Annotated in this window: 45 protein-coding genes; 19 read left to right on the top strand and 26 right to left on the bottom strand. The window is 46.4% G+C overall.

What is annotated here, in order from left to right; all coding sequences use genetic code 11:
• The first annotated feature begins 313 nt into the window (after positions 1-313).
• The 3 genes from QTO00_RS00225 to QTO00_RS00215 all read left to right on the top strand — a co-directional run bounded on the left by QTO00_RS00225 (position 314) and on the right by QTO00_RS00215 (position 4056).
• Positions 314-748, top strand: coding sequence for an Hsp20 family protein (locus tag QTO00_RS00225; RefSeq protein WP_331422216.1), 435 nt, complete (start codon positions 314-316; stop codon positions 746-748).
• A gap of 207 nt (positions 749-955) precedes the next feature.
• Complete coding sequence (locus QTO00_RS00220) at positions 956-2125, top strand: sugar ABC transporter substrate-binding protein (protein WP_331422215.1); 1170 nt, start codon at positions 956-958, stop codon at positions 2123-2125.
• Positions 2122-4056 (top strand): GGDEF domain-containing protein, encoded by a 1935-nt coding sequence (locus tag QTO00_RS00215; RefSeq protein ID WP_331422213.1) that lies wholly within the window; start codon positions 2122-2124, stop codon positions 4054-4056. Before QTO00_RS00220 ends, QTO00_RS00215 begins: the two co-directional genes overlap by 4 nt.
• Here QTO00_RS00215 and QTO00_RS00210 read toward each other — a convergent pair.
• From QTO00_RS00210 to glyQ, 4 genes are all read right to left on the bottom strand, one after another.
• Positions 4053-5306 carry a valine--pyruvate transaminase gene (locus tag QTO00_RS00210; protein WP_331422211.1) on the bottom strand — a complete coding sequence of 418 codons (1254 nt, stop codon included), beginning with the start codon at positions 5304-5306 and terminating at the stop codon, positions 4053-4055. The two genes, QTO00_RS00215 and QTO00_RS00210, sit on opposite strands and share 4 nt — an antisense overlap.
• Before the next feature lie 233 nt (positions 5307-5539).
• Entirely contained in the window at positions 5540-7624 is a 2085-nt protein-coding gene (locus tag QTO00_RS00205; RefSeq protein WP_331422209.1) for an alpha-amylase, read from the bottom strand.
• 204 nt (positions 7625-7828) lie between these two features.
• The gene (gene glyS / locus QTO00_RS00200) at positions 7829-9895 is read right to left on the bottom strand and encodes a glycine--tRNA ligase subunit beta (protein ID WP_331422208.1); all 2067 of its coding nucleotides are present in this window, start codon (positions 9893-9895) and stop codon (positions 7829-7831) included.
• Between the two features lie 2 nt (positions 9896-9897).
• Positions 9898-10818, bottom strand: a complete 921-nt coding sequence (gene glyQ, locus QTO00_RS00195; RefSeq protein ID WP_331422207.1) for a glycine--tRNA ligase subunit alpha — start codon at positions 10816-10818, stop codon at positions 9898-9900.
• A gap of 443 nt (positions 10819-11261) precedes the next feature.
• Here glyQ and QTO00_RS00190 point away from each other — a divergent pair, with 443 nt between their 5' ends.
• Positions 11262-11819 (top strand): TMEM165/GDT1 family protein, encoded by a 558-nt coding sequence (locus QTO00_RS00190; protein ID WP_331422219.1) that lies wholly within the window; start codon positions 11262-11264, stop codon positions 11817-11819.
• A gap of 156 nt (positions 11820-11975) precedes the next feature.
• The gene (locus QTO00_RS00185) at positions 11976-12236 is read left to right on the top strand and encodes a hypothetical protein (protein ID WP_331422206.1); all 261 of its coding nucleotides are present in this window, start codon (positions 11976-11978) and stop codon (positions 12234-12236) included.
• Positions 12237-12284: 48 nt separating this feature from the next.
• Here the strand turns inward: QTO00_RS00185 and tusA are convergent, their stop codons facing one another.
• Entirely contained in the window at positions 12285-12533 is a 249-nt protein-coding gene (gene tusA, locus QTO00_RS00180) for a sulfurtransferase TusA (protein ID WP_331422205.1), read from the bottom strand.
• Between the two features lie 132 nt (positions 12534-12665).
• On the opposite strand from tusA, the gene QTO00_RS00175 reads away from it, so the two are divergent.
• On the top strand, positions 12666-12860 hold the full coding sequence (locus tag QTO00_RS00175; protein ID WP_331422203.1) for a hypothetical protein: 195 nt from the start codon (positions 12666-12668) through the stop codon (positions 12858-12860).
• A 153-nt stretch (positions 12861-13013) separates the two neighbouring features.
• Positions 13014-13955 (top strand): LysR family transcriptional regulator, encoded by a 942-nt coding sequence (locus QTO00_RS00170; RefSeq protein ID WP_331422201.1) that lies wholly within the window; start codon positions 13014-13016, stop codon positions 13953-13955.
• Between the two features lie 149 nt (positions 13956-14104).
• Here the strand turns inward: QTO00_RS00170 and acuI are convergent, their stop codons facing one another.
• The 6 genes from acuI to ilvG all read right to left on the bottom strand — a co-directional run bounded on the left by acuI (position 14105) and on the right by ilvG (position 21586).
• Positions 14105-15085 (bottom strand): acrylyl-CoA reductase (NADPH), encoded by a 981-nt coding sequence (gene acuI / locus QTO00_RS00165; protein WP_331422199.1) that lies wholly within the window; start codon positions 15083-15085, stop codon positions 14105-14107.
• 202 nt (positions 15086-15287) lie between these two features.
• Positions 15288-16817 (bottom strand): threonine ammonia-lyase, biosynthetic, encoded by a 1530-nt coding sequence (ilvA, locus tag QTO00_RS00160; protein WP_331422198.1) that lies wholly within the window; start codon positions 16815-16817, stop codon positions 15288-15290.
• Between the two features lie 3 nt (positions 16818-16820).
• Entirely contained in the window at positions 16821-18662 is a 1842-nt protein-coding gene (ilvD, locus tag QTO00_RS00155; RefSeq protein WP_331422196.1) for a dihydroxy-acid dehydratase, read from the bottom strand.
• 32 nt (positions 18663-18694) lie between these two features.
• Positions 18695-19642: a branched-chain-amino-acid transaminase gene (gene ilvE, locus QTO00_RS00150; RefSeq protein ID WP_331422194.1), complete on the bottom strand. Its 948-nt coding sequence runs from the start codon at positions 19640-19642 to the stop codon at positions 18695-18697.
• Between the two features lie 11 nt (positions 19643-19653).
• Complete coding sequence (gene ilvM, locus QTO00_RS00145) at positions 19654-19938, bottom strand: acetolactate synthase 2 small subunit (protein WP_038208689.1); 285 nt, start codon at positions 19936-19938, stop codon at positions 19654-19656.
• A gap of 1 nt (position 19939) precedes the next feature.
• Positions 19940-21586: an acetolactate synthase 2 catalytic subunit gene (ilvG, locus tag QTO00_RS00140; RefSeq protein WP_331422193.1), complete on the bottom strand. Its 1647-nt coding sequence runs from the start codon at positions 21584-21586 to the stop codon at positions 19940-19942.
• 473 nt (positions 21587-22059) lie between these two features.
• Here ilvG and QTO00_RS00135 point away from each other — a divergent pair, with 473 nt between their 5' ends.
• Positions 22060-23583 carry a YifB family Mg chelatase-like AAA ATPase gene (locus tag QTO00_RS00135; RefSeq protein ID WP_331422192.1) on the top strand — a complete coding sequence of 508 codons (1524 nt, stop codon included), beginning with the start codon at positions 22060-22062 and terminating at the stop codon, positions 23581-23583.
• An 18-nt stretch (positions 23584-23601) separates the two neighbouring features.
• Here the strand turns inward: QTO00_RS00135 and QTO00_RS00130 are convergent, their stop codons facing one another.
• Entirely contained in the window at positions 23602-24591 is a 990-nt protein-coding gene (locus tag QTO00_RS00130; RefSeq protein ID WP_331422191.1) for a DUF2860 domain-containing protein, read from the bottom strand.
• A 180-nt stretch (positions 24592-24771) separates the two neighbouring features.
• Here QTO00_RS00130 and QTO00_RS00125 point away from each other — a divergent pair, with 180 nt between their 5' ends.
• On the top strand, positions 24772-25653 hold the full coding sequence (locus QTO00_RS00125) for an acyltransferase (RefSeq protein ID WP_331422190.1): 882 nt from the start codon (positions 24772-24774) through the stop codon (positions 25651-25653).
• 39 nt (positions 25654-25692) lie between these two features.
• Here the strand turns inward: QTO00_RS00125 and QTO00_RS00120 are convergent, their stop codons facing one another.
• The 5 genes from QTO00_RS00120 to QTO00_RS00100 all read right to left on the bottom strand — a co-directional run bounded on the left by QTO00_RS00120 (position 25693) and on the right by QTO00_RS00100 (position 29548).
• Entirely contained in the window at positions 25693-26283 is a 591-nt protein-coding gene (locus QTO00_RS00120) for a thiol:disulfide interchange protein DsbA/DsbL (protein WP_331422188.1), read from the bottom strand.
• 26 nt (positions 26284-26309) lie between these two features.
• Positions 26310-27296, bottom strand: a complete 987-nt coding sequence (locus QTO00_RS00115) for a serine/threonine protein kinase (RefSeq protein ID WP_331422217.1) — start codon at positions 27294-27296, stop codon at positions 26310-26312.
• Between the two features lie 55 nt (positions 27297-27351).
• Positions 27352-28770, bottom strand: coding sequence for a cytochrome c oxidase accessory protein CcoG (ccoG, locus tag QTO00_RS00110; RefSeq protein WP_331422187.1), 1419 nt, complete (start codon positions 28768-28770; stop codon positions 27352-27354).
• A gap of 245 nt (positions 28771-29015) precedes the next feature.
• Positions 29016-29282: a YihD family protein gene (locus QTO00_RS00105; RefSeq protein ID WP_331422186.1), complete on the bottom strand. Its 267-nt coding sequence runs from the start codon at positions 29280-29282 to the stop codon at positions 29016-29018.
• A gap of 98 nt (positions 29283-29380) precedes the next feature.
• Positions 29381-29548: a hypothetical protein gene (locus tag QTO00_RS00100; protein ID WP_200884369.1), complete on the bottom strand. Its 168-nt coding sequence runs from the start codon at positions 29546-29548 to the stop codon at positions 29381-29383.
• A 292-nt stretch (positions 29549-29840) separates the two neighbouring features.
• Between QTO00_RS00100 and QTO00_RS00095 the strand changes: the two genes are divergently transcribed.
• Both QTO00_RS00095 and trhA read left to right on the top strand, forming a co-directional pair.
• Positions 29841-30638 carry a sporulation protein gene (locus tag QTO00_RS00095; protein ID WP_331422185.1) on the top strand — a complete coding sequence of 266 codons (798 nt, stop codon included), beginning with the start codon at positions 29841-29843 and terminating at the stop codon, positions 30636-30638.
• 90 nt (positions 30639-30728) lie between these two features.
• The gene (trhA, locus tag QTO00_RS00090; protein ID WP_331422183.1) at positions 30729-31382 is read left to right on the top strand and encodes a PAQR family membrane homeostasis protein TrhA; all 654 of its coding nucleotides are present in this window, start codon (positions 30729-30731) and stop codon (positions 31380-31382) included.
• On the opposite strand, the gene QTO00_RS00085 is transcribed toward trhA, so the two are convergent.
• The 6 genes from QTO00_RS00085 to def form a co-directional block, all read right to left on the bottom strand.
• Complete coding sequence (locus QTO00_RS00085) at positions 31379-31957, bottom strand: DUF3157 family protein (protein WP_331422181.1); 579 nt, start codon at positions 31955-31957, stop codon at positions 31379-31381. The two genes, trhA and QTO00_RS00085, sit on opposite strands and share 4 nt — an antisense overlap.
• A gap of 8 nt (positions 31958-31965) precedes the next feature.
• Positions 31966-33411: a TrkH family potassium uptake protein gene (locus tag QTO00_RS00080; RefSeq protein ID WP_038208722.1), complete on the bottom strand. Its 1446-nt coding sequence runs from the start codon at positions 33409-33411 to the stop codon at positions 31966-31968.
• Positions 33412-33420: 9 nt separating this feature from the next.
• Positions 33421-34797 (bottom strand): Trk system potassium transporter TrkA, encoded by a 1377-nt coding sequence (gene trkA / locus QTO00_RS00075; protein WP_038208725.1) that lies wholly within the window; start codon positions 34795-34797, stop codon positions 33421-33423.
• A gap of 57 nt (positions 34798-34854) precedes the next feature.
• Positions 34855-36135, bottom strand: coding sequence for a 16S rRNA (cytosine(967)-C(5))-methyltransferase RsmB (gene rsmB, locus QTO00_RS00070; protein ID WP_331422177.1), 1281 nt, complete (start codon positions 36133-36135; stop codon positions 34855-34857).
• Positions 36136-36202: 67 nt separating this feature from the next.
• Complete coding sequence (gene fmt, locus QTO00_RS00065; RefSeq protein ID WP_331422176.1) at positions 36203-37150, bottom strand: methionyl-tRNA formyltransferase; 948 nt, start codon at positions 37148-37150, stop codon at positions 36203-36205.
• Positions 37151-37176: 26 nt separating this feature from the next.
• A complete protein-coding gene (gene def / locus QTO00_RS00060) occupies positions 37177-37698 on the bottom strand; it encodes a peptide deformylase (RefSeq protein WP_038208733.1) in 522 nt (173 codons plus the stop codon).
• A 177-nt stretch (positions 37699-37875) separates the two neighbouring features.
• Between def and QTO00_RS00055 the strand changes: the two genes are divergently transcribed.
• The 4 genes from QTO00_RS00055 to QTO00_RS00040 are packed head-to-tail and all read left to right on the top strand — an operon-like array spanning position 37876 to position 40893.
• Entirely contained in the window at positions 37876-38679 is an 804-nt protein-coding gene (locus tag QTO00_RS00055; protein ID WP_331422175.1) for a hypothetical protein, read from the top strand.
• A 15-nt stretch (positions 38680-38694) separates the two neighbouring features.
• On the top strand, positions 38695-39813 hold the full coding sequence (gene dprA / locus QTO00_RS00050; RefSeq protein WP_331422174.1) for a DNA-processing protein DprA: 1119 nt from the start codon (positions 38695-38697) through the stop codon (positions 39811-39813).
• Positions 39814-39815: 2 nt separating this feature from the next.
• A complete protein-coding gene (locus tag QTO00_RS00045) occupies positions 39816-40295 on the top strand; it encodes a DUF494 family protein (RefSeq protein ID WP_331422172.1) in 480 nt (159 codons plus the stop codon).
• 13 nt (positions 40296-40308) lie between these two features.
• Positions 40309-40893: a DNA topoisomerase family protein gene (locus QTO00_RS00040; RefSeq protein WP_331422170.1), complete on the top strand. Its 585-nt coding sequence runs from the start codon at positions 40309-40311 to the stop codon at positions 40891-40893.
• Between the two features lie 78 nt (positions 40894-40971).
• Here QTO00_RS00040 and QTO00_RS00035 read toward each other — a convergent pair whose 3' ends face one another.
• The gene (locus QTO00_RS00035; protein ID WP_331422168.1) at positions 40972-42105 is read right to left on the bottom strand and encodes a 5-(carboxyamino)imidazole ribonucleotide synthase; all 1134 of its coding nucleotides are present in this window, start codon (positions 42103-42105) and stop codon (positions 40972-40974) included.
• 3 nt (positions 42106-42108) lie between these two features.
• Positions 42109-42594 carry a 5-(carboxyamino)imidazole ribonucleotide mutase gene (purE, locus tag QTO00_RS00030; RefSeq protein ID WP_331422166.1) on the bottom strand — a complete coding sequence of 162 codons (486 nt, stop codon included), beginning with the start codon at positions 42592-42594 and terminating at the stop codon, positions 42109-42111.
• Between the two features lie 162 nt (positions 42595-42756).
• Between purE and QTO00_RS00025 the strand changes: the two genes are divergently transcribed.
• The 4 genes from QTO00_RS00025 (at position 42757) to QTO00_RS00010 (ending at position 45426) form a co-directional block, all read left to right on the top strand.
• Positions 42757-43314, top strand: coding sequence for an L-threonylcarbamoyladenylate synthase (locus QTO00_RS00025; protein ID WP_331422164.1), 558 nt, complete (start codon positions 42757-42759; stop codon positions 43312-43314).
• Positions 43315-43335: 21 nt separating this feature from the next.
• Entirely contained in the window at positions 43336-44250 is a 915-nt protein-coding gene (gene hemF, locus QTO00_RS00020; RefSeq protein ID WP_331422162.1) for an oxygen-dependent coproporphyrinogen oxidase, read from the top strand.
• Positions 44251-44323: 73 nt separating this feature from the next.
• Positions 44324-45157 (top strand): shikimate dehydrogenase, encoded by an 834-nt coding sequence (gene aroE, locus QTO00_RS00015; RefSeq protein WP_331422160.1) that lies wholly within the window; start codon positions 44324-44326, stop codon positions 45155-45157.
• A complete protein-coding gene (locus QTO00_RS00010; protein WP_331422159.1) occupies positions 45157-45426 on the top strand; it encodes a DUF1488 domain-containing protein in 270 nt (89 codons plus the stop codon). Before aroE ends, QTO00_RS00010 begins: the two co-directional genes overlap by 1 nt.
• On the opposite strand, the gene QTO00_RS00005 is transcribed toward QTO00_RS00010, so the two are convergent.
• Entirely contained in the window at positions 45396-45953 is a 558-nt protein-coding gene (locus QTO00_RS00005) for a gamma carbonic anhydrase family protein (RefSeq protein ID WP_331422157.1), read from the bottom strand. The genes QTO00_RS00010 and QTO00_RS00005 overlap by 31 nt on opposite strands.
• Positions 45954-46205 lie beyond the last annotated feature (252 nt).

Here is a 46205-nt window from a genome sequence, read left to right as displayed (position 1 = left end):
GCTAGGGACTCGCCACTCGAAACTTTTTTACTTTTATCCCTTGAAACTGATTTGAGCTATCCACATATCTATTTGTGAAGAGGAACGCTGTCTTGCTCACAAGAGAAGAAACAGACCTCTGGATTAGCTGAATAGGCATCGCTCAGGAGAGGATGGTCTTGAAGGCACACAATTGAACTTGATTCGACACTAGGTCCCAGAGTTATGAGAACCCGAGGAGTAGTGATTGAATCCCTTAGTCGGCAACGATCTGTCCAAGGTAGATCCGCGCAAACTCACGGCTAAGACTATTGCTTACTATGAGGATAGCATTATGAGAACTGTAGATTTCACTCCACTTTACCGCAACGCAATTGGCTTCGATCGTCTATTCAATATGATGGAAGCGAACACTTCGAAGAACTCTTCTGGCGGTTACCCTCCTTACAACATCGAGCAGCAAGACGAGAATCACTACCGTATCACTATGGCAGTGGCAGGTTTCGCTGAAGAGCAATTAGATCTGACTCAGAAAGAGAACATGCTTATTGTTAAAGGCGAGCGTAAAACGGAAGAAGAGAAGCAATACGTGTATCAAGGTATCGCAGAACGCGATTTCGAGCGTAAATTCCAACTGGCAGACTATGTGAAAGTAGTGGGGGCAAGTATGGAAAATGGTCTTCTACACATTGACCTGGAGCGCGAAATCCCAGAAGCGATGCAGCCGCGTAAGATTTCCATCAATGGTAGTAAGCTAATCGAAGGTTAACTCGTTTAACTCGTCATATTTGAAGTTAACTGAGATACATCGGTAATAAGAGTGAAGAGCGCCCATTTGACGGCGCTCTTTTTGTTTCTCCCATCTTTCATCGTGAATAGTGATATGCGGGTGTTTATGTGTAAGACGCGACTGCTATTATCGGCTAAGCTTTGGTTTTATCGGCGTATTTAAATACTTATATGATGGGGGAGTTAAGTGCGAACTCTATTGGCATTAGCACTTTTTTTATTCTCTTTAAGCGCTTATACAAGTGATCTTGAGATTTGGAGTGGGGTCGATTTTGATACGATCGATGCGGCTCGTAAAGAGGTTGAACAGCAGATAAATGCTGATATTGCGATACGTGATTTTAGTGTGGATAGCATTCGTTCTGAGTTACTTATTGCGAATAAAAATGGTGGCGCTCTGCCTGATGCGATTTGGATACCCTCTGACTTTGTGGGTCTTAAGCAGTTTTTGGGGATTTCGGCGATACCTCGCGAGTGGATCCAACAACAGAAAATGGAAGACAAAGCCATTGAATTGGTGACAGTCGATGGTGATATCTACGCGATGCCACTGGTTTTAGGTAACCATCTCGTTTTATACATCAACACTGACCTTACTTCAGAACTCACCCTTACTTGGGAAGAGCTTCTTAAGAGTGCAAAGCTTGGTGAGAATAAACGTTTAGCGATGCAGCATCCGACCATGTATTTCTTAATGGCTTTTTCCTCTCTATTCAATCCCAATATGTCTTATGCTACTGATATAGATACTGATACCTTGGCCAAAACCTATACTTTTTATGAGCTGCTTGCTGAATCTGGAGTTGTTAAAGAAAGTTGCGATCAATACTGTGCTATGGAACAGTTTATCTCAGGGAAAACACCGTATCTTATTGATGGTGACTGGGCCAATATAGAGTTAAAACATCATTTGGGCAGTGCACTTAAAGTGGCGAGTTTACCTTCCTATAACGGTAAACATATGCGTTCGTTAAGTGGAGGACGAGTACTTGCCATCACTCAACAAGCAATGGACGATCCAGTAAAGCGCAAGCAAATAAAACAGTTTATCGATGTTATGCAGAACGCCGAGTTTATCCAAGATGTTATCGTTGCAAACACGCTTATTTCTGCATTCAAAGAGTTGAATATAGAGCCGATGTCGAACCAGTCGACTTTAGCGACGGAGATCTACCAGCAGTTGGACAATGCGATGGTTATGCCTAGTTCATTAAAAATGGCGGTGATGTGGGAAGTTATCTATCGTGGATACAAGCGTTATAAGGCAGGTATGCCTGCACAAAAAGCAGCGCAATTTACCATCGATTTTATCGATCGTGAGGTAAAAAAGATTAATCAGACGCAGGCCCGACCATGAGTTTACGTCATATCCTCACCTTGGTGATTCTTTGTAGTGCTTTAGTTCCTGCAGTCATTGTTGGTACTGGCTTAATCGAAGAGCATGCTCAATACCTGAAAGAGCAGAAAGAAGCCAAGATACTCAATACAACGTTGGGTATTGAGAAGACGTTGACGCAAGAGCTGACTAATATCACTAATCTAAGTCAGTGGTTCTCCAAAGATCGGCTATTGATTGCGGGTACAGAGAACATCCTTTTCTCCTCTTTAATCTGGCAAAAAATCGAAACCTTCAAGCAGCTGTCTGGGCATATCACAGCAACGTTCATTCTTGATAAAGAGTTTGTACCAATTTTTGAAAATAACGGCAGTTTATACCATCTAGAAAAAAGTGGCCTCCTCCGGGATATCGAACAAAATATTTCGCTATTTGAGCACGGCCTCAATTACCATCAAGAATACATTGACCAACAGCTGGTTGTTGAAGGTGGACAGAAAGGGGTCGCTATTGTCACTCCATTGTTTACCTATACCTTACGCAAAGGCGCGGTGGGTCAAGGGTCAGTTTATGAACCTCAAGGTTATTTGATTGTGCTTGTATCTTATCAAGAGATGAAAACACTGGCTCAGCCATTTTTGTTTGAAGATGAATCCGTCGAGTTTAACTATGTAAACACCGATTTAAATGACAACTTATTGGTCTCTGTCGACAACGAAAAGTTCGCAACGCCCTTACGGTTGGGTGTCGCTCAGTATTTTTCTGATTTTAATCGAACTCAAGAGATGATCGACACCCGCAATCAACTCTATCGTGGTATTGGAGCCACTATATTGTTGATCTTGGGTGTGGCTTTTTTGGCGAGCCGTTGGCTTGTACAACCGATTAAACAGCTAGAAAAATTAGTGATCAGCTATCGGAATGGTAAAAGGCCAGAGAGCATTTCTAAACGGATTAAGTTTGCTGAGTTTCGCATGCTGGTGGCTTTGGTCGATTCTTTGTGGCTGACGGTTCGTCGTCAGGTAAAGGAGCTAGAGTCTAGAAATAAAGAGTTATTAACGGCTAACGAACAAGTGAATGAGTCAAACAGAAAACTCGAAGAGTTCAACCTCAGCTTAGAGCGCTCAGTGAAAGAGAAGACGCATGATTTACAAGTCCACCTTGACCTTGAAGAAGCTTATCAAAAGCGTCTACTAAGGCTGTTGGACTTTTTTTCTAATCAAGCGACGATTAACTACCGTGCTATTCCAACTGTGTGTAACCAATTTTTGCTCAGCTTATTTGACAATGAAGAAGTAAAACTGACTTTTGAAATGCCAACAAATGGGGCGATCGCAATTACCACTAACCAAGGAAAGACATGTGCTTATTTTCGAGGTAGTGACTCTTTAAACCAAGATCAAGACCGCTTACTCATTCAGATATTCCTTCGTCAAATGCAAGCGTGGTTGGAACTTGAAGACTTTGCTCGCAGAGATAAGTTAACTAAGTGTTTAAACCGAAAGGCTTTCGATGAAGACTTAGATTACGCTCGTCTATTATTGAATAATCATCAATGTCAGACTCTGTCTTTATTGATGATCGATATTAATGGCTTAAAAAAGTTGAATGATAGCTATGGGCATGAGAGCGGAGATGAGTTAATTGCTCGTGTTGCTGAACTTGTGGAAGAGCAAGTTCAGTTTGAATCGAATGTTTATCGTTTAGGAGGGGATGAATTTGCGGTGATCGCAATTGATTGTTCCTCAGCCGAGTTAGAGCAACTTAGCTATCGTCTAGAACACGCTCAACACGAGCAGTGCATCGAGCTGGGTAATGGAGAAACCTATCCGGTTCATTTTTCTATTGGTGTGTCATCCAGCGAAAATGAACCGGTAGATAAGCTACTATTTCATGCAGATACGGCAATGTACCGAAGTAAGCGAGCCTATTACAGAGCGCGTTCTAGCTAGCCTAATTGCTGATAGGCCTTTTCGACCTCTTCAGCGATGATTGCGATGCCTTTCTGCATCGTCTCATCATCTTGTACATAGTTCATACGTAAGCATTGATGCGCGTGTTCCCAGTCATCCTCTTGGCCTATAAAGAAGTATTCTCCCGGCACAATCAATACGCCACGTGCTTTTAGGCGAGCGTAAAGTTCCATAGTCGTAATTGGTAGTTCATCAAACCATAGCCATAAGAAAATAGCGCCTTCTGGCTTATGAATACGAAAACGCGGGTCGGTGATGGCGCTTTGCAATAGCTCTACTGCACGCTGAGATTTCTGCTTGTAGAAAGGCTTAATCACCTCAGAACTCAAAGTGAGTAGATCCCCTTTACCAATAATATGATTAGCAACCGCAGGGCCTAAACTGCCCGGCGCTAAACTAATAATGCCATTCATGTTAGTCATCGCTTGGGTCACTTCTTCGCTCGCTATGACAATGCCACAGCGAACTCCAGGCAAACCTAGCTTAGATAGGCTCATACATAGAATGGTGTTTTCATTCCAGAACGGCTCTACGTCTTCAAAAATGATGTTTGGGAAAGGTAGACCATAGGCATTATCAATGATTAGCGGGATATTGTTTTCACGCGCAAGTTTATCGAGTTTATGAATCTCGTCGTCCGTTAGAACGTTACCTGTTGGGTTGGTTGGACGAGAGGCACAAATAGCGGCGATAGAGTCATCCACTTTTAGCTGTTCAAAATCGACGTGGTATTTGAAAAGGCCGTTGTCGAGCATTTCAATTTCAGGGTGATAAGAGACAAAAATATCTTCGTCGATACCCGCATCCCCATAACCAATGTACTCAGGAGCCAACGGCAATAAGATTTTTTTATGTGAGCCATCTGGCTGCTTGCCCGCGAGCAAGTTGAATAGGTAAAAGAATCCGCTTTGGCTACCATTAGTGAGACTGATGTTTTTCTCTGTGATGTTCCAGCCGTAGGTGTCTCTGAAAAGCTTAGCTAATGATTTTACAAAGGCATCTTTGCCCTGAGGTCCATCATAATTGGCCATAGCGGCAACAAGATCGCCGCTTTTTAACATCTCTTCGCTGGTGAGTTTAAAATAATCGAGCATGGCTGGAATGGCGGCAGGGTTTCCACCTCCGAGCATGATGGCGCCAGGAGTGCGTAGACCATCATTTAAATCATCCATTAACTGGGTAATACCTGAATACTGATTAAACTTTTCACCAAATTGAGAGAACTGCATTACGTTTTGTACCTAATTCATTATTGTCATTGCTTTTGTATGTCTTTAGCTAGTGCGTTGCTAGCCAATCGAGTAATCCTTGACCTTACCTCAATGTGTGATCAACGCAAAGTAAGAATCTTGCGAGAGCAGAAAAAAGTACTCCTGTTGACTAGAAGCACGTGATTTTTGCGCTAAAGAGTGACAAAAAAGGGAAGCAGCTGCTTCCCTTTAAACAATAATGTGTGGTTCGGTTACTCTCCGGTGTAAACCACTAGCACTTTGTCATCTTGATACTGACGCTCAAAGGCATAGTAACCTTGCTGGTTGCGAGTGATGTGTTTGCCCTGAGCTATCGCTGGGTGGCGCTTACGGAACTCACCTAACTTTTGCCAATGTTGTAGCAGCTCTTCACGTTGGCCTGTGATCATCTGCCAAGGCATATCAGATCGAGTACCTTGGTGACGGTCCGAACCGGTTGTACCAAAGTCACGTGCGATCTCATCTCCGTAGTAGATCTGAACGGCTCCCGGAGCAAGCATCAGTGCATTGGCGGCACGAGCTTGATCATCAAAGCTGCGACTGCGCGCTGCCCAGAACAGCTGTGTGTCATGTGAGGATAGATAGCTCAACACATTGAACTCAGGATCACTGTTGATATGCTTAGCATAACGGCGGTAGTCGCTATCTAAATCAGCAAAACATTTCAACGCTTTTGGCGCAACATCTGATTGGAATTCAAAGTTGATGATCGAATCAAAGCCATTATCAAAATACGGTGTTTTGACTACTCCGTGTGCCCATACCTCACCAGTCATCCAAAATGGCAGGTCATCCAGTGCTTTGTCTGGGTTGTTCTTTTTCCATTCTGCTAGCGCTTGGTTGGTACTGGCTTTAAGCTCAGCCCATGCTTCCATCTCTACGTGTTTAGCCGTATCGACTCTAAAGCCATCGATGCCATAGTCACGCACCCAATTCGATAGCCAAGAAATCAGATGAGCTCGCGGTGTCTGCTGAACTTCTTGGGCATTAGTCTGCTTATTTTTGAAGAAGTTAGGTAGCCCAGTGACTTGCTGCGACTCCGTTTTTAGATCTGGCAGGAAGTTGAGCGACATGGTGCGTTCGTTATACCCCGGAGCATCGTAGCTACCTATATCAGTACGAATCCACGCTTTGCCCCACCATTTATCCCACGCTTCGTTATCACCGTATTTGACGTAGTCATTGAAGCTATGCCAACTCTGGCCTGATTTAGGTTGCCAGTCAGTCCATTTTTCTCCAAGAATATCTTTGGCTTCTTGTTCATCTAGGTAAAGCTGACCAAAACCAAACTCCTGCATATCCGCTAGTGTTGCGTATCCAGTGTGGTTCATTACCACGTCCCATACTACGCGGATACCCTTGCTATGTGCAGTATCGATAAAGGTGCGCAGTTCATCTTCGGTGCCCATGTTGGCATCGAGTTTAGTCCAGTCTTGGTGATAGTAGCCGTGGTAGCCATAGTGTTTGAAATCACCTTTATCCCCTCCGCCTACCCAGCCATGAATCTGCTCTAGTGGGCTAGTGATCCAGATGGCATTCACGCCGAGTGATTCAATGTAGTCGAGCTTTTCGGTTAAACCTGCTAAGTCGCCGCCGTGGAAAGTGCCGATCTCATGCTCGCCATCTTTGCTGCGGCCATAGCTGTTATCGTTGTCTGGGTTGCCATTATGAAAACGGTCAGTCATGACGAAGTAGACAGTAGCGTTATCCCAGTTAAACGCAGGCTGTGTGTGCTGCTCAACTTGTTCGAGTAATAGTAAGCCTTGGCTCATTGGTCCCGGTTGCATGGTAATGGTGCCGTTATCTACGCTCGCTTCTTGACCAGTAAGAGCATCACGAATCTTAGTGCCATCGGCAAAGGTTTTCGCGACATTGATGGTCTTGGGCATATCACTCGCGGTAGGACAGCTATAGGTGACGTTGTTGTTCTGCTTAGGTTTGATCTTAACCGTCAACTCGTTGCTGGTAGGGTTAAGGGTGAATTGATAGGTGTTGGCTTTGAAAATGCGTAGTGGCATCTTGGCATCGGTGGCACAGTTATCCATCTTGAGCGTACGGTTGAACTTGATGCGACTCTCTTCGGCGAGAGCAAAGCGGCTGCCACAGGTCTGTTTGCTATCACCGATAGTAAAGGTGTAATTGCCTTTTTCTAGCTTCTGTTCGGCAACGAGTAAACCTTGACCATTCTCGTCAAATACAGCGGTGTTGTCACCGATGGTGAGTAGAATGGAATCTTGCGTAATTTGACTGCAAGCGCTAAGTAGACCGATTGAGATTGCGAGTGCTGTTTTTTTCATTGAATCCTTCCCCCGAATAAACGCTCCCGTTATAGCAAGACTAAGCCTCTACAATCTGAGTGCTGTGCTCATAAGTTAAAATTGTCTCACCCTACAAATATTTGCCTTGTTCACAAAATAAAAAAGATACCGTACTCAATGATGTCTACCGGCAACAAAAAAAGGAAGCCGAAGCTTCCCTTTGCATTGTCTGCTGTACACCAACTACTTCTGAAGTAGTGAGATATCTGCAATCTGTAGGAACAGGTTACGTAGGTTGTTCAGCAGCGTTAGACGGTTCTTCTTCAGAGCTTCGTCATCTGCCATAACCATGACGTTATCGAAGAATGCGTCTACTGGCTCACGGAGGTCAGCAAGCTTGCTTAGTGCTTCTTGGTAGTTACCTGTTGCGAATGCTGGCTCTAACGCTTCAGTCATCACTTCAACGCTTTCTGCGAGTTTCTTCTCTGCATCTTCTTGGAGAAGAGTTAAGTCGATCTCTGCTGCAAGTTCACCGTCGAATTTCGCTAGGATATTACCAACACGCTTGTTCGCCGCGGCGAGTGCTTCGGCTGCTTCTAGGCCACGGAAGTGAGAGACCGCTTTTACGCGCTGATCGAAGTCTGCAGGTTTCGTGGGACGACGTGCGAGTACTGCTTGGATGATATCCACGCTGAAGCCTTCGTCTTTGTACCATGCATTGAAACGACCAAGCATAAATTCAATCACGTCGTTCTCTACGTTTTCGTTAGTAAGCTTAGTACCGAACTGAACCTTAGCTTCACGAATCAGGTCAACTAGGTCTAGGCTGTAGCCGTTCTCAACGATAATGCGCAGAACACCTAGTGATGCACGACGCAGTGCGAATGGGTCAGAGCCCTTAGGTGCTTGGCCGATACCAAAGATACCAACGATAGTATCTAGCTTGTCCGCCATAGCTACCGCAGAAGAGATCCCTGTGCTTGGTAGGTCATCACCCGCGAAACGGGGCATGTACTGCTCGTAAAGTGCTAGTGCAACTTCTTGGTCTTCACCGTCATGAGTTGCGTAGTGCATGCCCATTACACCCTGAGTATCGGTAAACTCGAATACCATAGAGGTCATTAGGTCACATTTAGCCAGTAGGCCCGCGCGAGTTGCTTTCTCGACGTCAGCGCCGATCTGTTTAGCAATGTAGCCAGAAAGTGCTGTAATGCGGTCTGTTTTGTCTTTGATAGTACCAAGCTGCTTCTGGAAAATAGCTTGCTCAAGTTCAGGAAGACGATCGATAAGAGGACGCTTACGGTCAGTGTTGAAGAAGAATTCAGCATCCGCTAGACGTGGACGAACAACCTTCTCATTTCCTTCGATGACGTGGCGAGGCTCTTTTGATTCGATGTTTGATACGAAAATGAAGTTAGGTAGTAGCTTCTTGTTTTCGTCATACACCGGGAAGTATTTCTGGTCACCTTTCATGGTGTAAACCAATGCTTCAGAAGGTACTTTTAGGAACTCTTCTTCAAACTTCGCAGTAAGAACTACTGGCCATTCAACCAGAGAGGTCACTTCTTCCACTAGGTCATCTTCTAGGTCCGCAACACCTCCAACCGCCGCTGCTGCTTTTTGCGAGTCAGCAAGGATAATCGCTTTACGTGCTTCGTAATCTGCCATGACTTTACCGCGCTCTTCGAGAATCGCTGGATATTGCTCTGCAGAATCGATAGTGAACTCTTGTTCACCCATAAAGCGGTGACCACGGATAGTGCGATCTGATGCTACGCCTAAGATCTCACCTTCAATCAGGTCAGAGCCCATTAGCATAGTTAGCGTTTTAACCGGGCGGATAAACTGAGTTGTCTTGTTACCCCAACGCATCGGCTTAGCGATAGGCAGGTTACCTAGTGCTTTTGCTGCTAGCTCAACAACGATTTCAGACGTTGCTTGGCCTTTTACTTCTTGTTTGAAAAGAAGCCATTCGCCCTTGTCAGTCACTAGACGGTCAGCTTGTTCAACAGTGATACCGTTACCACGCGCCCAGCCTTGAGCCGCTTTAGTTGCATTGCCGTCAGCATCGAATGCGACAGAAACTGCAGGACCACGCTTCTCAACTACTTTGTCAGCTTGGCCTTCAGCTAGAGCTGAAACCTTAAGCGCTAGACGACGAGGAGCGGCGTACCATTTTACACCTTCGTGTGCTAGATCTGCGCCTTTTAGCTCAGCTTCGAAGTTTGCTGCGAACGCTTCCGCTAGCGTGCGAAGTTGCGTTGGTGGTAGCTCTTCAGTACCCAGTTCAATTAGAAATTCTTTAGCCATGATTACTTCTCCTCTTCCTTACGGCACATTGGGAAGCCAAGCGCTTCACGTGATGCGTAGTATGCTTCAGCAACTGATTTGGTCAGGTTGCGGATACGAAGGATGTAACGTTGGCGCTCTGTAACAGAGATAGCTTTACGTGCGTCTAACAGGTTGAAAGCGTGTGCCGCTTTTAGAATGCGCTCGTAAGCTGGTAGAGGTAGAGGCTTCTCTAGCTCTAGGAGTTCTTTTGATTCTTTTTCACACTGGTCGAAGAAGCTGAATAGGAAATCTACGTCAGCGTGCTCGAAGTTGTACGTTGATTGCTCAACTTCGTTTTGGTGGAAGATGTCACCGTAAGTCACGTTAGAGCCGTCTGGTGCTACGTTCCATACTAGGTCGTAAACTGAGTCTACTTCTTGGATGTACATAGCTAAACGTTCGATACCGTAAGTGATCTCACCAGTAACAGGTTTACACTCAAGACCACCAACTTGCTGGAAGTAAGTAAACTGAGTCACTTCCATACCGTTTAGCCATACTTCCCAACCAAGACCCCATGCGCCTAGGGTTGGGTTTTCCCAGTTATCTTCTACGAAACGAATATCGTGAACTAGCGGGTCGATACCAAGAACTTCAAGCGAGCCTAGGTACAACTCCTGAATGTTATCTGGAGAAGGTTTTAGAGCTACTTGGAACTGATAATAGTGCTGCAGACGGTTCGGGTTTTCACCATAGCGACCATCGGTCGGGCGACGTGAAGGTTGAACGTAAGCTGTCGACATTGGCTCTGGGCCAAGTGCACGTAGACATGTCATTGGGTGAGAGGTGCCTGCACCTACTTCCATATCTAGAGGTTGAACAATGGTACAACCGTTTTGTGCCCAGTAATCCTGCAGCGCGAGGATCATTCCCTGGAAGGTTTTGATATCGTAATTTTGCATAGTAATTCGCGCGATTCTTGTGTCAAAAATTGAGAAAAAATAACAATCAAGTATACCGAGATATTTAGCCTGGGAGTAGGGCTAATCTTCATTAATTCCTCGCCAAAATTCTCCTTTAATGGAAATTTAATGGCTTATTCGTCCAAATTTTCCTAAAAGGGAGTTTATTTGCAGTTTATCGCTTGAGAAAAGCCTGACAGCTCGTTAGAATTTCGCCGTCTTTGGGGAGTAGCTTACTTAACTATCAACACTGGGATGTTAAGTTCGTTCGTCAACATAATTGATGCAAAATCATCATGGCGTTCGAGACAAGTATCGACCAATTTAATCACAACAATGTCGATCGCGTTTAGCAAGACCTTAGACAAATCATCATGAACCGGGGTGGGGCATGAGGTTTGTCTTTGGTTAAAATTATAATCCCTACCCCAGAAGAGCATGTCGTGAGCGTTTTAGCTATTTCTATCACCACCGTTGCATTGGCGGAAATCGGTGATAAAACTCAACTTTTATCCCTGCTTTTAGCCAGTCGATACCGCAAACCTATTCCGATCATCGCGGCCATTTTCTTAGCAACTATTGCAAACCATGCTTTAGCGGCATGGCTTGGCGTGGTTGTCGCTGACTACCTCTCCCCTGAAGTTTTAAAATGGGTGCTGGTGGTGAGCTTTATCGCCATGGCGGGCTGGGTGTTAATTCCAGATAAGCTTGATGACGACGAAGAGATCTCTAATCGCGGGCCATTTATCGCCAGCTTTATCGCATTCTTTGTCGCTGAAATTGGTGATAAAACCCAGATCGCAACTTCAATTCTTGGTGCCCAATATGCGGACGCACTGACTTGGGTCATTTTAGGTACAACCATAGGTATGTTGATCGCGAACGTCCCGGTAGTTCTGATTGGTAAACTGTCAGCAGATAAAATGCCTCTTGATTTGATTCGCAAAATCACCGCGCTGCTATTTATCGTCTTAGCAACAGCTGCAGCGGTGTTTCAATAGCATCGGCAAAGTTGGTGTTAAATATCAATAACTAGTAGTGAAAAGATCTAGGTCAAACTCTGAGTTTATTTCATTCTGAGTCGTGATCGCTGACATATTAGTGTCATACTTGTCATGATATTTTAATTCTGTGAATGATAGCGAGAGGGCAAAACTATGCTTACACGTTATATGGGGATGACCCCAAAAAGCCAGAGTTACTTATTCACCTTTGGTTTAGCACTATGCTTATTGGCGATGGTGTTGACTGATATGTGGTTACCGATTGTAGCCGGAACCTTTATTTTAACGGGATTAACCGTTGAAGCATGGATTCGCGTCGCGCACATTATCCCTATGCATGAAGAGATGCGGGCGATGAGGAAGCAGATAACTCAGCTCCAATCTGAAGTGCGCACACTCGAATATGACGAATAAACTAACGGCAGCCTAGTTGGCTGCCGTTTTCCTTTCTGCAACGGCTGATTAAGCCATTCCTTTCTTTATCAAATACAGATAAGGCAGTTGTTCAGTTTGTGAACCAATCAATTGATGATCCATAAAGCGACAGAAACTTGGAATGTCGCGAGTGGTGGATGGATCATCGGCTTTGACTAGTAGTACTTCGCCATCTTCCATTGTACGAATTGTCTTCCTGACCATCATTACTGGCTCTGGGCAGCGTAGTCCTTCTGCCTCTAGGGTTTTATTTGCCTGCTGTGGATTGAATGTCATGGTCATATCTTTGGTAACTGATTTGGCCTAGATGATACTAGTGAAAAAAAAATCTTCAATAACCCTTGGCAAAGTGGTCATTTTGTTTTAACTTAGTTAACAAGTTGGTAACAATTAACAGGGAGAGCAAGTATGTTGACAGCGTTAGATCGTCTAACTATCTATTCAGTGCTGTGTTTTATCTCATTTTGTGCCCTCGTTTTACGTTCACCAGCAGACTCGTCGTCGTTTATGCCTTTGCTCGGCATGGGGGCGACAGTCGTAGGGATATGGCTTGAGATGCATCGCTGGCCGAGTGCATCTGAAGAAAAAGAGAACGAACTGTAGCGCTTCCAACTACACTTCGGTTTTTATCACTACGCTCAACTACATTCCGACACTATCCCCAGTTTTCTTGGGCTTCCCCGCTGAAAAGCGGGATTTTTTTTGCCTGAAAAAGGTACAATCACACCATGTCTAGCTAAATGAATGTGGTGATGCGTGGAACTAGAAGATATCTACCGCCGAGATCTCAACCTATTGGTTGCGCTGCGAGTGCTTATAGAGGAGTGTAGTGTCAGCAAAGCGGCAAGCCGTCTAAACCTTAGTCAGTCAGCAATGAGCCGTGTGTTAGGTCGCTTGCGTGAAATGTTGGGTGATCCACTCTTTACTCGCCAAGGTCAGCATCTTATTCCGACAGAGAAAGCTCTGGAGATCGATCGTAATTTAGGTGAGCCGCTAGAGTCTTTACGTCAGTTACTTTCGCCAATCGAGTTTGAACCCCATAGCTGTGATCAAACGTTTAATATCGCCACCACTGACTACGCGATGCAAACCATCTTACCTTTTGCACTGCCGCGTATTTATCAAGAAGCGCCTAACGTTTCGTTTAACTTTCTGCCACTTCAACATGATAGGTTAGCTGACCAACTGACCTATGAAGGCGCTGATTTGGCAATATGTCGCCCGATTGGGCCTGTCGAGCCATTGCGCAGTGAAATATTAGGTCGTGTTGGCGTGTTGTGCTTACTGTCAAAACAACACCCTCTAGCAGATCAAGAGCTGCATTTAGAAGACTACCTCAACTATCCACATGCAATGATTGCCATTAGTGATGGTGTAAAAGCCTTGATTGAGGGTGCTCTGCTTGATCAACCTAAGCGCAAAATGGTGCTACGTGCTTACCACTTAGAAGCTGCGTTGGCGATAGTCGATACTATGCCGTTGATTATTACCGTTCCTGCTGATTTGGCTTACTTGGTCGCAGAGCGCTATGACCTAGTGATCAAGCCTCTACCTTTTCAGTTTACACCGTTCGATTATTCAATGATTTGGCATCCACGTTGTGAGCATTCGCCTGCCCAAGAGTGGTTGCGTGGGATCGTAAAGGAAGAGTGTGGTCGCCTAATTGCCAAGCGGATTGAGGATATAGGGCTAGATTGACTTATTAAGCGGCTGCGTTTTTAAATAACCTGAATCAACATTGCTTCCCAAGTCGCTTGAGAGTCGCGACTCTTGCTGACAAGTGCAGAGCTATTTCTGCGCATACTTGTCCGCAATGTCAACACAGGTTATTTTTTCTTGAGGCTAACTTATAGCTTGATCACCACGCGGCCCGTTACTTGGCCATTGGTAATGTCTTCAGCGTATTTGGGTGCTTCTGCTAGTTCTACTTCAGTACATGCTTGCTCAAAGTAGCTCTCTGGTAGTAGCTCAACCAGCTTCTCCCATGCCGCGATGCGTTTTTCTGTTGGGCACATTACTGAATCGACACCCTGCAGACGAACATTACGCAAAATGAATGGCATTACCGTTGTTGGTAGGTCAAAACCACCCGCTAGGCCACATGCCGCTACCGCGCTGTTGTAATCCATCTGCGCCAGAACTTTCGCTAGTACCTTGCTACCTACTGTATCGACAGCGCCTGCCCACACTTGCTTTTCAAGTGGACGAGCTGGCTCTTCAAACTCGGTACGGTCGATGATGCGACTTGCACCTAGTTTTTCTAGTAGTGGACCATTTTGCTCAACGCGACCTGTTAATGCGGCCACCTTGTAGCCAAGCTCTGCAAGTAGAGTTACTGCCACAGATCCAACACCGCCACTTGCGCCAGTTACTAAAACTTCACCATCTTCTGGTTTAACACCTGCATCGAGTAGCGCTTGAACACACAGCATACCAGTAAAACCTGCAGTACCTACCATCATCGCTTTTTTGCTGTCTAGGCCTTTTGGTAGGGGCACTAGCCAATCTGCTTTTAGGCGTGCACGTTGCGACATACCACCCCAGTGGTTTTCACCCACGCCCCAGCCTGTTAGAACTACTTTGTCACCGGCTTGGTAACGGCCATCTTCAGAGCTAACTACAGTACCTGCTAAGTCGATACCCGGAACCATTGGGAAGTTGCGGATGATTTTGCCTTTGCCTGTAATAGCTAGGCCGTCTTTGTAGTTTAATGATGAGTAGTCAACATCGATCAGCACTTCGCCTTCTGGCAGTTGTGTCTCATCGATCTGTTCGATGCTAGCGATAGTGCGTTTTTCTTCTTGGTTTAGGATCAGTGCGTTGAACATAATGGTCTCCAGGACTCTGTAGCAAACATTTTTTGACTGAACAGAGTGTAGACCTAAAACAGGTATGACAAAAATGAAACTTTAGCATTATATTTATGCGTATCACGCATTTTGACCAAAGTATAAGCGGAAAGGGATTGCTACCAAGGCTAAGGGCTTAAAAAGCCCCTAAGTGAATCACTTAAGGGCTTGATTGGTCGGCTTAAGAAAGGAAGAACTTATACGACGGGTTGTCGGTTTCGTCCTTACATTGATAGCCGAGTTCGCGTAGATGGGCAGAGAAGCGCGATAGATCAGATTCATCAAGCTCAAATCCACACAGCACGCGGCCATAATCGGCACCATGGTTACGGTAGTTGAACAAACTGATGTTCCAGTGAGTGCCAAGTGTACTTAAGAACTTAAGTAGTGCGCCCGGGTACTCTGGGAATTCAAAGCTGTACAAACGCTCTTTAAGTGGCTTAGATGGCTTGCCGCCAATCATGTAGCGCACGTGCAGCTTCGCCATCTCATCGTCAGACAGGTCAACAACAGGATAACCACCTTCACGAAGGTCATGAATGATGTGGTCTAACTCTTCTTGGCCTCCTTGCAAGCGCACACCGACAAAGATGTTAGCCAGTGAATCGTCGTTGTAGCGATAGTTAAACTCTGTCACGGCTCGGCCACCAATCAGGTTGCAGAACTCAAAGAAAGCCCCTTGTCGCTCAGGGATGGTGACAGCCAGTAAGCCTTCACGTTTTTCACCTAGCTCACAACGCTCTGAAACATAGCGCAAGCCGTGGAAGTTAGTATTGGCGCCAGAGAGAACCGTACCTAGGTTGCAGTCCTTCAGTTGGTTTTGTTCGGCATACTTTTTCAGCCCAGCTAGTGCTAGTGCCCCTGAAGGCTCGGCAATCGCACGAGTGTCTTCAAAGATATCTTTCACTGCTGCGCAAATTTCATCGCTTGAAACCGAGATATGTCCATCAATGTATTGTTGGCATAAGCGGAAGGTTTCTTCACCGATACGCTTAACCGCAACACCATCAGCGAACATACTGACTTGGTCAAGAACCACTGGTTCACCAGCATCTAGCGCGGCTTTTAAACAGGCTGAGTCTTCCGGTTCAACGGCTATTACTTTGATTTCTGGCATTAGCTGCTTAACCAATACTGCAACGCCAGCAGCAAGACCGCCACCACCAACAGGAACGAAGATATGGTCGAGGTGACCATTCTGCTGCAACATCTCCATACCGATGGTGCCTTGCCCTGCGATTACCAGTGGGTGATCGAATGGTGGTACGAAAGTATAACCATTCTCGGCGGATAGACGCTCTGCTTCGGCTTTCGCTTCATCAAAGTTGCTACCGTGCAATACTACGTTTCCACCGAAGCCACGCACCGCTTCTACTTTGATGTCTGGCGTGGTTTTTGGCATCACGATAGTGGTCTTGATACCGAGCTTAGTGCCAGAAAGTGCCATGCCTTGAGCATGGTTACCTGCAGAAGCGGCAATGACACCTGCGGATTTTTGCTCATCGGTTAGGCTTGCCACCATGTTGTAAGCACCACGCAGCTTAAACGAGTGAACTGGCTGGCGGTCTTCACGTTTGATCTGGACGTTATTGCCAATACGCGCGGCGAGACGAGGCATCTCTTGTAATGGCGTAACCGTTGCAACTTCATAGACTGGAGCTCTTAAGATCTGGCGCAGGTAATCTGCGCCAGTTTGTTTAGTCAGAGTCATAAGCTAGCCCTCTAGCTTAGATTTGTCTCGTACTGCACCTTTGTCAGCACTGGTCGCCATACTTGCGTAAGCTTTTAGTGCAAATGAAACTTCACGTTGACGGTCAACGGGCTTCCAGCCCAACTCGTCTTGTTTTGCACGGCGCTCAGCAAGTTCTTGTTCAGAAACTTCTAGAGAAATTGAACGGTTTGGAATATCAATCGCGATAATATCGCCTTGTTGAACCAGACCAATTGCGCCGCCGTTTGCTGCTTCTGGTGAAGCGTGACCAATGGAAAGGCCAGAAGTACCACCAGAGAAACGTCCATCAGTTAGTAGCGCACACTCTTTGCCTAGCCCCATCGACTTAAGGTAAGTGGTTGGGTAAAGCATCTCTTGCATACCCGGACCACCTTTAGGGCCTTCGTAACGGATAATAACCACATCACCCGCTTTAACTTGGCCACCTAAGATACCTTCAACCGCATCTTCTTGGCTTTCAAAGACTACAGCAGGGCCAGTGAACTTAAGGATGCTTTCATCAACACCCGCGGTCTTAACGATACAGCCATCAAGCGCAATGTTACCCGATAGTACTGCTAGGCCACCCTCTTGACTAAAGGCGTTGTCTTTAGCGCGGATACAGCCATCGACACGGTCATCATCAAGGCGATCCCAGCGACAATCTTGTGAGAAAGCTTTAGTGGTACGGATACCTGCAGGGCCTGCACGGAAGAATTTAAGTACCTCTTCGTCTTCAGTTTGAATGATGTCGTACTTCGCGAGCTGCTCTTTCATTGACAGACCAAGTACCGTGCGAGCCTCATTGTGCAGAAGACCTGCGCGATCCAATTCACCTAGGATAGCCATAACACCACCCGCGCGGTGAACGTCTTCCATGTGATATTTCTGCGTTGATGGCGCAACTTTACACAGGTGAGGTACTTGGCGAGATAGACGGTCGATATCTTCCATATCGAAGTCCACTTCACCTTCTTGTGCTGCTGCGAGTAAGTGTAAGATAGTGTTAGTTGAACCACCCATTGCGATATCAAGTGCCATTGCGTTTTCGAATGCATCGAAAGTGGCAATGTTGCGCGGTAGGGCAGACTCATCATCTTGCTCGTAGTAGCGACGCGTCAGTTCAACGATGCGTTTGCCTGCGTTGATAAATAGTGCTTCGCGATCTGCGTGCGTTGCTAGCATTGAGCCGTTACCCGGCTGAGACAGACCGAGTGCTTCGGTTAGGCAGTTCATCGAGTTTGCCGTAAACATACCTGAACATGAGCCACAGGTTGGGCATGCACTGCGTTCAATTTGTTCACTCTGCTCGTCCGATACTTTCGGGTCTGCGCCTTGAATCATTGCATCAACTAAGTCGAGCTTGATGATTTGATCAGAAAGTTTGGTTTTACCCGCTTCCATTGGGCCACCAGAGACAAAAATGACCGGAATGTTGAGGCGCATAGACGCCATTAGCATCCCTGGAGTGATTTTGTCACAGTTGGAGATACATACCATGGCATCGGCACAGTGGGCGTTAACCATGTACTCTACTGAGTCGGCAATCAGTTCACGTGACGGCAGTGAGTAGAGCATGCCGCCGTGACCCATTGCGATACCATCATCCACCGCGATGGTGTTGAACTCTTTGGCGATACCGCCCGCTTTCTCGATTTCGCGTGCAACCAATTGGCCCATGTCTTTAAGATGAACGTGGCCTGGTACAAACTGAGTAAATGAGTTTACTACCGCGATAATCGGTTTACCGAAGTCTTCATCTTTAACGCCCGTGGCACGCCATAAAGCGCGCGCACCGGCCATGTTGCGTCCGTGTGTTGTGGTTGCTGATCTATATTTAGGCATTGTGTTACTTCCTATATTTGCCGGTGCTTTTTTTAAGCTTTGTCTGCGTCTTGTGGGTAAACGTAATCGAGCCAACCCCATTTGTCTTCGGTGGTGCCATTGAAAAGGCCGAAGTAAGCTTCTTGGAGCTCTTTGGTGATTGGGTCACGCTTACCGCAACCAACTTCAATCTTATCGATAGTAGCAACAGGAACGACCTCTGCTGCAGTACCTGTCATAAAGACTTCGTCGGCTAGGTAGAGCGCTTCACGGGCAATGTTTGCTTCACGCACTTCATAACCACGATCACGAGCAATAGTCATAATTGAATCACGAGTGATACCCGGAAGGATTGCGCTCGTCGCTGGAGGCGTAGTAATCACGCCATCTTTGATAACGAAGATGTTTTCACCTGCACCTTCAGAAAGGTAGCCATCAACGCTAAGTGCGATACCTTCATCGTAACCATGGCGACGAGCTTCACCACCAACTAGTAGTGAAGATAGGTAGTTACCACCGGCTTTCGCCGCAGTAGGGATAGTGTTTGGCGCTGCGCGATTCCAGCTAGAGATCATTGCATCAACACCTTTTTCTAGTGCTTCTTCGCCTAGGTAAGAACCCCAAGGGAAGGCTGCGATGATGAGATCCATTTCAGTATCTGCTGGTGGGCACACGCCTAAACCAACATTGCCAACAAAACCTAGTGGACGAATGTAGGCACTATCAAGTTTGTTCTGACGGATGGTTTCGCGAGTTGCTTCCATGATCTCTTCAATCGTATATGGAATTGGGAAACGATAAATTTTCGCTGAATCTTTTAGGCGTTTTGCGTGCTCTAAATGGCGGAAGACAATTGGGCCTTTTGGTGTGTTGTAGCAGCGCACGCCTTCAAATACTGAAGTACCGTAGTGCATGGCGTGAGTTAGCACGTGCACGTTGGCGTCTGCCCAAGGAACCATTTCACCATTAAACCAAATGTAGTCTGCTGTTTTTGTAGCCATTATTGCCTTCCTTATGCACTAATTTTTTGCTGTAAATTGTTGTTTGGGAGTTGGTCATTCGCAATTTGCGTGACTTCAACAGTTCTTACGTCCCAAAGCTTCTCTATTTGATTGGTCAGAAATGAGATCGGTCGGTCACTATCAACAATGATCTCCACGCTAGCGACTTTGCTTTCGTGGTTCTGGGTGCCCGCTACCTGTTTAACGGTAAAACCACGGTGACGTACTACGCGAAGAACACGTTCTAACAGTACTGGCTTATCATCCGCCTTTATGTCGATTAAGTATCTTTCCATGTTAGGTGTTCTCCAGCATTTCATTGTTCGACGCACCTGGCGGTACCAGCGGCCATACGTTCTCTTCTTCGTCGATAAGGACGTGAAGTAGATAGGACGTTTTACTTTCTAGCATTTCTTTCAGCGCTGGCTCAACCTCTTCTTTATTAGTGATGGTTTTACCAGGAATATCAAATGCTTTGGCTAGCATAACGAAATCAGGGTTGTCATCGAGAATGGTTTCACTGTGGCGTCCATCAAAGAACAGCGATTGCCACTGACGAACCATACCTAAACGTTGGTTATTCAGTAGTACCACTTTTACCGGAATCTGGCGACGTTTAAGTGTACCAAGTTCTTGAATGTTCATCATGAATGAGCCATCACCGGTGATCAGGATAGACTGGTCATCAGGGCGGGCAACTGCAGCACCCATCGCCGCAGGTAGTCCAAAGCCCATGGTGCCTAAACCTGCCGATGTGATGAAGTTTTGTGGCTCACGAGGCTGAATGTGCTGCGCTGCCCACATTTGGTGCTGGCCAACGTCGGTGGAAACAATTGAGCTGTCTGGCATTAGGTCAGATAGCTGCTTCAATAGTCCCGGAGCGTAGATAAGCTCACCTGGGTGATCGTAGCGCCACTTGAACCCACTACGAAGGCTTTCACTGTGTTTTACCCAAGGTGTAATGTCTTGAGTCAGCTCTAGTTGAGGAAGAACGGCGGGTATTTCACCACGAACTGGAGCATTAGCTTGGCGCAGCTTGTGGATTTCAGCAGCATCGATGTCGATGTGAATCACTTTGGCATTTGGAGCGAAAGTATCAAGCTTGCCAGTCACGCGGTCATCGAAACGAGCTCCAACGGCAATCAGAAGGTCACACTCTTGAACAACTAGGTTAGCTGCTTTGGTGCCGTGCATACCTAACATGCCTAAATAGTGTGGGTCATGACGTTCTATGGTGCCTAAACCTTTTAGTGTGCTCACTGAAGGCATAGGGTTTAAGCGTAGGAACTCACGTACTGAGTCAGTGGCATGACCAAGCTGCACACCACCGCCAACATAAAGCACTGGGCGCGAGCTTTGAGATAGTAGCTGTTGTGCTTTAGACACAGCTTCTTGGCTTGCTACAGGCATTGTTGGTGGTGAAAAAGGAGAAAGAAGGTGAACGGGCGCTTGGCCTAATTGAACATCTTTTGCAATGTCGACAATAACCGGGCCAGGGCGGCCTGTTTTTGCTACTTCAAAGGCTTCTGCAAGTGTAGGTGCAAGCTCGTTGATGTCGGTCACTAGGTAGCTGTGTTTCGTACATGATAGTGACATACCGATGACATCCATCTCCTGGAAGGCATCAGTACCGATATGAGAACTGGCAACCTGTCCCGTGATGGCGACGAGTGGGATAGAGTCCATAAAGGCATCGGCTAAGCCCGTCACTAGGTTGGTTGCGCCTGGCCCAGATGTTGCCATACACACAGCCACATTTTGAGTCGAGCGAGCCATCCCAATCGCTGCCATTGCCGCACCTTGTTCGTGTCGACATAGGATGTGTTCGACGCCGCCATCATAGAGGGCATCGTAGATTGGCATGATGGCACCACCCGGGTAACCAAATACAGTATTAATTCCTTGCTGCTTTAAGGCGGCAACGACTAACTCGGCACCTGTCATTGTGAGCCTCCTTTAAGCATTTGTTGATATTGCGTTGTGTTGCACGTCATGTGCGCTCCCGTTCTTCCTATAGCTCTTGTTTTCCGAGCTTTATAAAATGTCTGCCAAATTCTCAGCGTACTAATTGTAAAAAAACCCCCGGACTTTTCAGTGCGGGGGTTTTTTTGAATCTGTGGTTATTTTTCGCCCACTCTACCCCGCGCGGTGTCAATAATGACCACGATAATCAGGGCAATCAGTGCGTTAATGCGGGCGTTAAAGTTCATTGTTATTTCTTTAGTTATCTGTGCTTATTTGGGCACGAAAATGTTTGCGTCTCTAGTGGTAACATACATTTCCGCTAAATGACAAGCAAAAACTCATTCTTTTTTCACATTCTTTCATCAACTCTTCAAGCTATATAACAACCTTGATAACTAAAACGATGAACTATCAAGGGAATAAATAATGAGTAAGAAAAGGATGATTTTTTAATGGGCTTAGCGATCATTCATAGCCGAGCTTGTGTTGGGGTCGAAGCACCATCAGTCACGGTCGAAGTGCATATCAGTAATGGAATGCCTGGTTTTATGTTGGTGGGCTTACCTGAGACGACGGTGAAAGAGTCGCGCGATAGGGTGCGTAGCGCGATTATTAACTCACGCTTTGAATTCCCGGCCAAACGAATAACGGTCAACCTCGCACCTGCTGATCTGCCCAAAGAGGGTGGGCGGTTTGATCTGCCAATTGCGTTAGGGATATTAGCCGCTTCTGAGCAGATCCCGGTTAATGAGTTGAACCATCAAGAGTTTATTGGTGAGTTAGCCCTGTCTGGGGAGCTTAGAAGTGTCAAAGGGGTTCTTCCCGCTGCGTTAGCGGCTAATCAGGCAAAGCGCAGTTTGGTGGTGCCACATAGTAATGGCGATCAGGCTGCGTTAGTGGGTGCTGATAGACACAAGTCGGCGCAAAGCCTGCTTGAAGTGTGTGCTGACTTATGTGGTCAACAAAAGCTCTCGTTGCATCAAACAGAGCAGGCTGACATTAAGCCTAGCAATCAACGTGACTTACAAGACATCATAGGCCAGCAACAAGGAAAGCGTGCTTTAGAGATCGCAGCCGCTGGTAATCATAACTTGTTATTCCTTGGCCCTCCCGGAACAGGCAAGACCATGCTCGCATCACGTTTGTGTGATTTGCTGCCAGAGATGTCTGACAGTGAGGCGCTAGAGTCAGCATCGGTGGCTTCTCTGACTCAGCAGGAGATCAATGCTCACAATTGGAAACAGCGCCCGTTTAGGGCGCCGCACCATTCAAGCTCTATGGCAGCTTTGGTTGGAGGAGGCTCAATCCCCCGACCTGGTGAAATCTCTTTGGCACACAATGGTTTGCTCTTCCTCGATGAAATGCCCGAGTTTGAGCGTAAAGTTCTCGACTCGCTGCGGGAACCACTAGAATCTGGTGAGATCATTATCTCGCGCGCTCAAGGGAAAACACGTTTCCCTGCTCGATTTCAATTGGTAGGTGCGCTAAACCCAAGCCCAACAGGTTATTACGAAGGAAACCAATCACGCGCCAATCCGCAAACCATATTGCGCTATTTAAGTCGATTGTCTGGTCCTTTGTTAGATAGGTTCGATATGTCGCTTGAGATTCCTGCTCTACCTAAAGGCACGCTCGCGGAAGGTGGCGATAGAGGCGAGTCGACCCAAGTGGTGCGTGAACGAGTGTTGGTAGCGAGAGAGAAGATGCTTGTGCGTTCAAGCAAGGTCAATGCCCTGTTAGGCAGCCGGGAGATTGAGCGTTTCTGCCCATTGCATAAGCAAGATGCACAATTTTTAGAGACTGCACTGCACCGACTAGGGCTATCGATTCGTGCTTATCACCGGATTATCAAAGTCGCGCGCACTATTGCTGACCTCGAGAATTCGAGTAGCATTGAGCGTAGTCACTTAGCTGAAGCATTAGGTTATCGTGCTATGGACCGTCTTCTGCGTCAGTTGACGGCCCAAGCTGTGTGATAATGCTGGTGAGTGAGTTTAGAACTGACAGTTAACACCGACCGAGAAGATCATGCTCTTTTCATCGTAGAAATCAATGTTGGAGTCAGTTTGACCATAGCCAGCGAACGAGATAAGTGACCAGTTATCCCATCCCATTAACCCCTTGTACTCGTATGCTGCAAATAGGCTCAACTCATCATCGTCTCGAACAACATCGTAGACTGGGTGTGAAGCGTCGTAGCTTCGACCTGTGTAACCAGCGGTCAGTACAAGTTGATGGCGGTCAAAGCTTGTGAAAACCGACAGCTCTCCTTTCCAAGATGTATTGGAAAGCGCATCACCATCTGCATCATTCTTTATATAGGTAACAGATGGTGCAAGGAAGGTTCCACGGCTAATAGGGAAGCGGAAACTACCTTTGGTGTATATGGATGTTGCATCGCGTCTAAGCAAATCTCGCTCGCTAGTAGAACTAGAATACGCTTGGTGACCGGATTTTTCGTTGTCTATCTCTTTGACTGCGTAGGCGGTATCTAAGGTAAAACCAGAGTTGCCGATGTTGGCAAATCTGAGACGGTAGGCGTTGCCCTCTTCATCGGTCACGCCACGAGCGCTTCCTACCTCAAATGGGTCATCCCAAGTCTCTCCTGACATTATGGTTGGCAGGAAAGAGGCATCGATAACGGTGCCATTGGCCAGTTGCTGCTTAAAGCCTAGCTCTAATGCCAGTGTACCAATCGCAATATCTTCGCGAGAGGTACCCATATAGATTTGCTTATCTAGACCCTGACCAAACGTGTAAGCGACATTACCTAAAAGGACAGGTATAAATTTGCTGTCGCTTTCGCCTTTTTGGGTATTGTCGGTAATTGTCGCGCTGTTGTCGGTATTAAAGTTAGATTCAGAAGCGGTAAAACCAGCACTGAGAGAGAGTTCTCCGCTAATGCCTCCTGAGCTAGAAATTTTCGCCATCGCGGGCGTGCTACTCAGTATTGCGAAAGCAATAAGAGTGGATCTTATTATCATTATGGATTCTCCATAGTGTCAACCTAGTCACTGATTCGATCTGGTTGAAGAGTAATAGAACTACTCTGACCATAGTTAGAGTAGTTTCAAACTTTCCAATGATTTGTATAATCACACGCTGCTCTATTATTCATCAATGAAAGTTTGTTAATTTTTTAATACATCACAATTATTTATCTTATGTTGGCTCACTTACTCCTTGTTCTAAATGCTAGTTTGGTTATCTTCAACTCCGCGCTTTGCTCAATTGCGATCTGTGTGGTAGCCATTGTTAAGTTGGTTTTGCCAACAGCTGTACTTAAAGCGTACGCCACCCAGTTAGCGAATAAAATCATGTGGTTGTGGGCGACAATTAATGCTGTCATTCTCAATGTCTCTAACCGCGTGGAATGGGATGTTCAAGGTGGTGAAGAGCTTAAAAAAGATGGCTGGTACTTAATGATCAGCAATCACCTTAGTTGGACCGACATTGTTGTACTGTGCTGTGTGTTCAAAGATCGCATCCCTATGCCTAAGTTTTTTCTTAAGCAGCAACTGCTTTATGTTCCATTCATTGGTATGGCTTGTTGGGCATTGGATATGCCTTTCATGCGTCGATACTCGCGCGAATACTTGATTCGTCACCCAGAAAAGCGTGGTCAAGATTTAGCAACGACGCGTCGTTCTTGTGCCAAGTTCAAGCACACACCGACCACAGTTGTGAACTACGTCGAAGGCACACGTTTTACACTGGATAAGCAGCGCAAGACCAAAGCGGGCTATCAATATCTTTTGCAACCCAAAACCGGTGGTATTGCTTACACATTAGCGGCAATGGGGGACCAATTTGAAAACATCATTGATGTTACTTTGGCTTATCCTGATAACACGGATAAACCGTTTAAAGATGTATTAATGGGCAGGATGACCAAGATAGTGGTTCGCACACAAGTATTACCAGTCGATGAGCAAGTGCGAGGGGATTACTTTAACGATAAGCCATATAAACGTCAGTTTCAGCAGTGGCTAGGTGATGTTTGGCAACAAAAGGATAGGGCTTTAGAAAAGATATACAAACAGTAGAGGGAGCTCAACTTGCGCGTTGAACTCCCATCTGAATCGTTATTTTTTCAGTAGGAAGTTAACAATCTCGTAGAACTCTTCAGCGGAACGAGCTTGAACCAAGTAGCGATTATTGACCACAACTGCTGGCACACCTTGAATCCCTGCTTGCTTGAAGTTCTTGTCAAAGCGACGAACCATTGAATCTACCGCAAAGCCGTTAAAAGCGGCGTCATATTTTTTCGCATCAATACCTTCATCGATAAAGATCTGACGCAACTGCTCGTCATTCTTTGGCGCTTGCTTGAGGTTGTGAATACGGTTAAACATCACCGCAGACATTTTGTCTTCTACCTTGAGAGAAACCATAGTCGCGTAAGCTTTGCTCATCGACATGCCCATGTTTCCACCCATAAAAGAAACGTGATTCTTTTGTAGTTTAACCCCTTCTGGAAGCTTAGTTTTTAGGTTCGCAATCAATGGCTCAAAGCTGTGGCAGTGAGGGCAGTAGAACGAAAAGAATTCTGTGACGGTTGGCTTTTTCGAGGCTTCAAGGTCGAGAACTTGGTAATGTTCACCTTCCTTGAACTGTTCAGCATGAACTGACAAGCTAAGTAGTAAGGAAACGACAAGTGTGAACAGTTTTTTCATTATTATACTCCATTAATTAGGTTCTATTACCACTGCGGCATAAGCGAAAGAGGTGGCTCATCTAGTGTAGAAATTTGCTCCTTAAAAGCAAGTACCTGACTCTCCCAATATTTTGGATCATTAAACCAAGGGAAAGCGAGAGGAAAAGCAGGATCTTGCCACCGTTTTGCTAACCATGCCATGTAGTGCACCATACGTAGACCGCGAAGTGGCTCGATTAGTTTCAATTCACTCGGGTTGAAGTCGTTGAACTCCTCATACGCTTCCAAAATAATATCAAGCTGCATCAGCTTATCGGCGCGTTCTCCACTTAATAGCATCCACAAGTCTTGTATCGCCGGACCATTACGTGAATCATCAAGGTCGACAAACATAGGGCCGTCGCGCCATAGAATATTGCCAGGGTGGCAGTCACCGTGCAGGCGAATGGTGTTGGTTGAATCATTCCAGTGGTTTGCTAAGCACTTAATCAGCAAGTCGAGGTCATTGAAAAACGCATTTTCTAAGTGCATCGGAATGAACTGAGAATCTTGCAGCAGTTTGCGTGGCTGATAGACATACTCTTCGAGCCCAATAGTTGGGCGATGCTTGAAAGTATGCTTTGCGCCTACTTTGTGGATTCGACCTAAAAAGCGCCCAACCCCTTCTAACTGCTCTAGATTGTCGACTTCAAATTGCCGGCCACCAACACTTTCAAACAGAGCAAAAAGGTAACCCTGGTAGTGATGGAGCGTTTGACCATTGAGAATCACAGGAGGTGCAACGGGAATCTCAGACTCAATTAGTTCGAGGGTGAAGTCGTGTTCTTCTTGGATCTGCTCTTGGCTCCAGCGTTCCGGGCGATAAAACTTGACCACATAGCGCTGGCGCTCTTCATCGGTAAACTGGTAGACGCGGTTTTCGTAGCTGTTGAGAGCTAAAAATCCAGACTCGGCCCGAATACCAATGCTCTCGAGGGCATACCACATAAAGTCAGGTGTCAAAGCATCAAAGTTAAAGGCTTGCTGTGTCATAAAATAAAAGAGGCTCATTGCTGAGCCTCTTTCCATATTTGTTAGTAGATTGCGCTTAGAGTTTCTTGATAAAGCGGCTCTCTACTTCAATCGTGAAGTCTTCGCTATCGGACAGTATAAACTGAATTGTTGAAACTGGAGAGCTGAGTTTGTCGGGATTGACGCCTAAGCTCATCGGTAGACTCAGTACTTCGCCCGGTTCCACTTGGATAGTTTGCTTGCCATACCAAGAGACGTCGCTGAGACCTTCAACAGTGAGCTTATACTCTTGTTCCTGTTGAGTTTTATTGATGATCTTCAGCGTGTAGGTGTTTTCTATTTCGCCTAAACCATTCACGCGAAATAGCTGATTTCTATCACGTAGAACACTTAAGCCTGCTGGTTCAACACTGGCGACTTGGACAAAGAACAGGCCAATCATCACCAGTAACACAGCCCCGTAGCCAAGCAGCTTAGGGCGCGCAACCTTGGTGTGCTTACCGGACAAGCGATGTTCAGTGGTGTAGCTGATTAAGTCTTTCTCATAGCCCATACGGCTCATGGTTTGGTTACATGCATCGATACAAGCGCCACAGTTAATACACTCGTATTGAAGACCATCGCGGATATCAATACCGGTAGGGCAGACCTGAACACATAGGTCACAGTCGATACAATCACCCAAGTCTAACGCTTTTGGATCGGCTTTGCGTGAACGTGGCCCGCGAGCTTCGCCACGTTTGGTATCGTAGCCAACGATAAAGGTATCTTTATCAAACATAGCGGATTGGAAGCGCGCGTAAGGGCACATATGGATACAGACAATCGAGCGCATCCACCCAGCATTGGCGTAGGTACAAATAGCAAAGAACAGCACCCAGAATATCGGCCAAAACTCGGCATCTAAGGTGAAGAAACCGACTACTAGATCTTTGATTGGCACAAAGTAACCGGTAAAGGTAAAACCTGTCGCCAGCGCTATTGCCCACCATGCGAGGTGCTTAACACCTTTGCGCAGCGCTAAGTTACCCGTGAGTTTTCCTGAGTCTTGCTTACGGCGTTTGTTGGCACTGCCTTCGAGTTTCTCTTCGAACCAAATGTACATAAAGGTCCACACGGTTTGTGGACACAAGTAACCACACCAGACTCGACCTAAAAAGGTAGTGATAAAAAACAGGCCAAATGCTGCGATCATAAATAGCAGTGCTAGCAGAGTAAGGTCTTGAGGGTAGAGTGTGGTACCAAAGAAGTTAAATTGCTGATTACCGATATCGAGCAGTACAGCTTGTCGCTCACCATAAGGGAGCCAAGGTATTAGTGCGAAAAGGACTAACAGGAACCAGCCACCATAGCGGCGCAATTTCTGAAAGGTACCTTTGCTTTCACGTACGTAAATGCGGTTGTTTGGGTTGAACCTGTCCCCTTTAGTTTTGTGTGTCTTGGGGTTAAAGGTCTTGGGAGTCACATCTTTGATATCGATTTTATCCTGACTCATTACGCTTCCTTCTGGGCTAAATGGTGTGATTTATTGGTTTCACACTCTGTCGACATTGCTATTTTAGTAAGCTCTTATGGACGGCGATTATATACGCAATAACATTTTTATTTCTTTAACGCTATCAACCTTTAACAACAAAGAACACTGCAGTTTTATAAATAAATCGCCTAACAGTTTGAGTTCTGGAATCAAACAGATATAAAAAAAGCGACCAAGGTCGCTTTTAGTGAGTAATACTAGGGTTAGTCGATAAGACCACGCGCACGCAAAATAGCAGTTTTAAAGTCATCCTCTTGGTCTTTTTTAAGGCCAGGTATCATTTCATCTTTTTCGCTGTTGCGCATTTTTAGGTGATAGATAAGAACATCATCAGTCAGGTCTTCTAGCTTACCTTCGTAACCAGCCTCTTGGGCTAATTTAACAATCATTTGCAGAAGATTAAGGTCTTGGTCTTTTTGCCATTCAGGCTCTAGTAGCTCTAATAGCTCCTCAATACGGTGACACTTCATCGGCTTTCTCCACAATATTTATAATGGTTTGCTGCTAAAGGTATCAAATTGAAGAAATGAAGGTAAGAAAAAAGCGCAGTCAGCGCTGCGCTTTTTAATTAAGCTGCCTTGGTGACTTTCGCTGTAGTTACTGCCATTAGGGCGGTTTTTTCGACCAAAGTCATTGCTGGAGCTGATCTTTTTGCCACTGGAGTAGAAACAAATCCACTGCGGCGGCGCATCGCACTGCGGTTCGTGTGCGAAAACCTGACTGTTGTTGGGCGCATTAAGTTACCTAACTGTCAGGCATATCCATTGCCAATGTAATGGCCTGATTAATTATGGGCTTGATTCATTGCTGAAACTAAGCTCTTTTGGCTTGCGCCAATCCGTACTATTAATCAGGAATGTTGATATGCAAGCATATCAACAATTAGATTAGCACTATCAACTCGGTTGGTCGATATTTAATCGATTACGAATCGATACAAATATGTGAAGATGTCTGTGGTAGTGATACAGCAAAGCAGATTAGTATGAAAGTGATCGAATGGTTTTATTTGTGCCAAGGAGGTATTGATGTCGTTGTTTAAGAAAACCCTGGCCAGTTTTGGTATCGGATCGGCCAAGGTCGATTCTGTCTTGCAGCAAGAAGTTTTGTATCCAGGACAAAAAGTGAATATCACCATCCACGTTTATGGTGGCTCAACTGCGCAAGAGATCGATAACATAGATCTGAAGCTCTATTGTCGTTACATCAAAGAAGTCCCAGAAAATCCAGATAAGGATAAACACAAGGCAAGTAGAATGCGTCGTGTTCCTGCAAGTTATGTATTGGCTAAGTGGTCATTGCCTTATGCATTTACTATTGCGCCTGGGGAGTCTCGTGATTTTGAAATAGAGCTTGATGTGCCGTGGAACACGCCTGTAACGATCGGTGACTCTAAGGTGTGGCTAGAGACAGGCTTAGATATTGCGATGGCTAAAGACCCAACCGATAAAGACATCCTCACAGTCAGGCCAGATCCATTGCTTGATGGTATCTTTACTGCACTTGAAGAGCAGGGGTTACGTATTCGTCAGGTCGAGTGTGAAGAGGTAGACGGATTCGCGATGCCTTTTGTCCAGGAGTTTGAGTTTGTTCCGACTACAGGGCCTTTCCATGGACGTTGGCGAGAGCTTGAAGTCGTCGCCTATCGCACAGAAGACACCTTGCAAATGTGGTTTGAAATTGATCGCCATAGGCAAGGTGCGAAAGGCATGCTTGCGAGTCTATTAGGCTTGGGAGATCTGAAGCGTCAGATGGAAATTCCTCTGCATACTTCGGCGCAAGAGGCAGGCGCACAAGTGGTTGCTTATTTGGATGCGCATTCGTAACCTAATCTTAAAAACTTTCAGCTTACAAGTGTAAGCTTAATGTGCGATACTCTGGAGTAATTATTCCACTTTACCCAGAGTAGAGCATGTATGTCTGTCAATTCTCCCTCTGAATACAGCGCTAAAGAAGAGTTTGCCAATACACTGACCCATGCTTTTGGTATGGTGCTGAGTATTGTCGGCTTGGTGCTGTTACTGATTAAATCGACCACGCACAATGCCGATGTACTGACTTTAACGAGTATGAGTATCTATGGCACCAGCATGATTGTGCTGTTTTTGGCTTCGACTCTCTACCATGCAATCCCATACAAACGTGCTAAACGAGCGCTGAAAACCTTCGACCATTGTGCCATCTACCTGCTTATTGCGGGCAGTTACACACCATTTCTTTTGGTGAGCTTACGAACACCGCTCGCCGTTGGTTTAATGGCAGTGATATGGGGTATCGCGTTATTTGGCATTGTGATGAAGTTGGCGTTTGTTTACCGTTTTAAGAAGTTGTCATTGGTCACTTATCTGGCGATGGGATGGTTATCCTTGATCGTGATTTACCAATTGGCGATGAACATAGAGGTCGGTGGATTGACTCTGCTCGCAGTTGGGGGAGTGATCTACTCATTGGGAGTGATCTTTTATGTTGCAAAGCGCATCCCTTATAACCACGCTATTTGGCATGGTTTTGTCTTGGCGGGATGCGCCTGCCACTTCTTTGCTATCTATTTCTATGTCGACCCTATTTAGCGAGATTCGACAGTAGTGATTTCAGCATTGAGTTGATAGTGCTGCGCGCGCTCGACCGAGAATTGAATCGCTTTACCTGTTTGGGCCTGCTGAGGACGTAGGTAGGTATCTGCCATGCGCTTAATTGATGTCCATACTTTTACTTTTTTCCTCTCGATGACATTGCCTGATGGTCCAGTCAATTCAACGTCTAGCTCTACCATGATGATGGATTGTGAGCTTTGGTTGGTCAGTGAGGTAGGGATTATCAACTGTCCAGACTCATAGCGAGCTGAACCAAGCAATACATCGACTCCAGAATCAGATAGTTGCATGATGGGCTTGGGATTGCCTAGTTCAATGACGGTGCCGAGTTTTTTTTCAATTACGGGAATTGTCGCGATCGTCGCTTTCACTGCCGGTTGTCCGGAGTGACTGGTTGAGGCCGATGGTGCCTCTGAATTGGCGGGCGCAACGTATTGCCAAGTAAAGTCATCATTGAGCAGAACTTGACGCCCATCCGTTAGGGTAACGGTTTGAGCGGCATAGGCCAGGCTACTAATGATGCATAAAACGGTTGCAACTATCGATTTCATAATATTCCTTAACGACGCCAAAAGGCGGGAAAAAACAGTACTAATAGGGTGAGAATTTCTAACCTGCCCATTAACATCCCCAAACTTAGCAACCATTTCGCTGCATCTGGCAGTGGAGCGAAGTTACCTGTTGGGCCGATGACCGATCCCATTCCTGGCCCGACGTTAGCGACTGCAGTAATTGAGCCAGAGATACTCGTAACTGGATCGAGCCCCATCGCACTTAAGCCGCCCGCGATGGCGATAATAGTGATGAAGAAGGTCAAACCAAACGCCACGACAGAACGGACGATATCGTCATTGACAGGGCGTTGGTTGTAGCGTTGAACGAATACGCCAGATGGGTGAATCAGTTTCATCATCTGCTTGTTAAGAAGTGTGATCGCAATTTGGAAGCGGAAGATTTTAATTCCCCCTGCCGTCGACCCTGAGCATGCCCCTGCCATCATAAGGAAAGCAAATAGGGTGGTCGGTAGCGCACCCCAAGCGGTGAAATCCTCTAAACCAAATCCAGTTGTGGTTACCACAGAAACTATGTTGAACATCGACACGCGCAGTGCATCTAATGTCGTGTAGCCATCTCGAATCACCAACCAAGCCGCAATAATCAAACTGCTGACCAAGAACAGATAGCTAAATCCTCGTACTTGAGCGTCTCGTAATAGCTCTCTGAATTGACGCTTTCTGATTGCCGCGACAAAGAGTAAGAATGGTAAGCCACCGAGAAACATAAAGAGTGTTGCTACCCAATGGGCACCATTAGAGAAATGGTTCATTGATCCGTCGGACGTGGAGTAGCCCCCGGTCGATAAGGTGGTAAAGGCGTGATTGATCGCTTCAAATAGCGTCATTCCCGTAAATAGGTACCCGATGATGCAAAGTAGGGTAAGGGCGAGGTACACCGCAACGATATTCTTAGCTACGGTTTTAGCGCGCGGACTACTTTTATCTGACCAGTCGGAAGATTCGGTATGGAATAGCTTCATACCACCGACGTTGAGCATAGGTAGAACTGCTACTGCCATGACGATAAAGCCTATGCCACCTAGCCATTGCAGTATTGAACGCCATAGTAAAATGCTAGGTGCCATATTATCGAGTCCGCTAAGAACGGTAGAGCCCGTCGTCGTGATACCGGACATAGTTTCAAAATAGGCATCGGTAAAGCTAATGTGGTTGATAAACACAAAGGGCAGAGCCGCAAACGCACTCGCAATCGTCCACACTAGACTGGTTATGAGGAACATATCGCGTACACTGAGCTTAAACCGCTTGGTGCGCCCTATAGTCAAACACGCGAAGGCGGCAAGGTGGGTGATAATAACTGCCTGACCAAATTCGAGAAATCCAGAGGTGCCAGTGACAAACGCGACCAAGGTGGGCACGTACATAAATAGAGCCAGCTTGGATAGCACTAGCCCTATAACAAACAGGACAGGACGGAAATTGACCATAGCCTTTGCCTAAAGGAAGAACGGACTCGGTTGGAACAGAGCTTCTACATCTGGAACGTATTTCTTGTCGACCAAGAACATGACCACGTGGTCATCTTGCTCGATAACGGTACGGTCATGGGCAATAAGTACTTCCTCACCACGTACAATCGCACCTATGGTGGTGCCAGGTGGTAGTTTGATATCGCCGATAGCGCGACCCACGACTTTAGATGTCGTTTCATCACCATGGGCTATTGCTTCGATCGCCTCCGCTGCCCCGCGACGTAGAGAAGAAACATTAACAATGTCCGCTCGGCGGACGTGAGTCAGTAGTGCAGAGATAGTCGCTTGTTGTGGAGATATCGCCACATCAATCACGCCACCTTGTACCAAATCGACGTAAGCGCCACGTTGAATTAGTACCATGACTTTCTTCGCACCCATACGCTTAGCGAGCATGGCTGACATGATGTTGGTTTCATCTTCGTTGGTGAGGGCGATAAACACGTCAACCTGATCGATGTTCTCTTCCGCTAGTAGTTCCTGATCGGCGGCATCACCACAGAAGACAATCGTGTTCTCTAACTCCTCAGAAAGTTTTTCCGCACGTTGATAGCTGTGCTCGATCAGTTTAACGCTGTATAGATGCTCTAAGCGGCGAGCAAGGCTTGAGCCTATGTTGCCGCCACCGACAATCATGATTCGACGGTATGGTTTCTCTAAACGCTGCAGCTCACTCATGACTGAGCGGATGTGGTTACTGGCTGCGACAAAGAACACTTCGTCATCGGCTTCAATGATGGTAGTGCCCTGAGGACGAATTGGTCGACCTTGACGAAAAATCGCAGCTACACGAGTATCAATATGGGGCATATGCTCACGCAGGGCAGACAGTGCGTTACCTACTAGTGGACCGCCGTAGTAGGCTTTTACTGCAACCAAGCTGACTTTTTGCTCGGCGAAACTGACTACCTGCAAAGCACCCGGGTATTGGATTAGGCGCTCGATGTAGCTAGTAACCAGCTCTTCAGGTGCGATTAGATGATCGACCGGAACCGCACCGGATTGAAAGAGTGCTTCTTTTTCGGTTAGGTATTGAGGAGAGCGTATACGTGCTATACGGTTAGGCGTGTTAAATAGAGTAAATGCCACCTGACAGGCAGCCATGTTTGTCTCATCCATATTGGTGACGGCAACTAACATATCAGCATCTTGAGCGCCAGCTTCACGCAGCACATCCGGGTGGCTTGCGTACCCATTGACTACGCGTAGGTCATACTTATCTTGCAGTTCACGCAGACGATCGGAGTCACGGTCAACAATGGTGATGTCGTTGTTTTCACCAACGAGGTTTTCTGCCAATGTGCCGCCAACCTGACCCGCACCAAGGATGATGATTTTCATACACTACTCTCGCTTAACTAGCTAAATGGTGACAACCTAAGTTGTCACCATGTCATATTACGCTTTCTTGGTTAGGACGGCATAGTAGAAACCATCCATATCCTCTTCCCCTGGTAAAATTTGACGTCCAGGGTTGTTTACGTCTGAGCCAACTAAGGTTGCGTCATTCGTGCGCTCAAGGAAAGCTTTTACTTGCAGTACATTCTCTTTTGGAGTGATTGAGCACGTAGCGTAAACCATAGTACCGCCCGGTTTTAGCTGCCCCCACATCGCATCCATTATTTCACTTTGCAGCTCAGCCAAGGCATCGATGTCGTTTGCTCGACGTAACCACTTAATATCAGGGTGGCGTCGAATAACTCCCGTTGCAGAACATGGCGCATCGAGCAGAATTCGGTCAAATTTCTCGCCAGTCCACCACTGTTGAGGATAGCGAGCATCGCCACAAATAACGTCAGCACGTAGTTGAAGTCGTTCTAAATTGTCATAAACGCGATCAAGGCGCTTGGCATCACAATCAATCGCAACGACTTCAGTGTCTTCGGTATGCTCAAGAATATGCGCGGTTTTACCACCGGGCGCAGCGCAGCAATCGAGAATCAACTCACCATTTTGTGGCTGTAAGTAGTTGACTGACAACTGAGCAGCAGCGTCTTGTACCGATACCCAACCACGATCGAAACCTGGAAGAAGCGTTACGTCACAAGGCGAGGCCAATTTTATGGCATCACTGGCTTCTGGGTGAATGCTGAATTCAATGTTTTCATCTTTCAGCAGTTCAAGGTATTCATCGCGGGTGTGATGTTGGCGGTTTACTCGCAGCCACATTGGCGCTTTGCTGTTATTGGCTTCAACCAACTGTTCCCATTGCTCTGGGTAGCTGTCGCGTAGCATGTTGAGTAGCCAGTTTGGATGACCGTATTTGCCCGCGTTGTGACTCACTGCCTTCTCATCAAGCTCTTCTTGGTCACGAAGGTAACTGCGCAGCACGGCATTGATCAATCCGCGTAGACTTGGGCCTTTAAGCGTTTTCGTTCCCTCGACCGTTTCAGCAACGGCTGCGTGAGCAGGAATGCGCATGAAGCTAAGCTGGTAAATACCGACAAGAATCAAGTGGTGGAAAACGCGTTTTTTCCCTTTTAGCGGCGTTTCCATCAGCTCATTAGCGATAGATTCTAGTCGTGGTAGGTAGCGAAGCGCGCCGTAACAGATCTCTTGCAAGAGAGCATGGTCTCTTGGTCTGATGGTCTTTTGCGCCGCAGGTAAGGCGTGTGAAAGGGATTGGCCTTTGTCGACCACTTGAAATAGGACGTTTGCAGCAGCTGCGCGAACATTCATGATGGAATACCTTAAACTAAGGGAGGGTGTCTCCACCCTCGAAATGTACTTGTTCCCTGCGGGAAAGTTAGATGAGTTGAGTTCCTACTTCGAACCAACTTGCGCGAGAGTTCAAAATGTCTTGAACTGACATCGCTTTTTTACCTGGTACTTGTAGCTGTTCTAAAACCAGTACGCCGTTACCTGTGGCAATGTAGATACCCGTTTTGTCTGCTTGTAGGATAGTACCAGCTGGCTTGTCTGTTGCTTGGTCGTCAACTCGGCTTTGCCAAACTTTGATGCTGTTTTCAGCAGCTTCAAAATGGCTCATTGGCCACGGGTTGAAAGCACGAACGCAGCGCTCAATATGCTCAGCATCGTCGTTCCAATCAATGCGAGCTTCTTCTTTGCTAAGCTTCTTGGCGTAGTTAGCTAAAGCATCGTCTTGCTTTTCAGGTACGGCTTTACCCTTAGCAATATCCGCCAAACACTCTACTAAAGCGTCAGGACCAAGCTCTGCGAGCTTTTCGTACATGGTCGCACTGGTATCGCTCGTTTCGATTGGCAGGGTGGCAATTTTAAGCATGTCACCAGTATCTAAACCGATATCCATCTGCATGATAGTGACACCCGTTTCGGCATCTCCCGCCCAAATCGAGCGTTGAATTGGAGCAGCGCCGCGCCAGCGAGGTAGGATTGAACCGTGAACGTTGATACAACCAAGTTTTGGCGTATCAAGCACCGATTGGGGAAGCAATAGGCCGTAAGCAACCACAACCATGATATCTGCGTTCAAATCTGCAAGCTGCTGTTTTGCTTCGTCAGATTTAAAGTTCTCAGGTTGGAATACTGGGATGTCATGCTCAAGAGCGATGTTTTTTACTGGGCTGGCGGTTAGTTTTTTACCGCGACCTGCTGGGCGATCTGGCTGTGTGTAAACAGCGATAACGTCGTGCTCCGAAGACAACAACGCCGCCAAGTGACGGGCGGCGAAATCCGGAGTACCAGCAAAAACAATTTTCAAAGGTTTGCTCAAGGTACCTTCCTTCTATTAGTTGGCGCTTAGGCTTTGTTCGCGTTCTTTTCGTTGAAACGCTTGATCTTAGCAAGCTTGTCTTGAATACGCTTACGCTTCAGTGGCGAAAGGTAATCGACAAACAGTTTGCCTTCTAAGTGGTCAAGTTCGTGCTGAACACAAATTGCCAATAGATCATCAGCATCAAAGGTAAATTCTTCACCTTCACGGTTTAAAGCTTTGACCGTTACTTCCGCTGCACGTGGCACTAATGCTCGTGCACCAGGAACCGATAAGCAGCCCTCTTCAATCCCGTCTTCACCGCGCTTTTCGATGATTTCCGGGTTGATCAGAACCATTGGCTCATCGCGGGTTTCAGAGATATCGATAACAACAATGCGCTGGTGGAAATCAACCTGGGTTGCTGCCAGACCAATACCTTCTTCGTCGTACATGGTTTCAATCATGTCATCAACGAACTTTTGAATCTCAGGTGTCACCTCTGCAACTGGCTTAGCCACGGTGCGTAGGCGATCATCTGGGAATGTTAATACTTGTAATACAGACATATACACTCGAAATGTTGAACTGTGCCGAATCAGGATAAACCTCGTTGGCTCAATTCTAGACATTTTACATCTCAAATGACAGCATCAATGCGTTTTTTGAGTCGCTTCTCTTTGTTGTTAACGCTCAGATTTAGAGGGAATGTCGCTGAGATAGATAGCTGATTAGGAGTTAAAACTATGCTGCGCATTTGCTTGAGTGTTTTTGGGTTTGCTTTGCTTGGATTTGTTAATCTCGCCATCGCTCAAACAGAGGCGTTGCCAGAAAAGCCAATAGTCAAACTAAGCCCAACTATCCATCATCAACACAGTACCGCTTCGTACCCTTCCGACTTTGCGCAAAATCCTTTCGATTTAACTCAGGTTCAAATTATCGATGCTGATGCGAGCAAAACGGTCAGTCGTGTGATTGGCAATGTTCAGGGGCGTCGGCTTATCGATGGTCGCGAGCCCATTATTATCTCTGGTCGTCACGCGCAACAGGCATGGGCTATTTACCGCGAAATCAGCTATTACCAACGGGAGACAGCAAAAGTTGTTGTGATTAGGAAGATTGCCGATGCACGTCTCGAGTTCGTCAATGAAGAACATACAAGTCTACAAGTGACTGATCAAAGCCAAGAGATTGCTGCCAATGATATCGCTCTTGCTACGGCCCTACTGACTAGAAATCAAGCCACTCTAACGGCTGTTTCATCTGCCACAGTGTCTAGTGCGGAGATTGTTGGGACGCTAGCGGGCACTAATTATGTGGGTGAAAACCAAAGCGTGATCCTTAATCGAGGCAGTGATGATGGGCTATTGGTTGGCCATGTGTTCGAATTGCTTGACGATTTTGCTACTGATATGCCCCAGCTTTCTGAGAGGCATATAGGTCAATTGGTGGTAACTCATCTACATCCACGGTTTAGTATTGCCGTGGTTAGCGAGAGTGTTGAAGCGATTGGCCTTGCGACGAAGATCCAGCCAGCTAAGTTTCAATAGAAGGGCGCATAGGCGATGAATCAAGAACAATTGAGCGCGTGGCTGTCACTCTATTTTACTCCGAATATCGGGCCGAAAACTTTTACCCGCTTATTAAAGGCGGACTCCCCAGTAAACATTGTGCAGTCAGACAAGGCGACTCTGTTGTCGTTTGGTTTTGACCAAAAGCAGATCAAATACTTAAAGCAGCACTCTGCCTCTGAAGTTGAGCAATGTTTAGAGTGGCAGCAGAAATCTGCACACAACCATATCATTACACTGTCTGATAAGGCTTATCCCCAAATGCTAAAGCAAGCGGTGGGCTCACCTCCGGTTCTGTTTGTACAAGGCGAGCTGACGGGATTGGCTGAGCCCCAAATGGCGATAGTAGGAAGTCGCAATGCCAGTATTGAAGCGTTAAACAATGCGCGCCAATTTGCTTCATCTTTAGTTGAGCATGGGTTAATTGTGACAAGTGGCCTTGCGTTGGGCGTGGATGGTCATGCTCATGACGGAGCTTTGCAAGGCAATGGACGTACCTTGGCGGTGTTAGGCTGTGGTTTAGAGTCTGTTTATCCTGCCCGTCATCGTAATTTGGCCGATAGAATTGTCGAACATAATGGCGCCTTGGTATCGGAGTTCCATCCACAAGCAAAACCTAAGGCGAGTCATTTTCCACGGCGGAATCGAATTATTAGTGGCCTCTCTTTAGGTGTATTGGTGGTCGAAGCAGCAGAGAAAAGCGGTTCATTGATTACTGCTCGTTATGCTCTGGAACAAGGGCGAGAGGTATTTGCTGTTCCGGGCGCGATCGACGATGTGAATGCGCGCGGTTGTAACCTGTTGATTAAGCAAGGTGCTTGCTTGGTAATGCGTGTAGAAGACATCCTGGATGAAATAGATACACTGCTGCGTTGGTCGAATACTAGTAAGCCACCGATTCAAAATGAACTTTTCGATAAAATAGAGAGCAAAGAAGAATTGCCATTTCCTCAGCTGTTAGCTAACGTAGGAAGTAAAGCTATACCAGTTGATATTCTTGCAAACAGGACCAATATACCTGTGCAGGAGGTCATGATGCAGCTCTTGGAGCTTGAGCTTTCAGGGCATGTTGTTGCAGTTTCCGGTGGCTATATTCGAAAGGGGAGGGGCTAGCTATGATGATGGATATCTTAATGTATCTATTCGAAACCTACATCCATAGCGATGCAGAGTTACAAGTCAATCAAGATGAGCTAGAAGAAGAGCTTCTTCGCGCAGGCTTTCATCAAAAAGACATTTATAAAGCCCTTGTCTGGCTAGAAGAGTTAGCAGCACTACAGCAAAGTGAAACCCACTCTGCGATTTCGGTGTGTAGCACTTCGAACTCGACTCGTATCTATACCAGCAAAGAGTGTGAGCGCTTAAGTCTTGAGTGCCGTGGCTTTTTGACCTTCTTAGAGCAGGTTAATGTTTTGACCACAGAAACTCGTGAGATGGTCATTGACCGTATCATGGGGTTAGAGACAGACGAGTTTGAACTTGATGATCTCAAATGGATCGTGCTTATGGTGCTGTTTAATGTGCCGGGGAACGAGAACGCATACACACTTATGGAAGAGCTGTTGTATACCAAAGAGCAAGGTATTCTTCACTAACTCCTGAGTTGATATGAGCAATAAAATTGACCATCAGCTGTTTTCAGCCCATGAACACGCATTAGAGCATCAAGCCTGTCCTAAGTGTCAGCAAGAGCAGCGCGAAGGTGAACTTCACCTTCGCCACGGCAAACACGGCCCTTTCTTGGGCTGTGATCAGTATCCTGTGTGTGACTACATCAAGCCTTTACATCAAAATGATGGTCATATCATTAAAGAGCTAGGCGTGCCATGCCCTGAGTGTGGCAATGAACTGGTGCTGCGCCAAGGTCGCTATGGGATGTTTATCGGTTGTAGTCATTATCCTCAATGCCACCATATCGAATCTCTTGATCAACCTAAGCAAGAACAGCAGCCAGAGCATCATCTTTGCCCAGAGTGCGCTAAAGGCCATTTGGTCGAGCGTAAGACCCGTTTTGGTAAGGTTTTCTATGCCTGTGATAACTACCCTAAATGCAAGTTTGCGGTTAATCAGCCGCCAATTACAGGTCAATGTGAGAAGTGTGGTTTTCCACTGTTAGTTGAGAAGAAGCTGGCCAGTGGAGTCAAAAGGCAGTGCGCCGACAGAAAGTGTCATCACACTCAATCGGAACAGTGATAGCAACCAGAATTATTGATCTCTGTTGATATAAAAAAACGGCGCATCAAGCGCCGTTTTTGCTATCTATGAACTGAATTACTCGGCAAAGTTTGCTGAAAACTCATGCACCGCAGGAAAGGTCTCTTTGTCTAACACATCAGCCAGTGCACAAAGTTTACGTTGCAATTCACCACTGTAATCGCCACAGACATTGATGTGACCCATTTTACGACCGGCGCGTTTCTCTTTGCCGTACCAGTGAATATGAACCCCATCCATTGCCAGTAATGCTTGTGGCAGGGTGTCTTCACCCAAGACGTTGATCATTGAGGTTTCACGAATCAGCTTAGTGCTACCTAATGGCAAATCACACACTGCACGTAGGTGGTTTTCAAACTGACAAGTCTCCGCACCTTGTTGAGTCCAGTGACCAGAGTTGTGCACACGTGGCGCAATTTCGTTTACCAGTAAAGTGCCATCCACATCAAAAAACTCGAGGGCGAGCACGCCAACATAGTCGAGTTTATCGGCAACAGCAGTGAACATCTGTTTTGCTTGCTGTTGCAGATCGGTGTCTGCTATTGCTGTGGACAGAGTCAGTACGCCATTGGTGTGAACGTTTTCTGCTAATGGATAAACCTCAACGCTACCATCTTTACCACGAGCGCCGACTAAGGATACTTCACGGTTAAATGGAACGAACTCTTCAGCAACGATCGCTTGCGAGTCTGAGGCAGCAATGCACTCGGCCATTTCAGTCCAAATCGCATCCGCTTGATTGGCATCCTTTAGACGCCATTGGCCTTTACCATCGTAACCACCCAAAGCACTTTTCAGTACCATTGGAATTCCGACGTGCTCAATTGCACGGTCAAAATCTTCACGCGTGTTGATGACAAAGTATTTTGCATTGCGAACATTAGCGTCATCTAATAGCTGTTTTTCAATGCGGCGATCGCCACCGGCTTTGATTGCTTCAGTTGAAGGTAAAAACTTTCCACTTTGCTCACATACTGTAAGGGTGTCGTGTGGAATATGCTCAAACTCAGCAGTAATGACATCTGCGCTCGCAATCGCACTCTCTAAACCATGACTAATCACAGCTTGAGTTAAAGGGTGGACGATATTTTTGCTACCCACATCGTAGGCTGAAATTTCGATATTCAGTGGCGCGCCAGCGAGTGACATCATACGAGCCAATTGGCCTGCACCTAGCACTAGAACATGCATCGATTAGTCCTCAGCTGGGTTTGGGTTAGCGAGAACCGTTTCTGTTTGCTCGGCGCGGAACGCTTCAACTTTCGCCATCACAGCTTCATCATGAGTGCCAAGAATTTGCGCAGCTAAAATACCGGCGTTTGCCGCACCCGCTTCGCCGATAGCAAGCGTACCTACAGCAATACCTTTTGGCATTTGCACGATGGAGTATAGAGAATCAAGGCCGCTAAGTGCGCGAGATTGAACAGGAACACCCAGTACTGGTAATGAAGTAAACGCAGCAGCCATACCCGGTAGGTGAGCAGCGCCGCCAGCACCAGCAATAATGACCTTTAAACCGCGCTCTTTGGCGCTGTTAGCATAGTCAGCTAGAAGTTGAGGAGTACGGTGTGCAGAAACGACTTTGGTTTCGTACTCAACGCCAAACTTGTCTAGCATTTCTGCTGCTAGTTTCATGGTTGGCCAATCTGATTTAGAACCCATGATGATACCGACTTTCATCTCAAACTCCTTCAAAGCTGCATAGATAAGGTGAGCAAACAATTTGAGCGCATTATACGGAGATTTCACTCTCAAGCAAACGTTTGCGTGTGATTGAAATTAGTAACCGTGTGCGATTATTTGTAAACTGACTTCAATAGAGACTTTATAAGGTGCCATTAGGTGGATAACTTTGCTCAAGCACTCAACGCTTTGAACCGTGGAGAAGTCATTGCTTACCCAACGGAAGGGGTGTTTGGTGTCGGATGTGACCCAGATAATAGCGACGCGGTACGTAAGCTATTGCAACTAAAACAGCGTCCTGAAGAGAAGGGGTTGATCCTTATCGCAGCTGATTATGAGCAGCTTGTACCGTATATCGATGAGTCTCAATTGACAGAAGAACAGTTAGCAAGAGTTAAACAGAGTTGGCCGGGACCCGTGACTTGGATAATGCCGCGTAGCTCGCGCGTCTCTTCATTGGTATCTGGTCAGCATCAATCGATAGCAGTTCGCGTAACGGATCATCCTTTGGTACAAAAGATGTGCCATGCATTTGCAAAGCCGTTAACCTCAACCAGCGCCAACTTAACTGGGCAGCCAGCCTGCCTAACCAGTGAAGAGGTATACCAGCAATTTGGCCGAGAGCAGATCATTGTGCTTGAGGGAAAAACCGGCGGAAGAGAAAAGCCAAGCGAAATTCGCGACGCTAAAACATTACAAGTATTAAGACAGGGATAACTCTGCAGTAAAGGAAATCGTATGTCAGCGATAGATAAACAAGCGGTAAAACAGTTTTTGATGTCTCTTCAAGACTCTATATGTCTGCAACTAGAAGAGGCCGATGGACAAGCTGTTTTTGTTGAAGATGCGTGGCACCGTGAACCTGGTGAAAAGTTAGGTGGCGGCGGCCGCACACGAGTCATGAAAGAGGGGGCCGTATTTGAGCAAGGGGGCGTGAACTTCTCCCACGTACAAGGTAAAGAGATGCCTGCTTCAGCGACCGCTCATCGTCCTGAACTTGCAGGACGTCGCTTTGAAGCTATGGGTGTCTCTTTGGTTATGCACCCAAATAACCCTTACGTGCCAACGTCTCACGCCAATGTACGCTTCTTCATTGCGGAAAAAGAGGGTGAAGAGCCTATTTGGTGGTTTGGTGGTGGTTTCGACCTCACGCCTTTCTATCCATTTGATGAAGACGCTCAGTATTGGCATAACACCGCCAAAGAGGTGTGTGCTCCGTTTGGCAGTGAAGTTTACCCTGAACACAAAGCTTGGTGTGATAAGTACTTCTATCTTCCGCACCGAGATGAAACTCGTGGTGTTGGCGGTCTGTTCTTTGATGACCTCAATCACTGGGAGTTTGATAAGTGCTTTGATTATATTAAAGCCGTCGGTGAAGGTTATACCCAAGCCTACTTGCCGATAGTCGAGCGCCGCAAGGACACCAAGTATGGTGAGCGAGAACGTCAGTTCCAACTCTATCGTCGTGGTCGTTATGTCGAATTTAACCTGGTTTTCGACCGTGGCACTCTGTTTGGCTTGCAAAGTGGCGGTCGTACCGAGTCGATTCTAATGTCTATGCCGCCTCTTGCTCGTTGGGAATATAGCTACCAAGCAGAAGAGGGCAGCGAAGAGGCCAAACTCAACCACTACTTAAAGCCAATTGAGTGGTAAGACTTTTTTCCCTCTATATATAGTGATAGGGTCATGACAGTGACCCTTTCTTATTTATGGAGCAAATCAGGTTATGGACCACCAAATTGATAAGTACGCCGTATTTGGCAATCCGATTTCACAGAGTAAATCACCTTTCATCCATACCCTGTTTGCACGCCAAACGAATCAGAACCTTGAATACACGGCAAAAACAGCGCCGCCAGAAGAGTTTGCAGCAGCGGCAGAAGCTTTCTTTGCAGAAGGTGGTAAAGGTTGCAACATTACCGCCCCTTTTAAAGAGCAAGCATTTCAGTTTGCAGATCGTCTAACAGAGCGTGCCAAGCTTGCTGGTGCGGTAAATACGCTAAAGAAGTTAGATGATGGTGAGATTATCGGTGATACCACTGATGGTGCGGGTTTAGTGCAAGACCTTCTTGCCATGCAGGTAGAACTTAAAGACGCTCGTATTTTATTGATTGGTGCTGGTGGAGCGGCAAGAGGGGTGATTCAACCGCTACTTGAGCAAAACCCGCAGCAGTTAGTGATTACCAATCGTACCTATTCTAAAGCCCAGCAACTGGCCGAGATGTTCGAAAGTTTTGGTAACATCAGTGCGACGCTAATGGATAACGTTGGACAAGCCTATGATGTAGTAATTAACGCCTCTTCTTCAGGTCTGCATGGCGATTTGCCCGCAATTTCGGCCGATATCTTTGATGCGAACAGTACTTGTTATGACATGGTTTATGGCAAAGGTGTGACTCGATTTAACCAGTGGGCTCTCGATAATGGCGCAGCAAAGGCATTTGATGGCCTTGGTATGCTAGTCGGTCAGGCAGCTGAAAGCTTTATGCTTTGGCGCGGCCTAAGACCGGGCACTAAACAGATTCTGCGTGAGCTAAGAAAAAATCTAGAGGGCTTGTAATGAATCAATCGATTCTTTTTCCTGACGTCCAGTCTTGGGACCAAGACAAGCAAGCGGTGTTGTTTTCAGCGCAGCAGGCGGGAGCACTTATTCAGTGCTTGGTAACGAAAGCTGAACTAGAGAAGTTGTCTGGTCAGACGGTTGATAATGAACAGCAAGCTCTTGAAGTGTTCTCTCAATACCGATTTGATCTTGAAGAGCTTGCTGAAGAGTTAATTGAAGACGAAGAGTTCAACGCTCAAGGGTGGATTGTAATATCCTCTACCTGATGCAGGTAATCTTCTTTGTTCTGCACATAGTTATCGGCAGACTTCTGCAAGAAAGCGCGCTCCTTATCGTTAAGTGGGCGCGCTTGTTTTACTGGGCTACCGACATAGAGGTAACCACTCTCTAACACTTTGCTAGGTGGAACCAAACTCCCTGCACCGATCATAACCCCTTCTTCTATAACTGCCCCGTCTAAAACAATCGCTCCCATGCCAACTAACACTCTATCTTTAATTGTGCAGCCGTGAAGCATGACTTTATGGCCGATAGTGACATCATTGCCTATGATTAGTGGGTAGCCGTTAGGGTTGTCTTTATTCTTATGGGTAACGTGAAGCACGCTACCATCTTGAATATTGGTGCGCTCACCAATATGAATGTGGTTTACATCGCCACGGGCAGCGACGAGTGGCCAGACGCTAGAGTCGTCGCCGATGCGGATATCTCCCACTAATACCGAACTGCTATCTATATATACGCGTTCACCTAGTTGTGGCTTTATACCTTTATAACTGCGTAGAGAGGTCATCATTTTTCCTTGTTCTAGAGGAGAATTGCCATCATAAGGCTAGAAAAGTGGCAAAAACAGGTGGTTTTGAATAGAAAATACACAAACAATAAAAAAATCAAAAAAAACGCGAAAAAGGGCTTGCCAATGTGATGGCGATCTCTATAATGCCCCTCGCTGACACGGCAACGCTTCAACAGAAACGTTAAGCTGGTTAGTAAGGTCAATTAGCCAAGCGGAAACGCTTGAAAAAAGTTTGAAAAAAGTGGTTGA

The sequence above is a fragment of the Vibrio sp. M260118 genome (genome assembly GCF_036533755.1).
Classification (GTDB): Bacteria; Pseudomonadota; Gammaproteobacteria; order Enterobacterales; family Vibrionaceae; genus Vibrio.
The sequence above is the reverse complement of the archived record's forward strand: the minus strand, read 5'-3'. Positions and strand labels throughout refer to the sequence as shown.

Bases quoted from the DNA above. Each gene is read 5' to 3' on its own strand.
- QTO00_RS00125 (WP_331422190.1), top strand. From the start codon at position 24,772: ATGTTGGCTCACTTACTCCTTGTTCTAAATGCTAGTTTGGTTATCTTC.
- dprA (WP_331422174.1), top strand. From the start codon at position 38,695: ATGAATCAAGAACAATTGAGCGCGTGGCTGTCACTCTATTTTACTCCG.
- ccoG (WP_331422187.1), bottom strand. From the start codon at position 28,770: ATGAGTCAGGATAAAATCGATATCAAAGATGTGACTCCCAAGACCTTT.
- QTO00_RS00105 (WP_331422186.1), bottom strand. From the start codon at position 29,282: ATGAAGTGTCACCGTATTGAGGAGCTATTAGAGCTACTAGAGCCTGAA.
- QTO00_RS00010 (WP_331422159.1), top strand. From the start codon at position 45,157: ATGAATCAATCGATTCTTTTTCCTGACGTCCAGTCTTGGGACCAAGAC.
- ilvG (WP_331422193.1), bottom strand. From the start codon at position 21,586: ATGACAGGTGCCGAGTTAGTCGTTGCCGCCTTAAAGCAGCAAGGAATT.
- trkA (WP_038208725.1), bottom strand. From the start codon at position 34,797: ATGAAAATCATCATCCTTGGTGCGGGTCAGGTTGGCGGCACATTGGCA.
- QTO00_RS00130 (WP_331422191.1), bottom strand. From the start codon at position 24,591: ATGATAATAAGATCCACTCTTATTGCTTTCGCAATACTGAGTAGCACG.
- QTO00_RS00100 (WP_200884369.1), bottom strand. From the start codon at position 29,548: ATGCGCCCAACAACAGTCAGGTTTTCGCACACGAACCGCAGTGCGATG.
- ilvA (WP_331422198.1), bottom strand. From the start codon at position 16,817: ATGACTCTGACTAAACAAACTGGCGCAGATTACCTGCGCCAGATCTTA.
- def (WP_038208733.1), bottom strand. From the start codon at position 37,698: ATGTCTGTATTACAAGTATTAACATTCCCAGATGATCGCCTACGCACC.
- QTO00_RS00055 (WP_331422175.1), top strand. From the start codon at position 37,876: ATGCTGCGCATTTGCTTGAGTGTTTTTGGGTTTGCTTTGCTTGGATTT.
- tusA (WP_331422205.1), bottom strand. From the start codon at position 12,533: ATGACATTCAATCCACAGCAGGCAAATAAAACCCTAGAGGCAGAAGGA.
- ilvD (WP_331422196.1), bottom strand. From the start codon at position 18,662: ATGCCTAAATATAGATCAGCAACCACAACACACGGACGCAACATGGCC.
- QTO00_RS00120 (WP_331422188.1), bottom strand. From the start codon at position 26,283: ATGAAAAAACTGTTCACACTTGTCGTTTCCTTACTACTTAGCTTGTCA.
- acuI (WP_331422199.1), bottom strand. From the start codon at position 15,085: ATGTTCAACGCACTGATCCTAAACCAAGAAGAAAAACGCACTATCGCT.
- trhA (WP_331422183.1), top strand. From the start codon at position 30,729: ATGTCTGTCAATTCTCCCTCTGAATACAGCGCTAAAGAAGAGTTTGCC.
- rsmB (WP_331422177.1), bottom strand. From the start codon at position 36,135: ATGAATGTTCGCGCAGCTGCTGCAAACGTCCTATTTCAAGTGGTCGAC.
- QTO00_RS00040 (WP_331422170.1), top strand. From the start codon at position 40,309: ATGAGCAATAAAATTGACCATCAGCTGTTTTCAGCCCATGAACACGCA.
- glyQ (WP_331422207.1), bottom strand. From the start codon at position 10,818: ATGCAAAATTACGATATCAAAACCTTCCAGGGAATGATCCTCGCGCTG.
- QTO00_RS00175 (WP_331422203.1), top strand. From the start codon at position 12,666: ATGTTGACAGCGTTAGATCGTCTAACTATCTATTCAGTGCTGTGTTTT.
- purE (WP_331422166.1), bottom strand. From the start codon at position 42,594: ATGAAAGTCGGTATCATCATGGGTTCTAAATCAGATTGGCCAACCATG.
- QTO00_RS00135 (WP_331422192.1), top strand. From the start codon at position 22,060: ATGGGCTTAGCGATCATTCATAGCCGAGCTTGTGTTGGGGTCGAAGCA.
- QTO00_RS00095 (WP_331422185.1), top strand. From the start codon at position 29,841: ATGTCGTTGTTTAAGAAAACCCTGGCCAGTTTTGGTATCGGATCGGCC.
- QTO00_RS00210 (WP_331422211.1), bottom strand. From the start codon at position 5,306: ATGCAGTTCTCTCAATTTGGTGAAAAGTTTAATCAGTATTCAGGTATT.
- QTO00_RS00005 (WP_331422157.1), bottom strand. From the start codon at position 45,953: ATGACCTCTCTACGCAGTTATAAAGGTATAAAGCCACAACTAGGTGAA.
- aroE (WP_331422160.1), top strand. From the start codon at position 44,324: ATGGACCACCAAATTGATAAGTACGCCGTATTTGGCAATCCGATTTCA.
- QTO00_RS00035 (WP_331422168.1), bottom strand. From the start codon at position 42,105: ATGCATGTTCTAGTGCTAGGTGCAGGCCAATTGGCTCGTATGATGTCA.
- QTO00_RS00045 (WP_331422172.1), top strand. From the start codon at position 39,816: ATGATGATGGATATCTTAATGTATCTATTCGAAACCTACATCCATAGC.
- hemF (WP_331422162.1), top strand. From the start codon at position 43,336: ATGTCAGCGATAGATAAACAAGCGGTAAAACAGTTTTTGATGTCTCTT.
- glyS (WP_331422208.1), bottom strand. From the start codon at position 9,895: ATGGCTAAAGAATTTCTAATTGAACTGGGTACTGAAGAGCTACCACCA.
- QTO00_RS00205 (WP_331422209.1), bottom strand. From the start codon at position 7,624: ATGAAAAAAACAGCACTCGCAATCTCAATCGGTCTACTTAGCGCTTGC.
- QTO00_RS00085 (WP_331422181.1), bottom strand. From the start codon at position 31,957: ATGAAATCGATAGTTGCAACCGTTTTATGCATCATTAGTAGCCTGGCC.
- QTO00_RS00185 (WP_331422206.1), top strand. From the start codon at position 11,976: ATGCTTACACGTTATATGGGGATGACCCCAAAAAGCCAGAGTTACTTA.
- QTO00_RS00080 (WP_038208722.1), bottom strand. From the start codon at position 33,411: ATGGTCAATTTCCGTCCTGTCCTGTTTGTTATAGGGCTAGTGCTATCC.
- QTO00_RS00215 (WP_331422213.1), top strand. From the start codon at position 2,122: ATGAGTTTACGTCATATCCTCACCTTGGTGATTCTTTGTAGTGCTTTA.
- ilvE (WP_331422194.1), bottom strand. From the start codon at position 19,642: ATGGCTACAAAAACAGCAGACTACATTTGGTTTAATGGTGAAATGGTT.
- QTO00_RS00225 (WP_331422216.1), top strand. From the start codon at position 314: ATGAGAACTGTAGATTTCACTCCACTTTACCGCAACGCAATTGGCTTC.
- ilvM (WP_038208689.1), bottom strand. From the start codon at position 19,938: ATGGAAAGATACTTAATCGACATAAAGGCGGATGATAAGCCAGTACTG.
- QTO00_RS00115 (WP_331422217.1), bottom strand. From the start codon at position 27,296: ATGACACAGCAAGCCTTTAACTTTGATGCTTTGACACCTGACTTTATG.